49 protein-coding genes (1 of these 49 only partly in view) are annotated in these 56,895 nt (G+C 71.1%); 19 read left to right on the forward strand and 30 right to left on the reverse strand.

The window, feature by feature from the left end; all coding sequences use genetic code 11:
• Positions 1-376: 376 nt before the first annotated feature.
• Positions 377-1,384 (reverse strand): stage II sporulation protein M, encoded by a 1,008-nt coding sequence (locus tag AB0D53_RS22260; protein ID WP_362449206.1) that lies wholly within the window; start codon positions 1,382-1,384, stop codon positions 377-379.
• Positions 1,385-1,504: 120 nt separating this feature from the next.
• Between AB0D53_RS22260 and AB0D53_RS22265 the strand changes: the two genes are divergently transcribed.
• Positions 1,505-2,446 carry an RDD family protein gene (locus AB0D53_RS22265; protein ID WP_362449208.1) on the forward strand — a complete coding sequence of 314 codons (942 nt, stop codon included), beginning with the start codon at positions 1,505-1,507 and terminating at the stop codon, positions 2,444-2,446.
• On the opposite strand, the gene AB0D53_RS22270 is transcribed toward AB0D53_RS22265, so the two are convergent.
• From AB0D53_RS22270 to AB0D53_RS22305, 8 genes are all read right to left on the reverse strand, one after another.
• Positions 2,443-3,054 (reverse strand): hypothetical protein, encoded by a 612-nt coding sequence (locus AB0D53_RS22270; RefSeq protein WP_362449210.1) that lies wholly within the window; start codon positions 3,052-3,054, stop codon positions 2,443-2,445. The genes AB0D53_RS22265 and AB0D53_RS22270 overlap by 4 nt on opposite strands.
• A 163-nt stretch (positions 3,055-3,217) precedes the next feature.
• Positions 3,218-4,675 (reverse strand): adenosylhomocysteinase, encoded by a 1,458-nt coding sequence (gene ahcY / locus AB0D53_RS22275; RefSeq protein WP_362449212.1) that lies wholly within the window; start codon positions 4,673-4,675, stop codon positions 3,218-3,220.
• A gap of 308 nt (positions 4,676-4,983) precedes the next feature.
• Positions 4,984-5,991 carry a cation diffusion facilitator family transporter gene (locus tag AB0D53_RS22280; protein WP_362449214.1) on the reverse strand — a complete coding sequence of 336 codons (1,008 nt, stop codon included), beginning with the start codon at positions 5,989-5,991 and terminating at the stop codon, positions 4,984-4,986.
• Between the two features lie 87 nt (positions 5,992-6,078).
• Positions 6,079-7,260, reverse strand: a complete 1,182-nt coding sequence (gene manA, locus AB0D53_RS22285) for a mannose-6-phosphate isomerase, class I (protein WP_362449216.1) — start codon at positions 7,258-7,260, stop codon at positions 6,079-6,081.
• Positions 7,261-7,436: 176 nt separating this feature from the next.
• Complete coding sequence (locus AB0D53_RS22290) at positions 7,437-8,573, reverse strand: SIS domain-containing protein (RefSeq protein WP_362449218.1); 1,137 nt, start codon at positions 8,571-8,573, stop codon at positions 7,437-7,439.
• Between the two features lie 73 nt (positions 8,574-8,646).
• On the reverse strand, positions 8,647-8,829 hold the full coding sequence (locus tag AB0D53_RS22295) for a Trm112 family protein (RefSeq protein WP_072488362.1): 183 nt from the start codon (positions 8,827-8,829) through the stop codon (positions 8,647-8,649).
• 771 nt (positions 8,830-9,600) lie between these two features.
• Complete coding sequence (locus AB0D53_RS22300) at positions 9,601-11,001, reverse strand: phosphomannomutase/phosphoglucomutase (RefSeq protein WP_362449220.1); 1,401 nt, start codon at positions 10,999-11,001, stop codon at positions 9,601-9,603.
• Positions 11,002-11,064: 63 nt separating this feature from the next.
• Positions 11,065-11,442 carry a DUF3499 domain-containing protein gene (locus tag AB0D53_RS22305; RefSeq protein WP_362449222.1) on the reverse strand — a complete coding sequence of 126 codons (378 nt, stop codon included), beginning with the start codon at positions 11,440-11,442 and terminating at the stop codon, positions 11,065-11,067.
• 366 nt (positions 11,443-11,808) lie between these two features.
• Here AB0D53_RS22305 and AB0D53_RS22310 point away from each other — a divergent pair, with 366 nt between their 5' ends.
• Complete coding sequence (locus tag AB0D53_RS22310) at positions 11,809-12,237, forward strand: metallopeptidase family protein (RefSeq protein WP_329815301.1); 429 nt, start codon at positions 11,809-11,811, stop codon at positions 12,235-12,237.
• Positions 12,238-12,271: 34 nt separating this feature from the next.
• Here AB0D53_RS22310 and AB0D53_RS22315 read toward each other — a convergent pair whose 3' ends face one another.
• The 3 genes from AB0D53_RS22315 to AB0D53_RS22325 form a co-directional block, all read right to left on the reverse strand.
• Positions 12,272-13,813 carry a DUF5719 family protein gene (locus tag AB0D53_RS22315; protein WP_362449224.1) on the reverse strand — a complete coding sequence of 514 codons (1,542 nt, stop codon included), beginning with the start codon at positions 13,811-13,813 and terminating at the stop codon, positions 12,272-12,274.
• The gene (locus AB0D53_RS22320; protein WP_362449226.1) at positions 13,810-17,661 is read right to left on the reverse strand and encodes a glycosyltransferase; all 3,852 of its coding nucleotides are present in this window, start codon (positions 17,659-17,661) and stop codon (positions 13,810-13,812) included. Before AB0D53_RS22320 ends, AB0D53_RS22315 begins: the two co-directional genes overlap by 4 nt.
• A gap of 348 nt (positions 17,662-18,009) precedes the next feature.
• Positions 18,010-18,273 (reverse strand): WhiB family transcriptional regulator, encoded by a 264-nt coding sequence (locus tag AB0D53_RS22325; protein ID WP_030927001.1) that lies wholly within the window; start codon positions 18,271-18,273, stop codon positions 18,010-18,012.
• 716 nt (positions 18,274-18,989) lie between these two features.
• Between AB0D53_RS22325 and AB0D53_RS22330 the strand changes: the two genes are divergently transcribed.
• From AB0D53_RS22330 to AB0D53_RS22340, 3 genes are all read left to right on the forward strand, one after another.
• Positions 18,990-19,529 carry a cysteine dioxygenase family protein gene (locus AB0D53_RS22330; RefSeq protein WP_362449228.1) on the forward strand — a complete coding sequence of 180 codons (540 nt, stop codon included), beginning with the start codon at positions 18,990-18,992 and terminating at the stop codon, positions 19,527-19,529.
• A gap of 113 nt (positions 19,530-19,642) precedes the next feature.
• Positions 19,643-20,599, forward strand: a complete 957-nt coding sequence (cofD, locus tag AB0D53_RS22335) for a 2-phospho-L-lactate transferase (protein ID WP_362449230.1) — start codon at positions 19,643-19,645, stop codon at positions 20,597-20,599.
• A complete protein-coding gene (locus tag AB0D53_RS22340; RefSeq protein WP_362449232.1) occupies positions 20,596-21,918 on the forward strand; it encodes a coenzyme F420-0:L-glutamate ligase in 1,323 nt (440 codons plus the stop codon). Before cofD ends, AB0D53_RS22340 begins: the two co-directional genes overlap by 4 nt.
• 25 nt (positions 21,919-21,943) lie before the next feature.
• Here the strand turns inward: AB0D53_RS22340 and AB0D53_RS22345 are convergent, their stop codons facing one another.
• From AB0D53_RS22345 to AB0D53_RS22355, 3 genes are all read right to left on the reverse strand, one after another.
• On the reverse strand, positions 21,944-22,942 hold the full coding sequence (locus AB0D53_RS22345; protein ID WP_362449234.1) for a DNA-3-methyladenine glycosylase 2 family protein: 999 nt from the start codon (positions 22,940-22,942) through the stop codon (positions 21,944-21,946).
• 81 nt (positions 22,943-23,023) lie between these two features.
• Positions 23,024-24,115, reverse strand: coding sequence for an NDP-sugar synthase (locus AB0D53_RS22350; RefSeq protein ID WP_362449236.1), 1,092 nt, complete (start codon positions 24,113-24,115; stop codon positions 23,024-23,026).
• 119 nt (positions 24,116-24,234) lie between these two features.
• Complete coding sequence (locus tag AB0D53_RS22355; RefSeq protein ID WP_362449238.1) at positions 24,235-25,602, reverse strand: N-acetylmuramoyl-L-alanine amidase; 1,368 nt, start codon at positions 25,600-25,602, stop codon at positions 24,235-24,237.
• Between the two features lie 138 nt (positions 25,603-25,740).
• Between AB0D53_RS22355 and AB0D53_RS22360 the strand changes: the two genes are divergently transcribed.
• The 4 genes from AB0D53_RS22360 to AB0D53_RS22375 all read left to right on the forward strand — a co-directional run bounded on the left by AB0D53_RS22360 (position 25,741) and on the right by AB0D53_RS22375 (position 31,654).
• On the forward strand, positions 25,741-26,493 hold the full coding sequence (locus AB0D53_RS22360; RefSeq protein WP_362449240.1) for a TIGR03089 family protein: 753 nt from the start codon (positions 25,741-25,743) through the stop codon (positions 26,491-26,493).
• Positions 26,494-26,675: 182 nt separating this feature from the next.
• Positions 26,676-27,908 (forward strand): LCP family protein, encoded by a 1,233-nt coding sequence (locus tag AB0D53_RS22365; protein ID WP_362449242.1) that lies wholly within the window; start codon positions 26,676-26,678, stop codon positions 27,906-27,908.
• Positions 27,909-28,398: 490 nt separating this feature from the next.
• Complete coding sequence (locus AB0D53_RS22370; protein WP_362449244.1) at positions 28,399-29,931, forward strand: LCP family protein; 1,533 nt, start codon at positions 28,399-28,401, stop codon at positions 29,929-29,931.
• A 49-nt stretch (positions 29,932-29,980) separates the two neighbouring features.
• Positions 29,981-31,654 carry an LCP family protein gene (locus AB0D53_RS22375; RefSeq protein WP_362449246.1) on the forward strand — a complete coding sequence of 558 codons (1,674 nt, stop codon included), beginning with the start codon at positions 29,981-29,983 and terminating at the stop codon, positions 31,652-31,654.
• A gap of 71 nt (positions 31,655-31,725) precedes the next feature.
• On the opposite strand, the gene AB0D53_RS22380 is transcribed toward AB0D53_RS22375, so the two are convergent.
• Complete coding sequence (locus tag AB0D53_RS22380; RefSeq protein ID WP_362449248.1) at positions 31,726-32,739, reverse strand: glycosyltransferase family 2 protein; 1,014 nt, start codon at positions 32,737-32,739, stop codon at positions 31,726-31,728.
• A 280-nt stretch (positions 32,740-33,019) separates the two neighbouring features.
• Between AB0D53_RS22380 and AB0D53_RS22385 the strand changes: the two genes are divergently transcribed.
• On the forward strand, positions 33,020-34,402 hold the full coding sequence (locus AB0D53_RS22385; protein WP_362449250.1) for an LCP family protein: 1,383 nt from the start codon (positions 33,020-33,022) through the stop codon (positions 34,400-34,402).
• A 111-nt stretch (positions 34,403-34,513) separates the two neighbouring features.
• On the opposite strand, the gene AB0D53_RS22390 is transcribed toward AB0D53_RS22385, so the two are convergent.
• The gene (locus AB0D53_RS22390; protein ID WP_362449252.1) at positions 34,514-35,062 is read right to left on the reverse strand and encodes an acyl-CoA thioesterase; all 549 of its coding nucleotides are present in this window, start codon (positions 35,060-35,062) and stop codon (positions 34,514-34,516) included.
• A gap of 119 nt (positions 35,063-35,181) precedes the next feature.
• Here AB0D53_RS22390 and AB0D53_RS22395 point away from each other — a divergent pair, with 119 nt between their 5' ends.
• Positions 35,182-36,465 (forward strand): LCP family protein, encoded by a 1,284-nt coding sequence (locus AB0D53_RS22395; RefSeq protein WP_362449254.1) that lies wholly within the window; start codon positions 35,182-35,184, stop codon positions 36,463-36,465.
• A 59-nt stretch (positions 36,466-36,524) separates the two neighbouring features.
• Here the strand turns inward: AB0D53_RS22395 and AB0D53_RS22400 are convergent, their stop codons facing one another.
• A complete protein-coding gene (locus AB0D53_RS22400) occupies positions 36,525-36,728 on the reverse strand; it encodes a DUF5954 family protein (RefSeq protein WP_362449504.1) in 204 nt (67 codons plus the stop codon).
• Between the two features lie 51 nt (positions 36,729-36,779).
• On the opposite strand from AB0D53_RS22400, the gene AB0D53_RS22405 reads away from it, so the two are divergent.
• Complete coding sequence (locus tag AB0D53_RS22405; protein WP_362449256.1) at positions 36,780-37,520, forward strand: SMI1/KNR4 family protein; 741 nt, start codon at positions 36,780-36,782, stop codon at positions 37,518-37,520.
• 37 nt (positions 37,521-37,557) lie between these two features.
• Here AB0D53_RS22405 and AB0D53_RS22410 read toward each other — a convergent pair whose 3' ends face one another.
• Entirely contained in the window at positions 37,558-37,782 is a 225-nt protein-coding gene (locus AB0D53_RS22410) for a DUF397 domain-containing protein (RefSeq protein ID WP_362449258.1), read from the reverse strand.
• A 521-nt stretch (positions 37,783-38,303) separates the two neighbouring features.
• On the opposite strand from AB0D53_RS22410, the gene AB0D53_RS22415 reads away from it, so the two are divergent.
• The 3 genes from AB0D53_RS22415 (at position 38,304) to AB0D53_RS22425 (ending at position 40,950) form a co-directional block, all read left to right on the forward strand.
• Complete coding sequence (locus AB0D53_RS22415) at positions 38,304-39,287, forward strand: helix-turn-helix domain-containing protein (protein ID WP_362449260.1); 984 nt, start codon at positions 38,304-38,306, stop codon at positions 39,285-39,287.
• Between the two features lie 31 nt (positions 39,288-39,318).
• Positions 39,319-40,203 (forward strand): hypothetical protein, encoded by an 885-nt coding sequence (locus AB0D53_RS22420; RefSeq protein WP_362449262.1) that lies wholly within the window; start codon positions 39,319-39,321, stop codon positions 40,201-40,203.
• 120 nt (positions 40,204-40,323) lie between these two features.
• Positions 40,324-40,950 (forward strand): LysE family translocator, encoded by a 627-nt coding sequence (locus AB0D53_RS22425; protein WP_362449264.1) that lies wholly within the window; start codon positions 40,324-40,326, stop codon positions 40,948-40,950.
• A 239-nt stretch (positions 40,951-41,189) separates the two neighbouring features.
• On the opposite strand, the gene AB0D53_RS22430 is transcribed toward AB0D53_RS22425, so the two are convergent.
• Complete coding sequence (locus tag AB0D53_RS22430; RefSeq protein ID WP_329815317.1) at positions 41,190-42,347, reverse strand: acyl-CoA dehydrogenase; 1,158 nt, start codon at positions 42,345-42,347, stop codon at positions 41,190-41,192.
• A gap of 211 nt (positions 42,348-42,558) precedes the next feature.
• Here AB0D53_RS22430 and AB0D53_RS22435 point away from each other — a divergent pair, with 211 nt between their 5' ends.
• Positions 42,559-43,902 (forward strand): UDP-glucose/GDP-mannose dehydrogenase family protein, encoded by a 1,344-nt coding sequence (locus tag AB0D53_RS22435; protein WP_362449266.1) that lies wholly within the window; start codon positions 42,559-42,561, stop codon positions 43,900-43,902.
• A 41-nt stretch (positions 43,903-43,943) separates the two neighbouring features.
• On the opposite strand, the gene AB0D53_RS22440 is transcribed toward AB0D53_RS22435, so the two are convergent.
• Complete coding sequence (locus AB0D53_RS22440; protein WP_362449268.1) at positions 43,944-44,453, reverse strand: CGNR zinc finger domain-containing protein; 510 nt, start codon at positions 44,451-44,453, stop codon at positions 43,944-43,946.
• A gap of 172 nt (positions 44,454-44,625) precedes the next feature.
• Between AB0D53_RS22440 and AB0D53_RS22445 the strand changes: the two genes are divergently transcribed.
• The gene (locus AB0D53_RS22445) at positions 44,626-44,988 is read left to right on the forward strand and encodes a VOC family protein (RefSeq protein ID WP_362449270.1); all 363 of its coding nucleotides are present in this window, start codon (positions 44,626-44,628) and stop codon (positions 44,986-44,988) included.
• Between the two features lie 58 nt (positions 44,989-45,046).
• Here AB0D53_RS22445 and AB0D53_RS22450 read toward each other — a convergent pair whose 3' ends face one another.
• From AB0D53_RS22450 to AB0D53_RS22460, 3 genes are read right to left on the reverse strand one after another with little or no spacing between them, the layout of a single operon-like run.
• Entirely contained in the window at positions 45,047-46,240 is a 1,194-nt protein-coding gene (locus tag AB0D53_RS22450) for a dipeptidase (RefSeq protein ID WP_362449273.1), read from the reverse strand.
• Between the two features lie 6 nt (positions 46,241-46,246).
• Positions 46,247-46,786 (reverse strand): 5-(carboxyamino)imidazole ribonucleotide mutase, encoded by a 540-nt coding sequence (gene purE, locus AB0D53_RS22455; protein ID WP_362449275.1) that lies wholly within the window; start codon positions 46,784-46,786, stop codon positions 46,247-46,249.
• Positions 46,783-47,922, reverse strand: a complete 1,140-nt coding sequence (locus tag AB0D53_RS22460) for a 5-(carboxyamino)imidazole ribonucleotide synthase (RefSeq protein ID WP_362449277.1) — start codon at positions 47,920-47,922, stop codon at positions 46,783-46,785. Before AB0D53_RS22460 ends, purE begins: the two co-directional genes overlap by 4 nt.
• 172 nt (positions 47,923-48,094) lie before the next feature.
• On the opposite strand from AB0D53_RS22460, the gene AB0D53_RS22465 reads away from it, so the two are divergent.
• Positions 48,095-48,661 (forward strand): GtrA family protein, encoded by a 567-nt coding sequence (locus AB0D53_RS22465; RefSeq protein ID WP_362449279.1) that lies wholly within the window; start codon positions 48,095-48,097, stop codon positions 48,659-48,661.
• Between the two features lie 24 nt (positions 48,662-48,685).
• Here the strand turns inward: AB0D53_RS22465 and AB0D53_RS22470 are convergent, their stop codons facing one another.
• Together AB0D53_RS22470 and AB0D53_RS22475 are read right to left on the reverse strand one after the other, a co-directional pair.
• Entirely contained in the window at positions 48,686-49,951 is a 1,266-nt protein-coding gene (locus AB0D53_RS22470) for an ATP-binding protein (protein ID WP_329815269.1), read from the reverse strand.
• 103 nt (positions 49,952-50,054) lie between these two features.
• Complete coding sequence (locus AB0D53_RS22475) at positions 50,055-50,732, reverse strand: response regulator transcription factor (RefSeq protein WP_072488330.1); 678 nt, start codon at positions 50,730-50,732, stop codon at positions 50,055-50,057.
• Between the two features lie 492 nt (positions 50,733-51,224).
• On the opposite strand from AB0D53_RS22475, the gene AB0D53_RS22480 reads away from it, so the two are divergent.
• Entirely contained in the window at positions 51,225-52,715 is a 1,491-nt protein-coding gene (locus AB0D53_RS22480) for an oligopeptide:H+ symporter (protein ID WP_362449281.1), read from the forward strand.
• 246 nt (positions 52,716-52,961) lie between these two features.
• Here AB0D53_RS22480 and AB0D53_RS22485 read toward each other — a convergent pair whose 3' ends face one another.
• The 4 genes from AB0D53_RS22485 to AB0D53_RS22500 all read right to left on the reverse strand — a co-directional run.
• Positions 52,962-54,305, reverse strand: a complete 1,344-nt coding sequence (locus AB0D53_RS22485; RefSeq protein ID WP_362449506.1) for a hypothetical protein — start codon at positions 54,303-54,305, stop codon at positions 52,962-52,964.
• A gap of 38 nt (positions 54,306-54,343) precedes the next feature.
• Complete coding sequence (locus AB0D53_RS22490) at positions 54,344-55,405, reverse strand: hypothetical protein (RefSeq protein WP_362449508.1); 1,062 nt, start codon at positions 55,403-55,405, stop codon at positions 54,344-54,346.
• 80 nt (positions 55,406-55,485) lie between these two features.
• The gene (locus AB0D53_RS22495) at positions 55,486-56,451 is read right to left on the reverse strand and encodes a hypothetical protein (protein WP_362449283.1); all 966 of its coding nucleotides are present in this window, start codon (positions 56,449-56,451) and stop codon (positions 55,486-55,488) included.
• Positions 56,452-56,497: 46 nt separating this feature from the next.
• On the reverse strand, positions 56,498-56,895 hold the 3' portion of the coding sequence (locus AB0D53_RS22500) for a peptidase (RefSeq protein ID WP_362449510.1). 274 nt of this gene lie beyond the right edge of the window; only the last 398 of its 672 coding nucleotides appear in the window; the start codon falls outside the window, past its right edge; its stop codon occupies positions 56,498-56,500.

The following is a 56,895-nucleotide window of genomic DNA, read 5'->3' on the forward strand; positions in this document are numbered from 1 at the left end:
GGTCGAAGCGGGTTGCGCTTTCCAGTTCTTCGCTTTCGCGTTTCCCTTTCCGGCGGTTCCAACCTTACCAGACTCTTTTTCGTTCCGTTTCCGGTTCGAATTTCAGATTCCGGTGACCGTTGAAGTAGTCTTTGCCTTTCGACTGATTCGACTTTATCAGAAACATTCGGCCGGAAAATCGGCTTCGCGATTCGGAGTAAGGAATCAATGGCTCTGCGGAAATTCAATTTCCGGTGAGAGCGAGACAGATGCTAACTGCTGGGCCCGGACTTGTCCAGTCCGAGGCAACCGTTAAAATCTACCTCCCCACGTCGGCCATGTCAATGGCTTTTCGGGGCGAGGAGGAGACTAGCAGGTCAGCGGGGTCGTACGCACATCAGGCGGCGACCGGCAGCTCGGCGCTCCGTTCAGGTGCATCGATGTCGCCGCCCTCACGGGCTTTCGCCGCTCGGCCGCCCAGGATGTAGACGTAGGCGAGGAAGGCCAGCTCGGCTGCGATGCCGATGGTGATGCGCCCCCAGGTCGGGAGACCGGAGGGGGTGACAAAGCCTTCGATGACGCCGGACACGAACAGGACCAGCGCGAGGCCGATGGCCATGCCGATCGCGGCACGGCCCTGCTGCGCGAGGGCGGATCGCCGGCTCTGCGGACCCGGGTCGATGACCGTCCAGCCCAGGCGCAGGCCGGTACCCGCGGCGACGAAGACTGCGGTGAGTTCGAGCAGGCCGTGCGGGAGGATCAGCCCCAGGAAGGTGTCGAGGCGACCGGCCGAGGACATCAGGCCGATGCCGACCCCGAGGTTGAGCACGTTGATGAACAGGATCCAGATCACCGGGATGCCGAGGAACGCTCCCAGGACCAGGCACATGGCTGCGGCCTGGGCATTGTTCGTCCATACCTGTGCGGCGAACGAGGCAGCCGGGTGGCTGGAGTAGTACGTCTCGTACTCCCCGCCCGGGCTGGTCATGCGGCGGAGGTCGTCCGGAGCCGCGATGGCGGACTGGACTTCCGGATGCGTACCGATCCACCAGCCGATGACCGCCGCCAGCACGGTGGAGAGAACCGCCGTCGGTATCCACCAGTGCCTGGACCGGTAGACAGCGGCGGGGAAGCCCGCGGTGAGAAAGCGGGCGGCATCGCGCCAGGAAGCTCTGCGGGTGCCGGTGACCGTGGCCCGGGCGCGGGCCACGAGCTGGGTGAGGCGCGCCGTGAGCATCGGGTCCGGGGTGCTGGACTGGAGGAGCGAGAGATGGGTGGCCGTGCGCTGGTAGAGCTCGACGAGTTCGTCTGCTTCCGTGCCGGTGAGCCGGCGCCCGCGGTGCAGGAGATGGTCCAGGCGGTCCCACTGGGTGCGGTGGGCGGTCACGAAGACATCGAGATCCATGATCGGCTGCTGCTCCAGGCATGGGTGCGTACGGGTTCGTACTACGGCGGCGCGCTGCGGGTCAGCTTGGCAGACTGAGGCCCCGAGGGGCAGGGATGGTCGGCGAAGGGTGGGGCGGCGATGAGTGAATTGGTGACCGGGGACGCGGTCGTGCTGGGACTGCGGCCGGCGAAACTTCCGAGTCGGGCGCTGGCGCTGGCCATCGATCTGGCCGTGGTGGGAACTGTGTTCGTCCTGGTGTCGATCGGTCTGGCCATCGCGACGGCGACGCTGGACGACGCGGCACTCGCGGCGGTGTCCGTCGCGGCCTTCCTGCTGGTGCTGGTGGGCGGGCCGATCGCGGTGGAGACGCTGAGCCACGGGCGTTCGCTGGGGAAGCTGGCATGCGGGCTGCGGGTGGTCCGGGACGACGGGGGGCCGATCCGGTTCCGGCATGCGCTGGTACGGGGGGCCATGGGCGTCGTCGAGATTCTGATGACGTTCGGGGTCGTCGCGTGCATCGCCTCGCTGGTGTCGGAGCGGGGGCGGCGTCTCGGGGATGTGTTCGCGGGAACGCTCGTCGTTCGGGAGCGGGTGCCCGCGGGGCGGGCGGCTGCCGTGCCGCCTCCGCCGCCATGGCTGGTCGGGCGGTTCGCGGGGCTGGATCTGTCGGCGGTGCCGGACTCGCTGTGGCTCGCCGTACGGCAGTACCTGACCCGTATGCATCAGCTCGATGCTCGGGTGGGCTGGTCGATGGCGGAGCGGCTGGCCGGGGAGCTGGCGGCGCGGACCGGGGTGCCGGTGCCGGAGGGGGTGCCGGCCGGGGCGTATCTGGCGGCGGTGGTGAACGAGCGGCAGGCGCGGGATGCCCGGAAGGTGTTCGCCGCCGCCCGGGACGGGGCTGCTCGCGGTGGTTTCGAGGGGCAGACCGGGCGGCCGGTGAGTGGGGCGGCTGCCGGCTGGGCGCCGGTCGGGGCCGTGCCTTCCACGGGGACTGCCAAGGCGGATGCGCCGGTGCCGGAACCGGGGGCGGAGGACGGGCGGGTGCCGCCTGCCGCCACGGGGTTCGCGCCGCCTGCCTAGAGCGGTGAGGGCGGGGACTCCAGGTCTTCGAGCTCGATGCCCGGGGCCGCGAGGACCACGTCGCCGGCGATGTGAACGGTGTGCTGTTCGCCGGTGTCCAGGGCGCTGACCTGGTATTCGTCCACAGTCAGGGGTCCGTTGTCAGTGGCGTGCGCTTCACTCTTCACCAGGGCCCAGGACTGGTCGACGGTGCGGGGCGCGAGGACCGGGTCGGTGAAGGCGACCAGGCGGACGCGCGTCGCGGGGGAATCGGGGGTGAGACGCAGCAGTCGTGCGGTCGCGACGAGGAACGCGGGGGATGTGCCGGTGAAGGCGTGGGCGCGCACATTGCCTTCGGTGGCATGAGTGCCGGTCGGATCGGTGCGGACCCAGGTGACGCCTTCGAGGGCGGCGCCGCGGACCTGCCAGCTCGCGGCATGGAGTTCGAGGCGGATGGGACGGCCCAGTTCGTCGAGGGTGAGGTCGACGGAGCCGAGGTGGTCGCCGGAGGGGGTGGTGGTCCGGGAGAGGTAGCGCCAGCCGGAGGGTCCGGGTGCGCACTGGAAGTGTTCTTCGCCGAGGGGGGTGTGATCGTGGAGATCGTGGAGCGAATATCGGCCGCGGGGCATGGGGTCCTTCGGGGTTCCTCGGGCTGAGCCGACGCGGTACGGGGCAGGCCCCCGGCACGGGGGTGCGGGGGCCTGCGCTCGTACTGCTGCTGAGACTGTTCCGTCTGTCAGCGGCCGGTCGTCACTGACCGGTGGTGACGAGCGCGGTCAGTGACGGGCGGGATCAGTAGCGGTAGTGGTCGGGCTTGTACGGGCCGTCGACCTCGACACCGATGTACGCGGCCTGCTCCGGGCGGAGCGTCGTGAGCTTCACGCCGAGCGCGTCGAGGTGGAGACGGGCGACCTTCTCGTCCAGGTGCTTGGGCAGCACGTAGACATCGGTCGGGTACTCCTCGGGCTTGGTGAACAGCTCGATCTGGGCCAGGGTCTGGTCCGCGAACGAGTTGGACATGACGAACGAGGGGTGGCCGGTGGCGTTGCCCAGGTTCAGCAGGCGGCCCTCGGACAGCACGATGAGGACCTTGCCGTCGGGGAACGTCCAGGTGTGGACCTGCGGCTTGACCTCGTCCTTGACGATGCCGTCGATCTGCGCCAGGCCGGCCATGTCGATCTCGTTGTCGAAGTGGCCGATGTTCCCGACGATGGCCTGGTGCTTCATCTTGGCCATGTCGGCGGCCATGATGATGTCCTTGTTGCCCGTCGTGGTGACGAAGATGTCGGCCTGGCCCACGACGTCGTCGAGGGTGGCTACCTGGTAGCCGTCCATCGCCGCCTGCAGGGCGCAGATCGGGTCGATCTCCGTGACGATCACGCGGGCACCCTGGCCGCGCAGGGACTCCGCGCAGCCCTTGCCCACGTCGCCGTAACCGCAGACGACGGCGGTCTTGCCGCCGATCAGGACATCGGTGGCGCGGTTGATGCCGTCGATCAGCGAGTGGCGGCAGCCGTACTTGTTGTCGAACTTGGACTTGGTGACGGCGTCGTTGACGTTGATCGCCGGGAAGAGGAGGGTGCCGTCGCGGTGCATCTCGTACAGCCGGTGCACACCGGTCGTGGTCTCTTCGGTGACGCCGCGGATCTCGGACGCCAGCTGGGTCCACTTCTGCGGGGCCTCGCCGAGGGTGCGGTTCAGCAGGGTGAGGATGTGGGCGTACTCCTCGCTGTCCGCGGTCGACGGGTCCGGTGCGGCGCCGGCCTTCTCGAACTCGACGCCCTTGTGGACGAGGAGGGTGGCGTCACCACCGTCGTCGAGGATCATGTTCGGGCCGCCGGTGGGGGTGTTCGGCCAGGTCAGGGCCTGCTCCGTGCACCACCAGTACTCCTCGAGCGTCTCGCCCTTCCACGCGAAGACCGGGACGCCCGCCGGGGCCTCCGGGGTGCCGTTCGGGCCGACGGCGATGGCCGCGGCGGCGTGGTCCTGGGTGGAGAAGATGTTGCAGGAGGCCCAGCGGACCTCGGCGCCCAGGGCGACCAGGGTCTCGATCAGCACGGCCGTCTGCACGGTCATGTGCAGCGAGCCGGTGATGCGGGCGCCGGCCAGCGGCTGCGTTGCGGCGTACTCCTTGCGGATCGACATCAGGCCGGGCATCTCGTGCTCGGCGAGGGTGATCTCCTTGCGGCCGAACACCGCGAGGGAGAGGTCGGCGACCTTGAAGTCCTGTCGATTGGCGACCGTCGTCATAACGGGCTGCTCCTCGTAATGGGTCGAGGTGGGGCACGGATGGCTCTGCGGCGGCGGGCACACGAATGCCCGGGCGCTCGCAGCGCAGTCCGTCGGAGGCCCTCTCTCCCTCGGCCGGTCCGCGCGTACGGACCGATCGACCGCCATCAGCAGCGACGTCTGACACTGCCGTCGAATCTACACCGATCGGCCCAGCCTCTCCCAGCCCGCCTCGGGACGGGACGCGGCCGGGAGGCTGTCGAGCGGTGGTCGAGCGGCGGCCTGGACGACGTACGGGGAGCGGGAGGGAGGACGGATGGAGAGGAGTGTCAGTGGCCGGATTCCGTCGGGGTGTCCGGAGTATCCGGGCTGTCGGCGGGGGTTCCGTCAGGGGCCTTGCCGGGGTTGGTGCCGGCTGCGGCGGCGGCCTCGCTGAAGATGTCCGGTTCCAGGTAGATGACCCGGGCGATCGGGACCGCGGCGCGGATCCGGCTCTCGGCGGCGTTGATGGCGTTGGCGACCTCGGTGGCCGTGTCGTCGTGCTGCACGGCGATCTTGGCGGCGACGAGGAGTTCCTCCGGGCCGAGGTGGAGCGTACGCATGTGGATGATGCCGGTGACCGTGTCGCCGTCGACGACCGCGGCCTTGATCTTCTCGACCTGGTCGGCGCCGGCCGCCTCGCCGAGCAGGAGGGACTTCGTCTCGGCGGCGAGCACCATCGCGATGACGATCAGCAGGACACCGATGCAGAGGGTGCCGATGCCGTCCCAGACGCCGTTGCCGGTCGCGAGGGCCAGGCCGACGCCCCCGAGGGCGAGCACCAGACCGATCAGCGCGCCGAAGTCCTCCAGGAGGACGACGGGGAGTTCGGGTGCCTTCGCGCGGCGGATGAACTCCTTCCAGGAGAGCGAACCGCGGGTCTCGTTGGACTCCTTGATGGCGGTACGGAAGGAGAAGCCCTCGGCGATGATCGCGAAGACCAGCACCCCGACCGGCCAGTACCAGGCCTCGATCTCGTGCGGGTGCTTGATCTTCTCGTAGCCCTCGTACACGGCGAACATGCCACCGACCGAGAAGAGCACGATGGAGACGAGGAAGGCGTAGATGTAGCGCTCACGGCCGTAGCCGAAGGGGTGCTGGGGGGTGGCCTCGCGCTGGGCCTTCTTGCCGCCGAGCAGCAGCAGGCCCTGGTTGCCCGAGTCGGCGACCGAGTGGACGCTCTCCGCGAGCATCGACGACGAGCCACTGAACAGGAACGCCACGAATTTGGCCACTGCGATCGCGAGGTTGGCGCCGAGTGCCGCCACGATCGCCTTGGTTCCGCCTGACGCACTCATGGGTGCCTGGTGTCCCTTCTTCGATGCCGCGGCCCTGGCGCCGCGGTACGGCCGGACATTGTTGCAGTCGCTGAGGCGGACGGTACGTCAGGCCACCACTGTGGCGCGGAACAGGGTTCCCGTACCGGACACTTCGACCTTTTCGCCGGAGGGTACGAACACGGAGATTCCGGGTGCGAGATCGATTTCGCCCGCCCTCGGGGCTCCCCCGGTGCAGAGCAGGATCTGCGGGGTGTCCCTGGTCAGGTCGACGGGGGCGGCTCCGGGCGAGAGGTCGAAGCGCGAGAGCCGGAATTCGTCCACGGGCGTCTCGTACAACTCCTCCCCGGACGGCGAGGCCTCGGGGCGCAGGATGCCGGGCTCGGTCGCCTCGAAGCGGACGATGCGCAGCAGATCTGGGACGTCGATGTGCTTGGGCGTGAGTCCGCAGCGCAGCACGTTGTCCGAGTTGGCCATGATCTCGACGCCGAGGCCGTCGAGGTACGCGTGCGGGACGCCCGCTCCGAGGAACAGTGCCTCGCCGGGCTGGAGTTCCACGTAGTTCAGCAGCATCGCCGCGATGACACCGGGGTCGCCGGGGAAGTGGTGGGCGATCCGGGCGTACGGGGCGTGGGCTCCGCCGAGGCGTTCGGCGGCGGCCGCGGCCAGGTGCACCGTTTCGGCCATCTCCGCGGGGTCGGCGCCGAGGATCGCGGTGAGGACCTCGCGCAGGGCGGCCTCTTCGGGGTGGGCGCCGAGCAGGTCGACGTACGGCTTGAGGGGGTCGACGCCGAGTGCCGCCATCGCCTCGGCCGCCTCGGTGGGCGGGCGGAAACCGCACAGTCCGGCGAAGGGGGTGAGCGCGCAGATCAGCTCGGGCTTGTGATTGGCGTCCTTGTACGTGCGGTGGGGTGCGTCGATGGGGACGGACCGGCGCTCCTCGTCCTCGTACCCCCTCTTGGCCTGGGCGAGGTCGGGGTGGACCTGAAGGGAGAGCGGGGCGCCCGCGGCGAGCAGTTTGAGGAGGAAGGGGAGGCGGGGGCCGAACTTCTCGACGGTGGCCCGGCCGAGTTCGCGCTCGGGATCGGCGGCGATGACCTCGGTGAGGGGCTGTTCGGGGCCGGCCTCTCCGGCGGCGGTTGTGCGGGTGAGGAGCGAGGGGGCGCCGGGGTGGGCGCCCATCCACATCTCGGCCTGGGGCTCGCCGGTGGGGGCGACGCCGAGCAGTTCGGGTATGGCGGTGGTGGAGCCCCAGGCGTAAGGGCGCACGGTGTTGGAGAGCCGGTCCATGGTGTTCGTCCTTGTGAGATGCGTGGATCGGGGGTGCTGTGCTCTGTGCTCTGTGCTTGGGAAGTAGGGGGGTTCTGTGCTCTGTGCTCGGGAAGTGGGGGCGCTCTTGGTTGGGTTTGCACCGGGTGGGAGCGCTTGTTGGGGTGCGATGGGTGCGGTCGGCCGGGGCTTGGGGGTCAGGCGCCGGATGCGGAGGCGAGGGCCAGGTAGACGGCGGCGAAGTCGGTGACCGCGAGCAGTTCGGCGAGGGCTTCGAGCTCGGTGCCCTCGCCGGGTTCGAGCTCGCTGATCGCGGTGTCATGGCCGAGGGCCAGTTCGCGGGCGGCTGGGGCCGCGCTCAGGCCTCCGGTGGGGCGGTCGCGGAGCAGTACGACGCGGGCGTGCAGCGGCTCCGGCTCGTCGACGCGGTCGCGGAAGAAGTCGTCGGGGTCGGCCCCGGCGGCGAAGGTGCCCGCCAGCAGCGTGCCGTGGGCGGGAAGTGCCTCGGGCAGTTCGGCGGCGAGGGCCGGGCGGCCGGACAGTTCGGCCAGGACGGCGGCGAACCTGCGGCCGACCGGGGCGGCCGAGTCGCCCTCGGTCCAGATGAGGGGCAGGCTCTCGGCGAGTTCGGCCGCCAGGGTCTTGGCGGGGTTGCTGTACGTGGCGATGGCCGGGCCGCAGCGTTCCGCGGTGCGGTCCAGGCGGTCGGCGACACTCTGCAGCGCCTCGGCGGACGCGGTGAGCAGGCCGACCCGGTCCAGCAGTGCGAGCAGCGGGGTGAACAGGGCCCAGAGCGTGCCGGGGCCCGCGGCCGAGGTCTCGGCGTCGTACTCGCCGTGCGGGGCGGAGGCCATCGGTACGACGAGGCCGTGCGCCCCGTCGATCGCCTCGCGCAGCGGTGACTGGCGTGGGGCGACGGCGACGACGCTGCAGCCTCGGCGGTACGCCTGTTCGGCGAGGAGGGAGAGACCCGGCTCGGAGCCGTCGGCCGTGACGATCAGCAGCAGGTCCACGGAGCCGGCCCAGCCGGGCAGCGTCCAGCGCATCGCGCCCGGGGCGGGGGCGACGCCGGTGGGGTGGATGCGGGTGACGGGCGCGGAGGCGCCTGCCAGGGCGGTGATCAGGTCGGCGACACCGGACGCGGCGGTACCGGAGCCGGCGACCAGTACGGCACGGGGGCGGCCCTCCGGGTTCAGCTCGTCGATCCCCGCCTCGGCGGCGTGCCGGGCGGCGGTGCGGACCCGGGCCCCGGCCTCGGCGGCACCGCGGAGCAGGCCGCGGCGGTCGGCCCGGGCCAGGGCCTCCGGGGCGTCGAGCAGCGACTCGTCGAGCATGGGGACGGTCCTCCGATCACATGCTGGTCACCGTGCGGGGTGCGGGGCGGGGCCCTCGCGGGACCCGGCGCCGTTACGCGGGGCGGCGGGCCTCGTCGACGAGGAGGACGGGGATGCCGTCCCGTACCGGGTAGGCCAGGCCGCAGTCCTGGCCGGTGCAGATCAGCTCGGGGCTGTCGGCCGCCGACCGGTCGTCGAGCGGGGAGTGGCAGGCCGGGCAGGCGAGGATCTCCAGGAGGCCGGCTTCGAGCGGCATGGGGTGGGTCCCTTCGGGCAGCGGATCAGGCGACGTCAGCCTACCGCTGGGTGCGGAGGGGTGCGGGGCGGGCCGGGGGCGACGGGTGGGGACGGTACGGGACGGTGCGGGGCCCGACAGGTGGGGACGGGTGGGGACCGGTACGGGACAGCGCGGGGCCCGACAGGTGGGGACGGCACGGGACCGGCCGCAGGCCCGACGGGTGGGGACCGGTACGGGGCCGTGCGTGGGCCCGGTGGGTGGGGACGGTGCCGGACGGTGCGGGGGCCAGCAAGTCGGGGCGGCGCGGGGCCGTGCGGGCCCGACGGGTGGGGACGGCACGGGGCAGGCAGTGCGGGGCGGTGGGGGTGGGGGTGCGGGCAGTGTGGTGCGGGACGGTACGGGGCCCGGCAGGTGGGAACGGCGCGGGACGGGCCGGGGGCCCGACAGGTGGGGACCGGTACGGGGCCGTGCGTGGGCCCGGTGGGTGAGGACGGCACGGGGCAGGCAGTGCGGTGCGGGGCCGTGGGGGTCCGGGCAGTGTGGTGCGGGACGGTACGGGGCCCGGCGGGTGGGGACGGCGCGGGACGGTACGGGGCCGCGCGGCGGCCCGGCGGGTGGGGGCGGCGCCGGGCGCGTACAGGGCAGGTAGTGCGGGGCGGCGGGAGGGCTGTGCGGGACGGTGGGTGGTGCGCTGCGGTGGGCTTGTCCCCTGCCCGCCCCTTCCCGTAACCGGAGGCACCGCCCCCGGACCCCCGCTCCCCAAGCGCCGGAGGGGCCGGAAGGCCCGGATCAGTCGCCAGAAGGGCCGGGGGCGCCCGGGGAATCCTGGGTTCGGACCAGGGCCAGGACCTCGTCCCGTACCGCCCTCATCGTCCGTTCGTCGCGGGCCTCCACGTTCAGGCGCAGCAGGGGCTCCGTGTTGGAGGCGCGGAGGTTGAACCACCAGTCCGGGGACGTGACCGTCAGGCCGTCCAGGTCGTCGGTCGTGACGCCGTCGCGGGGTGCGAAGGCGGCGCGTACCGCTGCCGTGCGGCCCGGCTGGTCGGCGACCGTGGAGTTGATCTCGCCGGAGCCGGCGTAGCGGTCGTAGCGGGCGACCAGTTCGGACAGGGGGCCCGGCTGGCCGCCCAGCGCGGCGAGGACATGGAGCGCGGCGAGCATGCCCGTGTCGGCGTTCCAGAAGTCGCGGAAGTAGTAGTGCGCGGAGTGTTCGCCGCCGAAGATCGCGCCGTGCTCGGCCATCTCGGCCTTGATGAAGGAGTGGCCCACGCGGGTACGGACCGGGGTGCCGCCGTTCTCGCGGACGACCTCGGGGACCGAGAGCGAGGTGATCAGGTTGTGGATGACGATGCCCTTGCCGCCGTTGCGGGCGAGCTCCCGGGCCGCGACCAGGGCGGTGATCGCCGACGGCGAGATGCCCTCGCCCCGCTCGTCGACGACGAAGCAGCGGTCCGCGTCGCCGTCGAAGGCGAGGCCGAGGTCGGCGCCCTCGGCCAGGACCCGGGCCTGGAGGTCGACGAGGTTCTTCGGGTCGAGGGGGTTGGCCTCGTGGTTGGGGAAGGTGCCATCGAGTTCGAAGTACATCGGTACGAGGTCGACGGGCAGGTCCGCGAAGACGGTGGGGACGGTGTGGCCGCCCATGCCGTTGCCCGCGTCGACGACGACCTTCAGCGGCCGGACGGACGTCAGGTCGACCAGGGACAGCAGGTGGGCCGCGTAGTCGGCGAGCGTGTCGCGCTCGGTGACGGTGCCGGGGGCGGCGACCGGCTGCGGGGCACCCGCCTCGGACCACTTCTCGACCAGGGCGCGGATCTCCAGCAGCCCGGTGTCCTGGCCCACGGGTGCGGCGCCCGCCCGGCAGAGCTTGATGCCGTTGTACTGCGCCGGGTTGTGCGAGGCGGTGAACATCGCGCCGGGGAGGCCCAGGCTGCCCGAGGCGAAGTACAGCTGGTCGGTCGAGCAGAGGCCGATGAGGGTGACGTCCGCCCCGCGCCCCGCGGCTCCCCGTGCGAAGGCTCCCGAGAGGCCGGGCGACGAGGGCCGCATGTCGTGGCCGATCACGATCGCGTCCGCGCCCGTCACCTCGACGAACGCCGCCCCGAACTGCTCGGCCAGGGCCTCGTCCCACTGATCGGGCACCACTCCGCGCACGTCGTACGCCTTCACGATCTGCGACAGATCAGCAGCCACGGGCCGGTCCTCCTGAGAATTCTGCGGACCGCCCAAACTACCCGGAGGGTTCGCGGGCCCGGCTCAGGAGTCCGGGGAGCGCAGCACTCGCAGATGGCCGCGGCGCGCGACCTCCATCGGATCGGCGGCGTGCGGGCCGCCGCCCCTCCCGTCGCCGCCACGGTCCTGCGGCCGCGCCGCTTCCCGTACGGCATTGGCGAGCGCTTCGAGGTCGTCGCCACTGGGGCGGGTGGGCACGGAGGGATCGGAGAGCCGGACGACTTCCCAGCCGCGTGGTGCCGTCAGCCGCTCACTGTGCTCGGCGCAGAGGTCGTAGCAGTGGGGCTCGGCGTAGGTGGCGAGCGGGCCGAGGACCGCAGTCGAGTCGGCATAGACGTACGTCAGTGTCGCGACGGCAGGGCGGCCGCACGCGGTGCGCGAACAGCGACGTACAGGGCTCACGATGTTGGACGGTACCGCACTCTTGAGCGGGCTGCGACGACTCTCCCTCAGGTCACCCCACCGTGTCGCCCTGTGAACTCCCGCACAAGCGCCTTCCGGACAGTCGTTCTGACCTGCGCGGGAACGGAGAAGTACCGGCACAGCCGACAATGATTCCGGTCACCGATCGGCACAAAATCTGTCATACGACAAGGGATCGGCGGTCAGGGGCAGGCCTGAAACGGGCCCCCGATTGGCCGGATTGTTCGGGATTGGACAGGCGGAGTGCTCTGTCCCTGGTATGCCGGTGCGCTGCCGCCGAAACGGCGATGACCTGTCAGGGAGCGGCGTTCCCCTTGTGCCTCGGAGAGTTACGCTGCGTCAGTGATGGACAGTCCCGTACCGCCGCAGCCGTCCGAGCCGCGCCCGCGCCGTCGTGACCGCCACGGCCGCGGCATGCGCGGGCCCGTCGCCCCGCCCCAGGTGCCGCTCTCGGTCAGCAGGGCGGAGAACTTCCGCGATCTCGTGCAGGACTCGGTGGAACGGCTGGAGCGGCGCTGGCCGCAGCTGACCGATGTCGACTTCATGGTGCTCGACGTGCCGGGCACGCAGGAGGAGACCGTGCCGCTGGGGCGTGCGGTCTCCGCGGAGAAGGGCCGGCCCGCGCAGATCGTGATCTACCGGCGGCCCGTCGAGATCCGTACCAAGAACCGCGACGAGCGCGCGCTGCTGGTGCACGAGGTCGTGGTGGAGCAGGTCGCGGAGCTGCTCGGGCTCGCGCCGGAGTCGGTGGATCCGCGGTACGGGCAGGAGTAGCGGGCCTCCCGCGGTCCCGCCCGTACCGGCTTCCTCAGTCGTCGAGGACCGACAGGTCCTGCTCGGCGGTGGGCACCTCGACCGTGCCGCGGTCGTCGGGCAGGGTCTGCACGGTGAACATCTGGATGCCGTTCTGCGTGAGGGTGAGCGTGCGCGCGGCGTGGACCGGGCCGCCCGACTCCGTCTCGACCGTCAGGGCGTAGCCGCCCTTGAGGCCGGACGGTACGGGCGGGGTGACCGCCAGCGTCGTACCGCCCTTGACCGTGTACTTCTTGACGGTCTGTTCGCCGCCCCCGCTGCCCGCCGACGCGGTGACCTTCACGGTGGCGGTGGCGCCCGGTGCGGTGAGCGAGAGGACCGAGCCCTTGTCCCGGTTGTCGGCCACGGTCGCCCGCGCGCCCACCGGGCCGGTCGCCGGGATGTAGCCGACCTCCCGCTTGTCGCCGGTGCCGCGGACCACGCGCAGTGCGGCGACCACCGGGGTGTTCTTCTTCCCCCCGGCCGGGGTCAGCAGCAGGGAGCCGGCCTCGCCCTTGGTGATGTCCTTCAGGTCGACGCCCGCGGTCATCCGGGACTTGACGTGGAGACTCTCGTTGCCGACCGGGGAGATGGCGCCGGTCTTGCCGATCAGTTTCACCGTCAGATCGGCGTCGCCGTCGCCCGTCGCGAAGGCCACGAGACGGACCGAGGTGGCGTCCGCGGGGATGCCGGGGAGCACCAGGGTGTCCGTCGGGCCGGTGGAGGCGGCCAGCCAGTCGCTGCCGGTCTCGTCGTCCGCGGTCCTGACGACCGCGCCGACGCGTCCGGTACGGGTGGTGACGTGGACGGTCACGTCCTCGGCGACCTCGCTCGTCAGCGTGGAGATCAGCACCGGCACGCTGGAGTGGGCGGGCACCGTGATGCCCTCGCCGACATCGGACTTGAGGGAGCCGTCCGGACCGTACAGCTCGATGTCGGCGACGGCCGCGGTGTCGTCCGGGTTGGTCAGGTGGACGTAGTCCTCGCGGGTCTTCGCGGTGCTCGCGGCCGGGAACCAGAAGTCCGTGTCGGGCCCGGTGCAGCTGAGGCCGAGCATGCCGCGGCCGCCGCCCGCCTCGACCGTGGTGGTCTGCTGGGCGGTCCAGCCGGAGGCCAGGCGGCCGGTGGCGGTGCCGACCAGCGCGGGGGCGTCGGCGCCCGATGCCTCGGCGGTGGCCGGTCTGCCGGGTTCCTTGAGTGCGACGACCGGCTTCCCGGGGCCTGCCTTCTTCTTGTCCTTCTCGTCCTTCTCGTCCTTCTCGTCCTTCTTCTCGTCCTTCTTGGTGCCGTCGGACGTGGTGGCGGTGGACATCAGCAGTTCGGCCGTGCCGGCCTCGCCGCCGCTGCCGCCCGCCGGGGTGAAGGAGGTGTACGTCGTCTCGGCCAGGTCCGAGAGACCGGGGGCCGGGCAGAGCAGGCTGGACCGTTCCACCGGCAGCCGCGCGGCGGTCTTCGCCGGTGCGGTGCCCCCGTCTCCGGGCGCGGTGAGCGCGGCGAATCCGGTGACGGCGGCGAGGGCGACGGTGCCCGCGATGAGGGACAGGCTGGTGGACTTCACTCGGACTCGCCTCGCGATGCGTTACCGGTCGGCCACGGGTTCTGGCCCGGGGCGGGGTTCTCGTCGGGGTTCTGCGGGTCGTACTGGCCCTGCGGGTCGTACTGGCCCTGCGGTGCGACCTGCCCGCCGTAGGGCGCCTGGGGGTCGTACGGGGCCTGGGCCTGCGGGTCGTACTGCTGCTGGGCGGCGTAGCCGTACGGGTCGTAGGTGTTCTGCTGGTACGGGTCGGCGGCCAGGTGGTTCTGCTGGGTGCCGTACTGGCCGTCCTGCTGCGGGGCGTACTGGCCGTCCCCGTACTGCTCGCCCTGGTACTGCTGGTAGCCGGCGTCCTGGTACTGCTGCGCGTCCCATTCGCCGTACTGCTGCTGGGGCACCGCCGCGTACTGGCCGGTGTCGGCCTGCTGGGCGAAGGCGTCCTCGTCGCCGGTCCGCTGGGCGAAGGCGTCCTCGTCGTCGCTTCCGTGCGGGTGCGGCCCGGCGGTCTGTTCGGCGGGGGTGTACTCCCCCGTCTGCTGGGCCGGGATGTACTGCCCCGTCTCCCCGGCCGGTTCGGCCTCCGCCTCCGCCTCCGCCTCCGCTTCCGCCTGGGCGGCGGCGCGCAGCCTGCGGGCCCGGCGTCCCTCGCCGGCGACCGGCTCCGCGGGGACCGTCCCGGCCTCCTCGGGCAGGTCGTCGTCGATCTCCCGGCGGCGGCCGGGCAGGGCGAGGACCAGCAGGACGACGGCCAGCGCGGACTGGGCCCAGATCCAGGCGGTGTGGGTGAACGGGGTGTCGTACGTGAGGTCCAGCGTGCCGCCCTCGGCGGGGAGCTCGAAGCCCTGGGCCCAGCCGTCGACGGTCTTCGGGGTCAGCGCGCGGCCGTCGAGCGTGGCCTGCCAGCCGGGGTCGGCGGCGTCCGCGATCCGCAGCACGCGGCCGGGGCCGCCCGCCGGGACCTTGGTGTGCGCCTCGACGGGCCGCGAGCCGACGGGCAGCGGTTCCCCGTCGGCGCCGGACGGAATGATCATGACCCGGGCGACCTGGCGGTCGACCCGCCACAGCGCGCTGCCGTCCAGCTGGCTCAGCCGGCTGAGCCCCGGGGTCGCGTCCAGGACCCGGCTCATCGCCTTCGGAGCGCCGTCGCGGACCAGTACGTAACGGATCGCGAAGCCGCTGAGCTGTCGGCCCTGGTCGGCTCCGGAGCCCGCGACCAGGTTGGCCACGACCTTGTCCAGGTGGCTGTTGCTGCCGCCCGCCTCGGCCAGTTCGGCGTCACCGAGCCGCGCGCCGGAGCCGCGTACCAGGGTGTACGAGACGGTGGCGGGCGAGGTGCCGCCGAGGACGAGGGTGCGCGGCTGGTCGCGGGTGGTGCTCTCCTCGGCGACGAACGCGGGCACCTGCACCGGGTCGCGCCGCTCCAGCGGACCCGCCGCGCCACCGATCATCCAGCCCACGGCGGCCAGCGCCGGGGCGAGCCCCGCGGCGAGGGCGATGAGTGCGGCGACGGGCTGCCGCCAGCCGAAGCTGAGCTCGGCGACGCGGATCCGGGCGCCGTCCGCGCCGACCAGCGCGGCGGCGATCAGCGCGATGCCGTAGACGAGAGTGGCCGGACCGGCCCAGCCCGAGCCGTTGGCCAGTGCGGCGAAGACCAGCGCCACGAGCGCGACCGCCCACGCGGTGCGCACCGCGAACTGCCGTTCCCCGCGCAGCAGCGCGGCCAGCGCGGCGAGCACGATGCCGAGCAGCAGCACGCTGCCCGCGGCCTTCGGGCCGCCGGGGCTGATGCCGAGCAGGTCGAGCGCGGAGGCCGTGCCCGTACCGATGTCGAGGCCCGCCTCCTTCAGGAAGGCGGACGGACCGGTGAGGAGCGAGAGCGACCAGGGCGCGAGCACGAGCAGCGGCGTGCCGATCGCGGCGAGGAAGCGGAGCCCGTACGCGGTGATGTCGTCGCGGCGCAGTACGAGCACGCCGATGCCGAGGGCCACCGCGAGCGGCCAGACGATCGGCGTGAACGCCATCACGAAGGTGAGGAGCAGGGCGTACGCCCAGGTGGCGGGCCAGCTGCCGCGGGCGTCACCGCCGGCCCGCATGCCGTGCGCGGAGACGGCCGCGCGGGCGATCAGCGGGAGCAGGACGGCCAGTACGGCGGTGCCGAGACGGCCGGTCGCCAGGGCGCCGGTCGCGGCGGGCAGGAAGGCGTACGCGACGCTCGCCCAGGCCCGCAGCAGCCTCGATTCGAGCAGCGGCCGGGAGGCGAAGTACGCGGTGAGTCCGGCGAGCGGCACGGAGCAGACCAGCAGCAGGGTGAGCGCGAAGCCGGTCGAGCCGAGGAACAGCGCCGACAGGGCGGAGAGCACGGCGAGGTAGGGCGGCGCGGTCTGCGTGCCGCCGGTGCCGACCGTGTGCCAGCCGTCCGCGTACTGGTCCCACAGGGCGGAGACGTCGCCGGGGGCGGGCAGCAGTGCGCCGCCGGTCAGCGCACCGCCGCCGAGGAGGCCGCGGCAGGCGACGAGCGAGACGAGGAGCAGGACGGCGAAGAGCACCGGGCCCGGCTTGCGCCCGATCCGCTTGAGCCGAGCGAACTGCTCGATCTCCAGGAAGTCGGCGTCGTCGCCGCCGGGGCCGGACTCCACGGCGCCGTGCCGGGAGCCGCCCGAGTCGGCGTCGGAGCCGCCGCCGAAGTTTCCGGCGACCTGGTCCACGGTGGCGCGGACGGTGGCACCGGGCGGCGGGAAGAGGCCGCGCAACTCGGTCTGGTCGACGGCGCCCTTGCCGCGGCTGCGCCGGGCCGCGAGGATCCGTCCGGGGCGCAGCAGGGTGCCGAAGAGCCCGGCGACCTCGTCGACAGCCTGGCCGGGCACCTTGCCGACGAGATAGGCGAGGGTACGCAGCAGGGTGCCGACGACGAGCCTGAGCAGCACCCAGGGCAGCACCTTGGCGCGGGCGTTGACCAGCATCGTGTAGACGGCGCCGGCCTTGTCGACGCGGTGCGGGGAGGCGACCGAGCGGCCCGCGCAGTCGATCGGGCGGCGCTCGCGGGCCGAGGCCTCGGCGTGCCTGAGGACGGCGTCGGGGGCGACGAGCACCCGGTGTCCCGCGACGTGCGCGCGCCAGCACAGGTCGACGTCGTCACGCATCAGGGGCAGCCTGCGGTCGAACCCGCCGAGCTCCTCCCAGACATCACGGCGGATCAGCATGCCCGCGGTGGAGACGGAGAGCACGGTACGGACCTGGTCGTGCTGGCCCTGGTCCTGCTCGCGGCGGTCGAGTCCGGTCCAGCGGCGTCCGCTGTTGGCGATGGAGACACCGACCTCCAGCAGCTGCTTGCGGTCGTACCAGCCACGGAGCTTGGGGCCGACGATCACGGCGTGCGGGTCGGTGTCGACGACGCGCAGCAGCTCGGCGAGCGCGTCGGGCTCGGGGGCGCAGTCGTCGTGGAGCAGCCAGAGCCACTGCACCGGTTCGCCGTGCGGCAGTTCGGGCAGGTCGTAGGCGTCGTCGCGCCAGGTCCTGCTGGCGGGGTCCCAGCTGCTGGGGCGCTTCAGGTACGGCAGGTCCTCGGGGGTGAGGACGCCGGCCGTGCGGGTCGCCTCGTCGACGGCGGTGCCGAAGCTCGTACGGCGCGCGAGGTGCAGGACCCGTTCGGCGCCGAGCGCCTCGGTGACCAGCTGCGCGGAGTCGTCGGCGCTGCCGGTGTCGGCGGCGACGACGTTCTGTACGGGGCGTTCCTGCCCGAGCAGTCCGGCGAGCGCGTCGGGCAGCCAGCGTGCGCCGTCGTGGGAGACGAGCACGGCGGTGACGACATGCCGGGGGAACTCGGGGGCGGTGGCGGCCGCGTACGGCGCCGCCGATTGGCTGTGCACGGACATCGAGGTACGGGCCCTCCGGCCGGGTCCGGGGGGCGTCACCCCGGGGGCTGCATCGGTGTACGCGCGCGCCCCGTCGGGGCGTTGGCGCGTCTCGGACGGGGCCCCACACTAACGGTACGGACAACCGCGACGGCGCCGAGCGCTCGAACGGGGCCGCGGCCGGGCGGTGGTGGAGTCGCGGCGGGTACGGCGATGGCCCGTCGTCTGCGGGCGGGGCGCAGGCGGCGGGCCATGGTCGGTCGCGGTCCGGGTCTTCGGCGGTGGCAATGCTCGGCGGCCGGGGTGTCCGGCGGTGAGGTGTTCTCGTCGCCGCGGTGTTCCGCGGGCGGTTGTCGCGGTGCTCCGCGGTCAGACGGCGGCCTTCTTCAAGCGGCGCCGTTCACGTTCCGACAGACCGCCCCAGATTCCGAAGCGTTCGTCATTGGAAAGGGCATATTCCAGGCACTCGGAACGGACTTCACAGGCGAGACAGACCTTCTTGGCCTCGCGGGTGGATCCGCCCTTCTCGGGAAAGAAGGACTCGGGATCGGTCTGGGCGCACAGTGCGCGCTCCTGCCAGCCGAGTTCCTCGTCCGCGTCCTCGACCAGCAGTTGCTGGAACAGCTCGGTCATGTGCGCCCCTCGTCTGTCTCTTGCGTCCCGTCATGCGGTCGTTACTGATCGCGACCGAACGACACGAGTGAAATTACAAGTGTGTAGCTCCGGGCCAGTCAAGCGAAGATCTGCTATTGGCCCAGGTATTCACTCTGCGGAACCAAGCCTATGCGGAAAGTGTGCAAATCACCAAAAACCTGACATATGCCATGCGTCTCGTCGCGCCCCGGCTTCTCACCGAGTGAGACGAGCGGAGCCACCCCGATGTTTCGATTCGGTCACCGAAGCGATCAAGATCACAGTCGGGTCACGGGGCGTCAATGACGTTTGGGGGGCCGGTCGATGCGCCACATCTCCGTCGCGATGGCCACGCAAACCCTTCCCCGGATCCGGTAACCGGATGAGGTGAAACATTACCCCCAAATCGGGCACCAGGTTGACAGCGGCGGATCGAGCCGGTCTCCTTTAATGCATGCCAGCGACTGCCGCGATGTACGCCACCCACGTCCGTGGGTTCCGCACCGCTGTCCAGGCCCGCTGTTGCTGTTCCAGCTGTCACAGCTGTTGATGCCCTCAGGGCACCGGCTCTGATCCAGCTCCTCTCGCAGAGGCCCTCCGCAGTACTTCCGCATCCGCGGGACGTCTTCCTTCTCCGGCGTTCCCTGTGACCGAGGTCCTCCGGTCTCCGCGACACCCCGCACACGCACCCCCCATGCCGAGGAATCACCTCACCCATGAACAGCGACAGCGACCTCCAGATCGCCGGCGACATCCTTGAGGTCCAGCACCTCCTCCAGCCGGCCCGCGAGCACCCCTCCACCGTCTCCGAGTTCGTCGGACTCGCCCGCTCCATCGCCGCCGACCGCGCGCAGTGGGCACCGCTCGTCCGCTACGACACCACCACCCGCTGGTACCACCGGCTGCGCTCCGTTCCGGGACCTCTCGGCTCCGCAGGGGCAGGGCAGGCCCCACTCGGCTACGAGGTCTGGCTGCTCAGCTGGGTGCCCGGCCAGGGCAGCGGACTCCACGGCCACGGCCTGTCCTCCGGCGTGCTGACCGTCCTGGACGGCCGGCTGACCGAGCGCACCGAGCGCGCCACCCGCGCGCTGGACTCAGGTGCGCAGCGGGTCTTCGCTCCCGGCTATGCGCACGAAGTGGTCAACGACTCCCTCGAACCGGCCGTCAGTCTGCACATCTACTACCCGGGTCTGACCGAGATGCCGATGCACGCGGCCCAATGCGCCCCGGCCGCCGCGGACGTCGTACCCGCCTGACAGCCCACCCGTCACCCACCACCACCCCGCAAGGACCAGCCTTCGCCCGACAGCCCACCCGTCGCCCACCACCACCCCGGCAAGGATCAGCCTTCGCCTGACAGACTGTCTGCATGCGCATTGTGGTTCTGGCCGGCGGTATCGGTGGTGCTCGTTTCCTGCGTGGCCTCAAGCAGGCCGCGCCCGACGCGGACATCACGGTGATCGGCAACACCGGTGACGACATCCATCTGTTCGGGCTGAAGGTCTGCCCCGACCTCGACACCGTGATGTACACCCTCGGCGGTGGCATCAACGAGGAGCAGGGCTGGGGACGTACGGACGAGAGCTTCCACGTCAAGGAGGAGCTCGCGGCGTACGGCGTGGGGCCGGAGTGGTTCGGGCTCGGCGACCGTGACTTCGCGACACACATCGTCCGCACGCAGATGCTGGGCGCCGGCTATCCGCTGAGCGCCGTCACCGAGGCGCTCTGCGCGCGCTGGAAGCCCGGGGTGCGGCTGCTGCCGATGTCCGACGACCGGGTCGAGACCCACGTAGCGGTCGACATGGACGGTGAGCGCAGAGCGATCCACTTCCAGGAGTACTGGGTGAAGCTGCGCGCCTCGGTCGAGGCGCAGGCGATCGTGCCGGTCGGCGCCGAGCAGGCGAAGCCGGCCCCCGGAGTGCTGGAGGCCATCGCCGGGGCGGACGTGATCCTCTTCCCGCCGTCCAACCCCGTCGTGTCGGTGGGGACGATCCTCGCCGTGCCCGGCATCAGGGAGGCCATCGCCGAGGCCGGGGTGCCGGTCGTCGGCCTCTCCCCCATCGTCGGGGACGCGCCGGTGCGCGGCATGGCGGACAAGGTGCTCGCCGCGGTGGGAGTCGAGTCGACGGCGTCGGCCGTGGCCAGGCACTACGGCTCCGGGCTGCTCGACGGCTGGCTCGTCGACACGGTGGACGCCGGGGCGGTCGGCGAGGTGGAGGCCGCGGGCATCCGCTGCCGTTCCGTGCCGCTGATGATGACCGATGTCGGCACGACGGCGGAGATGGCCCGGCAGGCGCTGGCGCTCGCCGAGGACGTACGGGCATGAGCGCCGGCACGGCCTCCGGTGCGGCGCCCTCGTACCGGGTCTGGGCACTGTCCGGGATGCCCGAGGTGCAGGCCGGGGACGACCTGGCGAAGCTGATCGCCGCGACCGGGCCGGGTCTCGTCGACGGCGACGTCCTGCTGGTCACCTCGAAGATCGTCTCCAAGGCGGAGGGCCGGATCGTCGAGGCCACCGACCGCGAGGCTGCGATCGACGCCGAGACCGTACGGGTGGTGGCGCGGCGCGGCACACTGCGGATCGTGGAGAACCGGCAGGGGCTGGTCATGGCCGCGGCCGGGGTCGACGCCTCGAACACCCCCGCCGGGACGGTGCTGTTGCTGCCCGAGGACCCGGACGCCTCGGCGCGGACGATCCGCGACGGGCTGCGGGACACCCTCGGCGTGGAGGTCGGGGTCGTCGTCACGGACACCTTCGGGCGCCCGTGGCGCAACGGGCTGACCGATGTGGCGATCGGGGCGGCCGGGGTCAGGGTGCTGGACGATCTGCGCGGCGGCACGGACGCGTACGGCAATCCGCTGAGCGCCACCGTGGTCGCCACCGCCGACGAACTGGCCTCGGCCGGTGACCTGGTCAAGGGCAAGGCGGACGGACTGCCCGTCGCGGTCGTGCGGGGGCTCGGTCATGTGGTGGACCCGGCCGGTGCCGGTGGTGCCCGTGCGATGGTGCGGGTCGCGGCCGACGACATGTTCCGGCTCGGCACGTCGGAGGCGGTACGGGAGGCGGTGACCCTGCGGCGTACGGTGCGCGAGTTCACCGACGACCCGGTGGACCCGGGTGCGGTGCGGCGGGCCGTGGCCGCCGCGGTGACGGCGCCCGCGCCGCATCACACGACGCCGTGGCGGTTCGTCCTGCTGGAGTCCGAGGAGTCGCGGACCCGGCTGCTCGACGCGATGCGGGACGCGTGGATCGCGGATCTGCGGCGCGACGGCAGGAGCGAGGAGTCGGTCGCCAGGCGGGTGCGGCGGGGCGATGTGCTGCGCCGGGCGCCGTATCTGGTGGTGCCGTGTCTGGTGATGGACGGCTCCCACACGTACGGGGACGAGCGCCGGGACACGGCGGAGCGCGAGATGTTCGTGGTCGCCGCAGGGGCCGGCATCCAGAATTTCCTGGTGTCGCTGGCCGGTGAGCGGCTGGGCTCGGCGTGGGTGTCGTCGACGATGTTCTGCCGCTCCGTGGTGCGCGAGGTGCTGGAACTGCCGGAGAGCTGGGATCCGCTGGGGGCGGTGGCGGTGGGGCACGCGGCGGCCGGGCCCGCGGCGCGGCCGGGGCGGGACGCGGAGGCGTTCATCGAGGTGCGCTGAGACCGGGCGCGGGTTCCGGCTGGTCCTACAGGCGGGCGATGTCGCCGCGGGTCATGCGCGGTGCGCGGCGGGCCGGGGTCCGGCCCGAGAGCAGGATGAGGCGGGTCGCCCGGTGGCGCTGGCCCTCGTACGGGGCCAGGAGGGCCAGCATCTCCTCGTCGTCGGCGTCCCGGTTGCCCGCCAGGGCGTGGCCGACGATGCCGGGGAGATGGAGGTCGCCGACGGTGACCGCGTCCGGGGCGCCGTTCGAGCGCTGGAGCGTCTCGGCCGAGGTCCAGGGGCCGATGCCCGGGACCAGTTGCAGCCGGGCCATGGCCTCCGGGAGCTCCATGGCCGCCGCCTCCTCCATGCGGCGGGCCACGCGTACCGCGCGCAGGATCGTGCCCGAGCGTTTGGCGTCGACGCCCGCGCGGTGCCATTCCCAGGACGGGACCAGGGACCAGGTGCGGGCGTCCGGCATGACGTGCAGGCCCAGCGCGTCGAACGCGGCGTGGCCGGTGGGGCCGGGCGCCGGGGTGCCGTGCCCCCGGACCAGGAGACGCCAGGCGCGGTAGGCCTCGTCGGTGGTGACCTTCTGTTCCAGGATCGAGGGGATCAGCGACTCCATGACCAGGCCGGTGCGCAGCAGCCGCAGGCCGGGGCGGCGGTGCCGGGTCAGGGCGAGCAGGCGGTGGCGCGGGCGGAAGGCGTCCGGGTCGTCCGTCGCGCCGAGCAGCGTCGGGAGCCGGTCCAGCAGCCACGGTGCCCCGGGGCCCCAGGCCGCCGCCTCGATCCGGCCGCCCCGGGGGGTGAGGCGGACGGTGCCGGGGCCCGCGGGTGTGCGGCTGGCCCGCCAGGCCGTGCCGTCCGCGGTCATCCGGTACGTGGGGTCGGCGGGGCCCCGGCGCAGTGGGCCGACGACCAGGCGCAGGTCGAAGGGGCCGGGCGGGGTCCACTCACGGGTCAGCGCGTCCGCCGCGGGGGCCGCCGCCTGGTGCGGGACGGCCGCGCGGGGAGCGCTGCGGGGGGTGAATCGTCCTGCCACGGTGAGGTCCTCGGTCGTCGGGGTGCCTGTCGAGGGTAAGCGCTGCGGCCGGTGCCCGGCCGTTCGCCGTACCCTGCCCGGCTACTCGTCGGAGGAGAACCGCACCGCCGCGTCCGGGAGGACCGCCCCGCACCAGACGCGGATGCCGTCGCGCAGTTCATTGTCGGCGCCGACCCGGGCCCCGTCCCCGACGACCGCACCGGTGAGCACCGTACGGCTGCCGATCCGGGCGCCGGCTCCGACCAGCGAGTCCTTGATCACGGCGCCTGGTCCGACGACCGCGCCGGCCAGTATCGCGGAGCCGTCGATCCGGGCCCCCTCACCGACCAGGGCACCCTCTCCGACCACCGTACCGCCGCTGATCTTGGCGTCGGGGGCGACGGAGGCCGTCGGCAGTACGAGTGCCTCGCCGCACCGGCCGGGCACGGCCGGGGACGGGGCGTGGCCCAGGACCAGGTCGGCGGAGCCGCGTACGAAGGCCTGCGGGGTGCCGAGGTCCAGCCAGTAGGTGGAGTCGACCATGCCCTGGAGGTGCGCTCCGGAGGCGAGCAGTCCGGGGAAGGTCTCGCGCTCGACGGAGACGGGGCGGCCGGCCGGGATGGTGTCGATGACCGAGCGGCGGAAGATGTACGCCCCCGCGTTGATCTGGTCGGTGACGATCTCCTCGGGCGTCTCGGGCTTCTCCAGGAACGCGGTGACCCTGCCGGTGCCGTCCGTCGGTACCAGGCCGAAGGCGCGCGGGTCCTCGACCCGGGTGAGGTGGAGGGAGACGTCCGCTCCGGAGCTCGTGTGCGAGGCGGCCAGCGCCCGGATGTCCAGGCCGGTGAGGATGTCGCCGTTGAAGATGAGCACCGGGTCGTCCGGGCCCGAGGCCAGCCGGGACGCGACGTTGCGTATCGCGCCGCCGGTGCCGAGCGGTTCGCGTTCGGTGACGTACTCGATGTGGAGGCCGAGCGAGGAGCCGTCACCGAAATACGGTTCGAAGACCTCCGCCAGGTACGACGTCGCGAGCACGATGTGCTCGACCCCGGCGGCCCGGGCGCGCGCCAGTTGGTGCGTAAGAAACGGAACGCCCGCTGCCGGAACCATGGGCTTGGGCGTGTGTACCGTGAGCGGGCGCAGCCGGGTTCCCTTTCCGCCGACCAGGAGGATCGCTTCTTTTGCCTCTGTCACAGCACTGACTCTGCTTCCTGCTGGGGCCTGGCCTGGTTTCGGCTGGCCAGTGTATGCAGACCGGTTCGGTCGTCCCCGGTCAGCGGCCCGCAGCGGTCCGCGTCGGTCTCCCGTTCCGTTTAGCGGCCCTGGAGCTTGGCGGAGCTGGAGCGGGCCGAGCCGAGCTTCTTGTAGAGACGCGCTCCGGGGCATTCGGTTGCGAAGCCGTCCCGGTGTCCGGAGATGACGTTGAGTTTGACCTTCTTGCCCTTCTTGTACTTGTTGCCGCCGCCGGAGACGAGCGTGGCCTTGCCGCGCGGGTCGGCGCCGAACAGTCCGAGCTTCCAGGCGGTGAGCTTCGCGACGGCGTTCACCGCGGCGGCGGGCGGGTTCGAACTGGTGAAGGTGCCGAGCACCGCGATGCCCATGCTGTTGGTGTTGAAGCCGAGCGTGTGCGCTCCCAGGACGGCCTTCGTCACGCCTCCGGCCCGTCCCTCGTAGATGTTTCCGCATTTGTCGACGGCGAAGTTGTAGCCGATGTCGCGCCAGCCGCTGCTCTTGACGTGGTAGCGGTAGATGCCGCGCAGGACCGAGGCCGCCTGGGAGCACGTGTAGTTGTTGCCGGTGGCGCTGTGGTGGATGAAGGCGGCCTTGACCGTGCCGGTGTAGACGAACTTGCGCTCCCTGAGCTTCTCGTCGGCGCCCCAGCCCTTGCGGGTGACGATGCGCGGACGGGGGCCGATGTACGGCCGGGCGCCGGGTACGAGGCCGGCCTCGGCCTCGTACCGCACCTCGGACTCCGCCTTGCCCAGGGCGGGGAGCACGCTCGGGGTGAGGGACGCGGTGCGCCCGTCCGCGGCGGTCCGGGCGCCTGCCGCGTCCTGGACACCCTCCTCGGCCCCGGCCTCCGTCCCGGGGACCTGCTGCGGGTCCTTGCCGGGGTCGACGAGTTCGAGGCGCAGCCCGCCGGGCAGCGGTACGGCGCGGGCGGTCCGGTCCTGCGGGTCCGGGGCCTCGGGGCGTACGCGGACCGCGACGCCGTCCGAGTCACCGACCCAGAGCGGGGCGGTGGAGCCCCGGACGGCGCCGGATTCGCGCTCGGCGGTGCCGGGGTCGGCGCCGTGCTCGGCGTTGTGGGTCTCCAGGTCCTGCCACTGCGACCACTCCCCCGTGCCGGTGGCGCGGGTGCGGACCTGGACGGTGCCGCGGAGTTCGGTGTCGGCGTCGTCCCAGACGACGCCGACCAGGGAGAAGGGACGGACCTCGCGTTCGGGCAGCCCCTGGTCGGGGGCGGCCGCGGCCCGGGCGGTTTCGCCGGTGGCCCGGTCGGAGGGCGTCGGCAGGGTCCGCATCGGCAGGGACTGTGTCGAGCCCGGCACATCGACGGGCTCGGCCGACTCGGCGGGGACGGTGCGGGTGTCGGTGGCGGCGCCCGCGGGCACGGCCGACGGCAGTACGAGAACGGCCGCACAAGTGACACCGATCGAGGATGCAAGGAAGGCACGCATACGAATAATCCTGGGCATACACCGGCAAGTCCGGCCACCGGGGTGTCCCGGCGCACTTGACGGCCCGTCTGCCGAACCGGTGCACCCGGCAGCCTTCTCCTCCCGCCCGACCGGGCACCGCCGCGTACTCTTGCGCGGATGAACGCCACCGACCGCACCCCTGCCGACCTGCTGCGTTCCGCGCTCGCCGCGGACCCGGCCCGCCCCTTGGTCACTTTCTACGACGACGCCACCGGAGAACGCGTCGAACTGTCGGTGGCCACCTTCGCCAATTGGGTGGCCAAGACCGCCAATCTCCTGCAGGGCGACCTCGCCGCCGAGCCGGGCGACCGGCTCGCGCTCCTGCTGCCCGCGCACTGGCAGTCCGCGGTCTGGCTGCTCGCCTGTTCCTCGGTCGGCGTGGTCGCCGAGGTGCAGGGCGACCCGGCCGCGGCCGACCTCGTCGTCAGCGGCCCGGACAGCCTGGACGCCGCGCGCGCCTGCCGGGGCGAGCGGGTCGCCCTGGCGCTGCGCCCGCTGGGCGGCAGGTTCCCGCAGGCGCCCGAGGGCTTCGGGGACTACGCGGTCGAGGTGCCGGGCCAGGGCGACCGGTTCGCCCCCTTCGCACCGGTGGACCCGGAGGCCCCCGCGCTGACGGTGGACGGCGTCGAGCTGACCTCGGCGCAGCTGGTGGCCCGGGCCCGCGAGGATGCCGCCGCGCTCGGTCTGACCGCCGGATCACGGCTGCTCACGGGACGTTCGTACGACAGCTGGGAGGGACTGAGCGCGGGTCTGTTCGCGCCGCTGGCCGCCGGCGGGTCCGTGGTCCTCTGCCGTCATCTGGGGCAGCTGGGCGAGGAGGGGCTGGCGAAGCGCGTGGAGAGCGAGCGGGTCACCAACAGCGCGGTATGACAAGCACGCTGAGGACCACTCTTCCGGCCCACACCGCGTCGAGTCCTCGGGGGCTGCGCCTCAACTCCGGTACATGATCGGCGTTACGGACCACCGAGGACACAACCAAGCGTGAGGTTCAGCCGTCTACTCCTGCGACCGGCGGCCCGACGCGCCGCCGAACGTGAAGGATGGACGCAGACGTGAGCGAAAGCGCCGGCCCGCCGGACGACCCGGCGGCGGGCGGGGACAAGCCCGGGCCCGGGGGCGAATCCGGTGCCACCCCGCTGACCGGAGTCAGGCACCGGCGCCACTGGCTGCGCTGGACCGCGCTCGGCGCCTCGTTCGTCGTGCTGGTCGCGGCGGGCGTCGGCGCGTGGCTGTACCGGAAGCTCGACGGCAACATCAGGACCGACACGTCCGCCGCCGCCGAACTCAAGGCGTACGAGCGGGAGCGGCCCGCCTCCGTGGTGCACGACGCGGAGAACATCCTGCTCATCGGCTCGGACAGCCGGGCCGGGGACAACCGCAAGTACGGCCGTGACGACGGCGGCAGCCAGCGCTCGGACACCACGATCCTGCTCCACCTCGCCGCGGACCGGAAGAGCGCCACGGCGATGTCCCTGCCGCGCGACCTGATGGTGGACATCCCGGTCTGCCACCGGGCGGACGGCACGGCGACGAAGAAACAATTCGCCCAGTTCAACTGGGCCTTCGAGTTCGGCGGCACGGCCTGCACGATCCGTACGGTCGAGAAGATGACCGGCGTCCGGATCGACCACTACATGGTCGTCGACTTCAACGGCTTCAAGGACATGGTCGACGCCGTGGACGGGGTCGAGGTCTGCCTGAAGAAGCCGGTCGACGACGCCGACGCCCATCTGAAGCTCCCCGCCGGCCGCCAGAAGCTCGACGGCGAGCAGGCGCTGGGGTACGTACGGGCCCGCAAGTCGATCGGCAACGGCAGCGACACCGAACGCATGGACCGCCAGCAGCAGTTCCTGGGCGCGCTGGTGAACAAGGTCCAGAGCAACGGCGTACTGCTCAATCCGACCCGTCTCTACCCGGTGCTGGACGCGGCCACCAAGGCGCTGACCACCGACCCGGGGCTGGACAGCCTCAAGGACCTGTACGAGCTGGTGCGCGGCATGCGCAACGTACCGACCGACAAGGTGCAGTTCCTGACCGTGCCCCGGCAGCCCTACATCGCCAACGCGAACCGGGACGAACTCGTACAGCCTGATGCGAACCGGCTCTTCAAGCGGCTGCGCGAGGACGATCCGGTCGCCGTGGTCCCGGCGGACGAGCTCGAACGTGACAACGGGAAGAACAACGGGAAAAACAATGCCGCGACCGATACCCCGGGTGGATCGGGCCCCAGCCCCACGCCTACCTATTCGGGCAACAACGCGGCGGCGGACCTGTGCAAGCAGTAAAGCAATTCCCAAACAGAAGCCGGTGATCGGCGCGTAATGAGCAGTATGACCAGTTGTAAGGAGCGTGGAATTTGTCACGCACGTCGCTCTATGCCGAACTGGGCCGATAGTGTGACGCGATCCGGTGCTGCCGGCCGCCAGGCCGCGCACTTCTGGAGCGAAAGATCGAGCGCCTGATCGGGGGAGGCGCCTCGCGTGGCACCGACGGAGGACTCAAGCAACCGTGGATGCGCAAAGCCGTGGGCGGGCGGATGGAATCGACCCCGCAGACCAGTGGGTCCTCAACCCGCACACCGGTGATTACGAACTGCGACTGAATCATTCCGGAGGGGATTCGGACGCCCCTTCCCGTACTTCCGGCGCGCGTGTTCCCAATAGCAGGGAGCCGGTCCGCGACAATGCCGGCGGGCGCAGAGGCACGTCCCGCGACGGCAGGGGCGATCGCCGGAATACGGCCCGCGAGGACCAGGAGTCCGGTCCGGGCCGCGAGGTGCCCGGTCAGCGCAGCCGCCGTTCGGCCAACGGCAGCCGCGGGCAGGAGAGTTCCGGCCCGGCCGGCCGCCGCAGCCGCAAGGCCCCCAAGGCCCGCCGCAAGAAGGCGCTGATGTGGACGGGCGGTGTGACGGCCTTCGTCCTGGTCGGCCTGTCGGTGGGCGGCTACGCGCTGTACCAGCACTTCAACGGCAACCTGAACACGGTCGACGTGGGCGGCTCCGGCAACAAGAACGTCTTCGACAACGACGCCCCGATCAACATCCTGATCATCGGTACCGACAAGCGCACCGGCAAGGGCAACGAGGGCTACGGCGACAAGGGGAGCGTCGGCCACGCCGACACCAACATCCTCTTCCACGTCTCCGAGGACCGCACCAACGCGACGGCGCTGAGCATCCCCCGCGACCTGATCACCGACATCCCGGACTGCAAGGTCAAGCAGCCGGACGACTCGGAGAAGGTCGTCCCGGGCACGCAGAACGTCCGCTTCAACCAGAGCCTCGGCCAGGAGGGCCGTAACGCCGGCTGCACCATGGAGACGGTCAAGGAGATCACCGGTCTGAAGGTCGACCACTTCATGATGGTCGACTTCAACGCGGTGAAGGAGCTGTCCACGGCGGTCGGCGGGGTCGAGATCTGCCTGGCCAAGCCGGTCAACGACCCGGACTCGCACCTGGACCTGCCGGCGGGCGAGCACCGGATCCAGGGCGAGGAGGCCCTGGCGTTCGTACGGACGCGGCACAGCTTCGGCAACCATGGCGACCTGGACCGGATCAAGGTCCAGCAGCAGTTCATCGCCTCGATGATCCGGCAGATGCAGTCCGACTCCACCCTGACCAGCCCGACCAAGCTCTACAAGCTGGCGGACGCGGCGACCAAGGCGCTCACCGTCGACACCGGCATCGGCACGGGGACGAAGCTGGCCTCGCTGGCCCAGGAGCTCAGCAAGGTCAACACCAAGAACATCACCTTCACCACGGTGCCGGTGCTCGACAACCCGGCCGAGAAGACACCGGTCACCGTCGTACTGAACCCGGCCAAGTCCGACCAGCTGTTCGCCATGATGCGCGACGACACCTCGCTGACCGAGGTGAAGTCGAAGAAGAAGGCCGCGAAGAGCAAGCAGGACGCGCTCCTCAAGGGCTCCAAGGCGGCCGCGGGCGACGTACGCGTCGATGTGTACAACGGCGGCAAGGTGCCCGGCGCCGCACAGGCGACCGTCACCTGGCTCCAGAACGAGCAGGGTGTGCTCAAGTCCACCAACAAGGCCAACGCCCCGGCGAAGGCCGAGAAGACCACGCTGGAGTACGCGCCGAACCAGGCGGACCAGGCCCGCGCGCTGGCCGCCATGATGGGCCTGCCCGGCTCGGCCATGAAGCAGGGCACCACGGACGCCGAAGGGCTCCAGGCGATGGTCCTGACCCTGGGGGACGACTTCAAGGGCGCGGGCACTCCCATCACCGGGCCGGCGAAGGTGCCGGCCGACATTCAGCAAGCAAACGCCGACAAGGCAGAGTGCGCCAAGTGACACCGGGTCACTGCGCGGAACAACGAGTCTGAGCAGCAGGGGGGACCTGGTGGCACGGAGCAGTACGCCTGGGGAGGGGACGCGACCACGCGTCCGGCACGCCGGCCAACTCGGCTGGGACGACGGGCTCTACGAGGAGGAGCCGGAGGAGAACGAGGGCTCCGGCTCCGGGGAGCGGCAGGCCGCTTCCGGGGAGAGCGGTCACCGGCGCGGTGGCGGCAAGCGGCGCGGCAAGAAGGGCAAACGCCGGGTGCTGCGCTGGGTCGCGTCGGTGACCGCGCTGCTCATAGTCGGCGGCGCCGGCGCCGGATACCTCTACTACGAGCACCTCAACGCCAACATCAAGAAGGCCGATCTGACCCTCGGCGACAAGAAGATGGCCGACCACAAGGCCAACGCCGCCGGTCAGACGCCGTTGAACATCCTGCTCCTCGGTTCGGACGCACGGGACAACGCGGAGAACCAGAAGCTCGGCGGGGCCAAGGACACCTTCGGGGCGCCGCCCCTGGCCGACGTGCAGATGCTGCTCCACGTCTCCGCCGACCGCAGCAACATGTCGGTGATCAGCATGCCGCGCGACACCATGCTGAAGATCCCGAAGTGCACCGACCCGAAGACAAAGCACGTCTACCCCGCGAGCACCAGTCTGACAATGACCAACGAGACGCTCGGCCGCGGCGGTCCCGGATGTTCCGTGGCCACCTGGTACGAGCTCACCGGCATCACCATCGACCACTTCATGATGATCGACTTCTCCGGTGTGGTCTCGATGGCGGACGCGATCGGCGGCGTCCCGGTCTGCGTCAAAGGCAATGTCTACTCCCACAACAGCGAGGGCCACGGCTCCGGTCTGAGGCTGGAGAAGGGCACCACGAAGATCAAGGGCAAGCAGGCCCTCCAGTGGCTGCGCACCCGCTACGGCTTCGAGGACGGCACCGACCTCGGCCGTACCCACGCCCAGCACATGTACATGAACTCGATGGTCCGTGAGCTGCGCAAGGGCACCAAGCTCACCGACCCGGGCAAGCTGATGGGTCTCGCCGAGGCGGCGACGGACGCGCTGACGGTCGACAAGGGCATCGACACGGTCAAGGATCTCTACGACCTCGCGGAGGACCTCAAGAGGGTCCCCACCAAGCGCATCACCATGACGACGATGCCGAACGTCTACGGGACGGGCACGCTCAAGGAGCGGGTGCTCCCCAAGCCCGGCGACGCCGACCAGCTCTTCCAGATGGTGCGCGACGACATCCCGCTCGACGGCAAGGCGTCCAAGCGCAAGAAGCCGGCCGCCGCCAAGAAGCCCACCGCCTCCCCGGCCGAGACCCCGGTGACCGTCCGCAACGGAACGCGTACCGAGACCGAGTACCCGGCCAAGGGCCGCGCCTCGGCGGTCAAGGACCTGTTGGCCGGGAAGGGCTTCACCCGGGCCACGATCGACACGCAGAACACCGAGGCGGCGAAGCGGACCGAGATCCTCTTCCCCACCGTGGACATGGAGGGCAACGCCCAGGCGGTCGCCAAGGCGCTCGGCATCCCGCTGTCGGCGGTGAAGAAGTCGACCGACGTCTCGGGCATCACACTGGCCGTGGGTGCCGACTGGCGAGAGGACGGCGACTACCACGCGCCCTCCGCCGAGGAGAAGACCCCGGACAGCGCACGGGCGCTCAACGGCGACGACGAGACCGCCTGCATGGACATCCAGCCGGGCTTCGGCTTCTAGGTACCGGGACACGACGCACCGCGGGGGCCCTCCGGCACATCGGAGGGCCCCCGCGGTGTCTGCGGTGATGCTCAGACGGTCATGGCCGGGCGGCGGCTGGCGATGACCTTCCTCGCGAGCGAGCGCGGGCTGGTCAGGAAGCCGTACCCCCACGACATGTGCATGGTCGCGAGGGCCACCGGGATCTGCGCCCGCGCCTTCAGCGACAGGCCCTTGCCCGCCGGTACGGAACCGGCGACGATCGCCGCCGCGTACCCGGCCGGGACGACGAAGGCCCACGGGGTGACGGCCGCGCCGACGACGATGCCGGCCGCTATCGCGCAGACGGCGGCGGGCGGGGCCAGGTAGCGCAGGTTGATCGAGCCGGAGTGGTAGCGGGCGACGACGTGCCGCCAGCGGCCGTAGTCCTTGTACTGCTTGGCCAGTGCCCGCACGGAGGGGCGCGGCCGGTACTGCACCTTCAGCTCGGGCGAGAACCAGATCAGGCCGCCGGCCTCGCGGATGCGGTAGTTCAGCTCCCAGTCCTGGGCCCGGATGAACTCCACGTTGTAGCCGTCGGCCTTCTCCAGCGCCTCGCGGCGGAAGACGCCGAGATAGACGGTCTCCGCCGGGCCCGCCTGGCCGCCGGTGTGGAAGGCCGCGTTGCCGACGCCGATCTTCGACGTCATGGCGGCGGCGACGGCGTCCTCCCAGGCGTTCTCGCCTTCGGCGTGCATGATGCCGCCCACGTTCTGCGCGCCGGTCTCCTCCAGGAGGCGGACGGCGGTCGCGATGTAGTTCGGCGAGAGCATGCCGTGGCCGTCGACCCGCACGACTATCGGGTGGCGGGAGGCCTTGATCGCGGCGTTGAGGGCGGCCGGGGTGCGGCCGGTCGGGTTCGGGACGGTGTGGACCCGGGGATCCTCGCGCACCAGCTCCGCGGCGATCTCGTCCGTACGGTCCGTGGAGGGCCCCAGTGCGATGACCACCTCCATCTCACCTGCGTACTCCTGCTCCAGGATGTGCCGGACGGAGTTCCTGAGGTGACGTTCCTCGTCGAGCACCGGCATGATCACGGAGACGGCGGGGTGCTGCACGGCAGACATGGTGGTCCTCGGGTGGTCCTCGGGAGCGCCGGGGGTTTCGCACCCCACCAGGCGGCATGATTCGGCCGCCACGTTACCGCGAATGGGGGACACCGGCGCGCCCCGCCGGGTTGCACACCGGGCCGTTGATCATATGGACCTACTGTGCGAACGGTTTCCCCCTCGCACCGCGGAGGTCCCCCAAGTGTCCACACCGCACCCTTCCCCCCGTCCGCCGCAGTCCCGCGCGGTTCCGCCGCAGCGCAGGTCCAGAAAGCAGGACGAACGACCACGCTGGGGCATGCGGATGGTGACCGGTCTCTCCGTGCTGGTGCTGGGAGCCGGCGGGATCGGCCACGCGGTGGTGACCAATCTGGCGACCGGGATCGACCGGATCGATCCGTTCAAGGACATGAAGAACCGGCCACGCGCGGGCACCGGCATGAATCTGCTGCTCGTGGGCACCGACGGCCGCGACCGGATCACCCCGCAGGAGAAGCAGAAGTACCGGCTGGGCGGGGCGCCCTGCCACTGCACCGACACGGTCATGCTGGTGCATCTGTCGGCGGACAAGGACCGCGCGAGCATCGTCTCGCTCCCCCGCGACAGCTATGCCGAGGCCCCCGAGCACACCGACCGGAACACCGGTGAGCAGCGTGCCACGCACCCGCTGAAGCTGAACGCGGCCTACGCCGAGGGCGGGCCGAATCTGACCGTGCGGACCGTCGAACACATGACGGGCATCAAGATCGACCACTATCTGGAGGTCGACTTCACCAGCTTCATGAAGACGGTGGACGCCCTGGGCGGGGTGAAGATCTGCACGGCCCGGCCGATGAAGGACTCGTACACCGGTCTCGACCTCGCCGCGGGCACCCATGACCTGGACGGCGGCCAGGCCCTTCAGTACGTACGTTCCCGGCACATCGACGGGGCCGCCGACCTGGGCCGGATGCAGCGCCAGCAGAAGTTCCTCGCCTCGCTGATCAAGCAGGCGACCAGCAGCGGTGTGCTGCTCAACCCGGTGAAGTTCCGCGATGTCGCCTCGACGATGCTGAGCTCGGTCCGGGCGGACAAGGGGTTCGGTACGGAGCAGATGCTGGAGCTCGGCCAGGCGATGCGCGGCTTCTCCCCCGCCTCGTCCGAGTTCACCACCGTACCCGTGGGGAACGCCTCCTACCCGGTCAAGGGCATCGGCTCGACGGTCAAGTGGGACGAGGCGAAGTCGAAGAAGCTCTTCCAGGCACTGCGCGAGGACAAGTCGCTGGCCCCCGCGCGTCCCAAGCGGCCGGAGGCGGTCGAGGTCGACGTCGACCCCCGGCAGATCCGGGTCCAGGTCTACAACGGGACGCCCAAGGACGGGCTGGGCAGGACGGTCGACGACGCGCTCCACGCCACCGGCTTCGACACCACGCGCGCCCCGCTCAACGCGGAGATGCGGGTGGACGGCGAGCCGCACGGTATCGAGCGCACCCTGATCACCTACGACCCGCGCTGGGACCGGTCCGCGAAGGCGCTGGCGGCCGCGTTGCCCGGGGCCGAGCTGCGGGCGGTGCGGGGGCAGGGCGCCACGATGCGGGTGACGGCGGGCAAGGACTTCGAGAAGGTGCAGCAGGTCCGGGCCGAGGAGACGGACAGCGGCGGCTTCGGCGCGGTCACGGGCGACCAGGTGGCCTGCCCGTGATCGCGGGGCCTGTGGCCGGGCGCGCTCAGTCCTCTATGCCTTCCGCGACACCCGGCACGTACACGCGCTCGGTCCTCCATGCCTTTTGCGACACCCGGCACGTACACGCGCTCAGTCCTCTATGCCTTCCGCCGCGCGCCTCTCGCGCAGCTCCCTGATCGCGCGGCGGCGGGCGAGGCGGTGGGTGCGCCGGATCTGCGCCTCCTGGTAGCGCCGCTTGTCGCGCTCGGTCTCCGGCACCACCGGCGGTACGGGGCGCGGCTTGCCGTCCGCGTCGACCGCGGCGAACACCAGGTAGGCGCTGCCGACCTGCTGGGCGGGGGTGGACTCGTTCCAGCGCTCGGCCATGACCCGGACGCCGACCTCCATCGAGGAGCGCCCCGTCCAGTTCACCTGGGCGCGGACGTGCACGAGGTCACCGACGCGGACCGGCTCCAGGAAGACCATCTCGTCCATCGAGGCCGTCACGGCGGGGCCGCCGGAGTGCCGGCCGGCCACGGCGCCCGCCGCGTCGTCGACCAGTTTCATGATCACGCCACCGTGCACCGTACCCAGCAGATTGGTGTCGCTGCCGGTCATGATGTGGCTGAGGGTGGTCCGGGAAGCGGCGGTCGGCTTGCCCGGAATGTCGCCCTCCGGGCGCGGGGCCTGATCTGTCATACCGTCCACCTTATGCGGGGCCTTACACGCGGCCGCAATGCATCAGCTTCGCAACAGCCCTGATGCGATTTCCCGCACCCCCTGTAATACCGGCGCACCTGGCCTGCACACTGGACCGCATGAACGATTGGCCCGAGGGATGGTCCGACGACAACCGCGGCGGCAACCGCTACGGGCAGGGCGGCGCCGGTGAGCCGCCCGAGGGCGCCCGCGTCATGCGGCACGTCCAGCGCCCTCCCGTCCCGCCCCAGCACCGCCCGGCCGCGCCCCGGCAGCGTCAGGGCGGGTCGCAGCAGTACGCCGACGGCCGTGACGGCGCCGGAGCGTACGACAACGGTTACAACACGGGCCAGGTCTACGGCGGCGGCCGGGGCGGCGGCCAAGGCGGCGGCCAAGGCGGCGGCTACGCCCAGGGGCGCTCGGCGCCCGACTGGCGCCGCCGGATCAAGATAGGCGCGCTGACCCTGGTGGTCGTGGTCCTCGGGGTCTCCATAGGCACGTACTTCTGGGCCGACTCCAAGCTCAAGCGCGAGGTGGACCTCTCCAAGGTCATCGAGCGGCCCAAGAGCGGTGACGGCACCAACTACCTGATCGTCGGTTCCGACAGCCGCGAAGGCATGACGGCCGAGGACAAGAAGAAGCTCCACACGGGTTCCGCGGAGGGCAAGCGGACCGACTCGATGATGATCCTGCACGACGGATCCAACGGGCCGACGCTGGTCTCCCTGCCGCGCGACTCGAACGTCGAGATCCCCTCGTTCAAGGGCTCCGACTCCGGCAAGCTCTACCCGGGCCGCGGCCGCTTCACCAAGCTGAACGCCGCCTACGCCATGGACGGGCCCGAACTCCTGGTCCGTACGGTCGAGTTCAACACCGGACTGCACATCGACCACTACGTCGAGATCGGCTTCGGCGGCTTCGCCAAGATCGTGGACGCGATCGGCGGGGTGGAGCTGGACATCCCCAAGGGCTTCAAGGACAAGAAGTCCGGCGCCGACTTCAAGGCGGGCAAGCAGACGCTGAACGGCGAGCAGTCGCTGGCCTTCGTCCGCACCCGATACGCCTTCGCCCAGGCGGACCTGGCCCGCACGAAGAACCAGCAGAAGTTCCTCGCGGCGCTGGCGAGCCAGACGGCGACGCCCGCCACGATCCTCAACCCGTTCAAGCTGTACCCGACGATGGGCGCCGGCCTGGACACCCTGATCGTGGACAAGGACATGTCGCTCTGGTCCCTGGGCCAGATGTTCTTCGCCATGAAGGACGTCACCGGCGGCGACGGCAAGTCGATGAACATGCCGATCTCGGGTTTCTCGGGCGGGAATGTGGTCTGGGACAAGGCCAAGGTCAAGCAGTTGGTGGAGCAGCTCAACAACGACGAGAAGGTCACCGTCACCGAGAACTGACGACGACAACTGGCGGCAGGGCCCGGACGGTTCGCCGTCCGGGCCCTGCCGCTGTCCGCTCATGCGCGACAGTCGATGCCACCCCACCCGTCCATCGATGGATGGGTCTTCGCGGGCTCCTGGTCGTCGACGTCCGGGCGCCGCGACCCCTCCGGTCCTGCGGGACCGGTGCGCACCATCCGTTCGATCCGGGCGGTCTCGAAGCAACGCCCGCGTGACCCGGTGGGCCGAGACCGTGACCGTGGCCGGAAGGCACCGGGGATGCGGGAAGGAGCGCCGGGACCTTGTCAGTGGCGGCGCCTACAGTCGCACGCATGAACCAGGAGCCGCAGCCCCCGAACCTCATGCTCGACCTCGACGCGCTCACGGCAGCCACCGGCGAGCAGCCCGACAGGCAGGCGGCATGGCGTTTCATCCGCGCCTTCGCCCGCGACTGGAGCCGGCACCCCCTGGCCGGGGCCGACGGCCACACCCCCGCCGACCTCGACGCGGCGCAGGCCCGGCTCGGCCTTCCCATGCCCGCGGCCCTGCGCGAGGCCTACCAACTGCTCGGGCGCCGCAGGGACCTGACCGACAATCAGGACTCCCTGCTCGCCCCGCAGGACCTCTACGTGGACGAGGACCGCGGCGTACTGGTCTTCCGCGTCGAGAACCAGTCCTGCGCCTACTGGGGCATACGCGTCACGGACCTCGACCAGGAGGACCCGCCGGTGGTGGCCCGCGCCGACCTCGTCCGGCCCACCGCCGACGACTGGGAGGCGTGGCTGGGCCGGGTCAGCATCGCGTTCGTCGAGATCGTCCTGTCCGAGGCCCTGTGCGCCGACGAGGACCTGATGGGGTGGGTGACCCCCGGCGACGAAACCGGCCTGCCCGAGGACATCACCGCCGCCTTCCGGCGCCTGCCGTTCCCGGAGTACCCGACAAGTCAGCAGCGCGGCTCACGCTGGTACGCGCACGACGAGATCATCCTCCGCGACGGTCACCGGACCGCGATGTTCCGCGCCCGTACGGAGGAGGCCTTCGACCGCTTCGACGGAGAGGACGAGGAGGGCTGACGGGAGTCGCCCCGCCGGGGCCGGCGGCCGAGCAGGATCAGCGCTCGGTCGCGTAGGAGACAAAGCCCGCCCAGGCGTTGGGACCGAAGACGAGGCGTGGGCCTTGGGCGTTCTTGGAATCGCGGACGTGAACCGTGCCTAGGGCGAGAGCCATCTCCACGCAGTCGGCCTCACTGCCGTCGCTGCTGTAGCTGCTCGTGCGCCACTCCAGCTCCTCCGCCCCGGCGTCACCGTGTTCCGTACCGGTCCAATCCACGCTCATTCGTGCCTCACTTCCGACGCGTTTGCCGTTCTTGGCCCAACCCCTGGTGTTCCCGACACGTCACCCCGGACAGCCGGGACAGCACTGGACGAGCACGGGACAATCGCCGTACGCAAAGGGGGCTTCGAGATTCACGGTACGCATGCGTGGCCGCGCCGAATGAGAAAGCCCAGCACATCACCCGAACCGAACATTCCGCTCCCGCTCGGCCGGGCTTTCCAACTCTGCGCCGCGCCAGAGCCGTTCCACCGGGTCGCGGAAACCCGCGACGCGGTGAGCCGCGTCCCCGCGTTCCGCGAGGCATAGAGCTTTTGAGGACCTGGGGAAATTACCCTCCCCACCCAAACCCGACTCCGCCCCGCTCTCGTCACTCACTCGGGTGACATGGGGCAACTGGGCTGGATTTCAGGCGGGTTGGCTGGCATATGCTCGCCGCGACAACTCCAGACATGCGTCGGCCCCCGACCGAGATTCGCCGTCTCAACCGGGGGCCTGACCACCGAGGAAGTAGGAGCTTCCCGATGGATACCCCGCAGACTACCGCGCCCCCGCGCGCCCCGTCCCCCGTACCCGGAGACACCACACCGACGTCCGGTGTCATCCACATCAACTTCCGCCATGCCGCTGGCTTCACCGTCATCGGCAACCACCTCGCCCAGCACCGCGGACTCTCCCTCGCGGCGATCGGGCTCGCCGCCCACATCCAGTCGCTCCCCGCCGGAGCCAGGATCGGCATCAAGCGCCTCGCCGAACGCTTCCCCGAGGGCGAGACCCGCATCGCCGCCGCCCTGCGCGAACTCGAAGCCCACGGCTACCTCCACCGCAGCCGCGTACGCCTCACCGACGGCCGCATCATCACCCGCACCGTCTCGTACAACCAGCCCGGCGCCACCGCCCACCCCGTCACAACTCCCCGGCCCCGGACGGACCCCAGCCGGCCGACCTCGTTACCCACGCCGCCGCCACCGCCGCGCGCGCCCGCTCCCGAACCGCGCCCCGCTCCATCCCCTGCACCCCAGCCGCAGCCCGCCCCCGTCCCCGTACCGGCCCCCACCACGCGCACGGCACCGCCACCCCCGCTCCCCCAACCGCAGGAGCTCACACCGGAACTCCAGCGCGTGGCCACCACCCTCCTCACCGACCTGCGCCGCCATGCGCCCCAACTCGTCCTCTCCGAGAACGACATCCGCGCCCTCACTCCCGGCGTCGCCACCTGGCTCGAACGCGACGCCCACCCCGACACCATCCGCCACGCCCTCACCACCGACCTCCCGAACCCCCTGAAACACCCCGCCAAGCTCCTGCGCCACCGGATCACCACACTCCTGCCACCACCGCTACCAGGAGCCCAGGACGTCGCCGCACTCGCACGCCCCGAGGTCATCGTCATCCCGCTCCAGAACTGCGACCGCTGCGACCGCTGCGACCGTGCCTTCCGCTCCCGCCACTCCGGCCAGTGCCGCGACTGCCGCGACTGCCGGACCGACCTCCACACAGCCGCCTGACCGAAACGTCACTCGACCCGAACGGACCTCAATGGTCAGCTCGCCCCACGAAGCAATGCACCGCATCTTCCAGGAGTACCCCGGCCTCTTCTCCCGCGTCTCCGAAGTGCTCGGGGTCGACATCCCACCACCCACGTCGGCCACCGCCCTGCCCACCGACCTCACCGAGGCCCGTCCCGTCGAACGTCGGGTGGACACCCTCCTGCGCATCGAAACGGAGCACGACGGGCCCTTCGTCCTCGCCATCGAGGCCCAGGGCAAGAAGGACCCGCGCGAGACCGCCAGCTGGCCGTACTACGTCAGCTATCTCCACAACAGGTACGGGCTGCCCGTCCTGTTACTGGTCGTCTGCCAGGACCGCGCCACCGCCGAATGGGCCGCACGCCCCATCGCCATCGGCGTCCGTCAATGGCAGACCCTCGCCCTGAACCCCCTCGTCGCCGGCCCGCACAACATGCCGGTCATCACCGATGTGGCCGAAGCCCGCAAGGACCTCGCCCTCGCCACCCTGGCCGCCATCACACACGCCGACAATCCGGACGTCGGTGCCATACTGAAAACCCTGTCCGCCGCACTGCGGGACACACCGGAAGCAATCGCCGACCCCATCGTCGAACTCACCGCACAGGGCCTGGGCAACCGCCCGGCCGCACAGCACTGGAGGAACCTGGTGGCCGTGGACCTCTCCTTCTACAAGTCCTTCATGTCGGAAGAAATCCGGGACGAAGGCCGGGCGCAAGGCCGGGCGCAAGGCCGCGCCGAGGACATCCTGCTCGTACTGGGAGAGCGCGGCATCACCGTTCCCGACAGGATTCACAGGCAGATCACCGATTGCGGCGACCCCGAGACTCTGCGCCGGTGGCTCATGCGTGCCGTCACCGCCACCTCCGCCGAGGAGATCTTCACCGAGGAGTAGCGTCGGCCTCATCCCGGTGCGTGCCCTGCCTGTGGGACATGGTTGATCCCGATTCGGTCTGCTCCGAGCAGGTCGTGGGAATCGGTGGCTTGGCGCACGCTCGTTGCATAGGCTCGTTGCGTGCAGTGGCATCAGGTACTCGGCTTCGTGGTCGCAGTCACACCCCTCACATTGATTCCCGGCACGAGCTTCACGCTGGTCACGCAGCAGGTGATCGCGGGGTCGCGGTTCGACGGTGTTCGCGCCGCGTTCGGCTCGGCGTGCGGGCTCTTGGTGCACGCAACCTTTGCCGCGATTGGCTTGTCGGCCCTCGTCATGTCGTCGGCTCAGGCGTTGACGGTGGTGAAGCTCCTGGGCGGCATCTATCTCATTTGGCTGGGCGTGACCACGTGGCGTGCGACGCGTCGAGGTGCTGAACCAACGGCACGGAGGCGATGGCGCTTGCCATGGGCTCAGCTCGGGGGCTTTGGCCAGGGGATGTGTTCCAACGTGCTCAACCCGAAGGCCGCGTCGGTCTATCTCACTCTGGTCCCGCAGTTCCTCACGTCGAGCCGCCCCATCGCGCCACAGATCGCGACGCTTGCGATGGTCCATGTGGCCATGGTGCTGGTGTGGCTGCTGTTCTGGACATCTGTGGTCGCCGCTGCGCGCGCGGCGATCGACACACCTCGATTCCGGCGTGGGATGAATCGTCTGGCGGGAGCCGTGCTGGTCGCCCTGGGGGTTCGAACGGTAACGGCGAGCTGAGCCCACACCCCCTGGCTATCCCGTAGCTGCCGGCTACGGCGAAATGATCCTTGGAAGAGTTCCGGGGCCTCCGCCCCTGAGCAGGCAAGGGAATGCCCCCACCGGGTGGTGGGGGCATTCCCTTGGTGTGATTCGAGTGGTCGGAGCAGAGCGCGGAGCGGATTGCCGGAGGCCGATCGCGACTCGCGAGGTGCGAGGTTCGAGTCGCTGGAAACGGCCTCTGACCTGCGAAGCTCCTGCTACGGCAGGTTCCTCGACATCACGATGCGCTGGACCTGGTTCGTGCCCTCGTAGATCTGGGTGATCTTCGCGTCGCGCATCATCCGCTCCACCGGGTAGTCCCGCGTGTAGCCGTAGCCGCCGAGCAGCTGGACCGCGTCCGTGGTGATCTCCATCGCGACGTCGGAGGCGAAGCACTTGGCCGCGGCGCCGAAGAAGGTGAGGTCACCGTCGAGGCGCTCGGACTTGGCGGCGGCCGAGTAGGTGAGCTGGCGGGCCGCCTCCAGCTTCATGGCCATGTCGGCGAGCATGAACTGGATGCCCTGGAAGTCGGCGATCGGCTTGCCGAACTGCTTGCGCTCCTGGACGTAGCCCTTGGCGTAGTCGAGGGCGCCCTGGGCGATGCCGAGGGCCTGGGCCGCGATGGTGATGCGGGTGTGGTCCAGGGTCTTCATCGCGGTGGCGAAGCCGGTGCCCTCCTCGCCGATCATGCGGTCGGCGGGGATGCGGACGTTGTCGAAGTAGACCTCGCGGGTCGGGGAGCCCTTGATGCCGAGCTTCTTCTCCGGGGCGCCGAAGGAGACGCCCTCGTCCGACTTCTCGACGACGAAGGCGGAGATGCCCTTGGAGCGCTTGGTCGGGTCGGTGACGGCCATGACCGTGTAGTACTCGGAGACGCCCGCGTTGGTGATCCAGCGCTTCACGCCGTTGAGCACCCAGAAGTCGCCGTCGCGCACGGCCCGGGTCTTCATGCCGGCCGCGTCGGAACCCGCGTCGGGCTCGGAGAGGCAGTACGAGAACATGCCGTCGCCCTTGGCGAGGGGGCCCAGGTACTTCTTCTTCAGGTCCTCGGAGCCGGAGAGGATCACCGGGAGGGAGCCGAGCTTGTTCACGGCGGGGATGAGGGAGGAGGAGGCGCAGACACGGGCCACCTCCTCGATCACGATGACCGTGGCGAGGGCGTCGGCACCCGCGCCGCCGTACGCCTCGGGTACGTGCACCGCGTGCAGGTCCGCAGCGGTCAGGGCGTCCAGCGCCTCCTGCGGGAAGCGCGCCTCCTCGTCGACCGCCGCCGCGTGCGGGGCGATCTTCGCCTCGGCGAGCGCACGCACCGTCTCCCGGAGCATCTCGTGCTCCTCGGCCGGACGGTACAGGTCGAAATCGGTCGAACCCGCCAAGACGCTCACTCCCCAAAGACGCTAACTACCGTTAAGTAACCCAATTTTAGAGCGCGGCTCCCGGGATGGCCTATGCAATGCCCGCGTGAGCTTCACGACAGGGGTGGGAGAAGGGTGGAGAAAGGGGTGCGGGCAGGCGGAAAACCCGGGCTTCGGGAGCACGACTATGCTCGTTCACCGCACGTCTGTCCGCATCTCACAGGAGCACTTCATGGCCCTCAGGATCACTGTGATCGGCACCGGCTACCTCGGCGCCACCCACGCCGCGGCCATGGCCGAGCTGGGCTTCGAGGTGCTCGGCCTCGATGTCGTGCCCGAGAAGGTCGAGATGCTGAGCACCGGCCGGGTCCCGATGTACGAACCGGGCCTGGAGGAGCTGCTGCGCAAGCACGTCGAGGGCATCGAGGGGTCCACCGGACGGCTGCGGTTCACCACCTCCCCGGAGGAGGTGGCGGCCTTCGGCGATGTGCACTTCGTCTGTGTGAACACTCCGCAGAAGCACGGCGAGTACGCCTGCGACATGAGCTTCGTGGACGCCGCGTTCGAGTCGCTGGCGCCGCATCTGACCCGGCCCGCCCTGGTCGTCGGGAAGTCGACCGTCCCGGTGGGCTCGGCGGCACGGCTCGCGGCGCGGCTGGCGGAGCTGGCACCGGTGGGCGCCGATGCGGAGCTGGCCTGGAACCCGGAGTTCCTGCGCGAGGGCTTCGCCGTGAACGACACCCTGCACCCGGACCGGATCGTCGTCGGGGTGGCGAGCGAGCGGGCCGAGAAGCTGCTGCGCGAGGTGTACGCGGTACCGGTCGCCGAGGGATCGCCGTTCGTGGTGACGGACTTCCCGACCGCCGAGCTGGTGAAGACCGCGGCCAATTCCTTCCTGGCCACGAAGATCTCGTTCATCAACGCGATGGCGGAGGTCTGCGAGGCCGCCGACGGCGATGTGAAGAAGCTGGCCGAGGCGATCGGGCACGACGAGCGGATCGGCTCGAAGTTCCTGCGGGCCGGCATCGGCTTCGGCGGCGGCTGTCTGCCGAAGGACATCCGGGCCTTCATGGCGCGCGCCGGTGAGCTGGGCGCGGACCAGGCGCTGACCTTCCTCCGCGAGGTCGACTCGATCAACATGCGGCGCCGCGGCCACATGGTGGAGCTGGCCCGGGAGGCCGTGGGCGGCGATTCCTTCCTCGGCAAGCGGGTGGCGGTGCTGGGTGCGACGTTCAAGCCGGACTCGGACGACGTACGGGACTCGCCGGCGCTGAACGTGGCCGGGCAGATCCACCTCCAAGGCGGCCAGGTCACGGTCTTCGACCCGAAGGGCATGGAGAACGCCCGGCGGCTCTTCCCGACCCTCGGTTACGCGGACACGGCGCTGGACGCGGTGCGCGGCGCCGATGTGGTGCTGCATCTGACGGAGTGGCGGGAGTTCCGCGAGCTTGACCCGGCGGCGCTCGGCGAGGTCGCGTCCCGCCGGATCATCCTGGACGGCCGCAACGCGCTCGACAGCGAGCTGTGGCGCGCGGCCGGCTGGACGTACCGGGCGATGGGCCGCCCGACGGCCTGAGCCGGACGAAAGACCCTGAGGGCTGTCCCGCGGGACAGCCCTCAGCCGCGCTTAGCGCGGTAGGTGCGCATTTTGGCGCGGGCGCCGCACACCGACATGGAGCACCAGCGGCGACGTCCCGCCGGGCTGCGGTCGTAGTAGGCCCAGCGGCAGTCCTCCGCCTCGCAGGCCTTGAGCCGGGACCAGGTGCCCTCGGCCGCCGCGGTGGCGATGGCCGACGCGACGCGTGCGGTCAGCCCGGCCGGTTCGGCGACGGGGCGCAGTGCGGCGGCGCCCGCCGCGTCCACGGTGACGCGCAGGGGCGCCCCGGCGAGGAGCCGGTCGAGCGTGGCCGCGGCGTCGTCCGGCGAGCGGTGGCCGGCGTGGGCGAGGCAGGCGGTACGGAGCGCCTCGCGCAGTTCGCGCGCATCCGGGACCTCGGGCTCGGTGAGGCCGAGGGCGGCCCGCCCGTCCGCCGTGTCGAGGGTGTCCGCGCCCGTCTCGACGTCGAGCGTGTTGACCAGTGCCTCGATCAGGGCGAGTGCGCCGGGCGCGGGTTCCTTCTCACTCATGACTGCGACCTCATGACTGCGACCTCATGACTGCGACCTCATGACTGCGACCTCACGATTGCGACCTCATGGTTGCGACGTTACTTCCTTTGCGGCAGCATGCAGTAACGGTTACCTGTTGAAGGGGTTTAGCGGTAACCGACTGCATCCATCTGCCCGAGGAGGAATTGTCATGGCTGTCGCCACGCTGGGATCGGTCGTTCTGGACTGCCCCGACCCGGCCGCGCTCGCCGCTTTCTACGCGGGGCTGCTCGGCGGAGAGATCGTGCCCGGCGGGGAGGACTGGGTGGAGCTGACCGGCACCGGGGGCACGCTCCTCGCGTTCCAGGCCGCGCCCGGTCACGTACCGCCGCGGTGGCCGAGCCCGGACGCACCGCAGCAGGTCCACCTGGATCTGACCGTGGCCGATCTGGACGCGGCGGAGAAGGAGGCGCTCGCGCTGGGCGCCACCGTGCTGGAGGCGGACGACCGGGAGCGGAGCTTCCGGGTGTACGCGGACCCGGCGGGGCACCCGTTCTGCCTCTGCGCGGGGTAGTGGACGACGTGTGGGGGCGCCCCGGAGAGCGCCCCCACACATGACGTGCCGGGACCGGTCAGCCGGTCCGGCCGTCCAGCTGCTCGATCGTGGCGTGCGACGGGCCGCGGCGGGTGCGCAGCTCGCGCGCCACGTCCTCGGCGTCGCGCAGCACCCGTACGGCGTTCTGCCAGGTGAGCTTGGCGAGATCGGCGGCGGACCAGCCGCGGCCGAGCAGCTCCGCGATCAGGTTCGGGTAGCCGGCGACGTCCTGGAGGCCCTGGGGGAGGAAGGCCGTCCCGTCGTAGTCGCCGCCGATGCCGATGTGGTCGACGCCGGCGACCTCGCGCATGTGGTCGAGGTGGTCGGCGATGGTCGCCACGGTGGCCATCGGGCGCGGGCTGGCCGCTTCGAAGTCGGCGTGGATCCTCATGGCCCGCGCGGTGGTGTCGAGGTGGTGCAGACCGTGCGCACGCAGGTTCTCGTCCGCGGCCCGGGTCCAGGCGACCGCCTCCGGCAGGACGAACTTCGGTACGAAGGTCGCCATGGCGATGCCGCCGTTGGCGGGGAGCCGGCCGAGGACGTCGTCGGGGATGTTGCGCGGGTGGTCGCAGATCGCCCGTGACGAGGAGTGCGAGAAGACCACCGGCGCCGTGGAGGTGTCGAGCGCGTCGCGCATCGTGGTGGCGGCCACGTGGGAGAGGTCGACCAGCATGCCGGTGCGGTTCATCTCCCGTACGACCTCGTGGCCGAACGGCGAGAGGCCGCCGACACCGGGCTCGTCGGTCGCCGAGTCCGCCCAGGCGATGTTGTCGTTGTGCGTGAGCGTCATGTAGCGGACGCCCAGGGTGTGCAGGGCGCGCAGGGTGCCCAGCGAGTTGTTGATGGAGTGGCCGCCCTCGGCACCCATCAGGGAGGCGATTCGGCCCTCGGCGCGGGCCGCCTCCATGTCGTCGGCGGTCAGCGCGCGGCGCAGGTCGGCGGGGTAGCGGCCGATCAGCTCGGCGACCACGTCGATCTGCTCCAGGGTGGCGCTGACGGCCTCGTCGCCCGCCATGTCGGTCCGTACGTAGACGGACCAGAACTGGGCGCCGACGCCGCCCGCGCGCAGCCGGGGGATGTCGGTGTGCAGATGGCCGGACTGGTCGGTGGCGATGTCGCGGGCGTCGAGGTCGTAGCCGACCTGTTCGCGCAGCGCCCACGGCAGGTCGTTGTGCCCGTCGGCGACGGGGTACTCGGCGAGGAGTTCCCTCGCCCGCTCCAGCTGCGCCACCGTCTCCTACTTCCCGAAGCCGAAGGAGTCGGCGCCCTGGACCTTGCTGCGGAGCCGCTTGCCCTTCTCCGTCGCCTGGTCGTTCAGCTCCTGCTGGAACTCCCGCATCCGGGCCAGCAGCTCGCCGTCATGGGCGGCGAGGATGCGGGCGGCGAGCAGGCCCGCGTTGCGCGCGCCGCCGACCGAGACGGTCGCGACCGGCACGCCGGCGGGCATCTGCACGATGGAGAGCAGGCTGTCCATGCCGTCGAGGTACTTCAGCGGGACCGGCACACCGATGACGGGCAGCGGGGTGACGGAGGCGAGCATGCCGGGCAGGTGGGCGGCGCCGCCCGCGCCCGCGATGATCGCCTTGAGGCCGCGGTCCGCCGCGTGCTCGCCGTACGCGATCATCTCGCGCGGCATGCGGTGGGCGGAGACGACATCGATCTCGTACGGGATCTCGAACTCGCCGAGGGCCTTGGCCGCCGCTTCCATGACGGGCCAGTCGGAGTCCGAGCCCATGACGATGCCGACGAGCGGCGCGGCGGTGCCGGGGGAAGTCATTCGGTGATCGTTCCTCGCAGGTAGTCGGCCGCGTGCCGGGCGCGCTCCCGCACGTCCGCCAGGTCGTCGCCGTAGGTGTTGACGTGTCCGACCTTGCGGCCGGGCTTCACGTCCTTGCCGTACATGTGGATCTTGAGCTGCGGGTCGCGGGCCATGCAGTGCAGGTACCCCTGGTACATGTCCGGGTAGTCGCCGCCGAGGACGTTGGACATGACCGTCCAGGTGGCGCGCGGGCGCGGGTCGCCGAGCGGCAGGTCGAGCACGGCGCGGACGTGGTTGGCGAACTGCGAGGTGATCGCGCCGTCCTGCGTCCAGTGGCCGGAGTTGTGCGGGCGCATGGCCAGCTCGTTGACGAGGATGCGTCCGTCGCGGGTCTCGAAGAGCTCGACCGCGAGGTGGCCGACGACACCGAGCTCGGAGGCGATGCGCAGGGCCAGCTGCTGTGCCTCGCCGGCGAGCCGCTCGTCCAGCTCGGGGGCCGGGGCGATCACGGTGTCGCAGACCCCGTCGACCTGGATCGACTCGACGACCGGGTAGGCGACGGCCTGGCCGTGCGGCGAGCGGACGATGTTGGCCGCCAGCTCCCGTACGAAGTCGACCTTCTCCTCGGCCAGGACCGCGACGCCGGCCCGGAAGGGCTCCGCCGCGTCCGCCTCGGAGCGGACCACCCAGACACCCTTGCCGTCGTACCCGCCGCGGACCGTCTTCAGGACGACGGGGAAGCCCCCGGTCTCCTCCGCGAAGGCGGCGACATCGGCCGGGTCCTTCACTATGCGGTGGCGGGGGCAGGGCGCGCCGATCTCGGTGAGCTTCGCGCGCATCACCCCCTTGTCCTGGGCGTGCACCAGCGCATCGGGGCCCGGGCGCACGGGGATGCCGTCCGCCTCCAGGGCCCGCAGGTGCTCGGTCGGTACGTGCTCGTGATCGAAGGTGATCACGTCACAGCCGCGCGCGAAGGCACGCAGCGTGTCCAGGTCGCGATAGTCGCCGACGACGACTTCGCTCACCACCTGGGCCGCCGAGTCCTGGGGGGTGTCGCTGAGGAGCTTGAACTTGATGCCGAGGGGGATGCCCGCCTCGTGGGTCATACGGGCGAGCTGACCGCCGCCGACCATGCCGACTACCGGGAACGTCACTCCTCCAGGGTATCCGCCGCCCCGGGGAGCTCCCGACGACGCCCTCCGGCCGCCCCTGCGGCGGCCGTGTCACAGCATCGCCACACCACTCACCCCATCCACGGGCGGCGCGAGGACGGGCTGGTTAGCATGACCGGGTTGACGTAACCGACAGACGGGCTGAGCGATCACCATGAGCGAACGGGGCGCACTGCGGGCGCGGCTGGAGCTGCTGGCCCGGGAAGTCGCCAAGTTCGGCGTGGTCGGCGCGGTCGGCCTGGTGGTCAACATCGTGGTGTCCAACCTGCTCTGGCGCTACACGGACATCCCGACGGTGCGGGCCGGCCTGCTGGCCACCCTCGTCGCCATCCTCGGCAACTACATCGGCTTCCGCTACTGGACCTACCGGGACCGCGACAAGAGCGGCCGGACCCGCGAGCTGACGCTGTTCCTGCTGTTCAGCGCGGTGGGCGCGGTCATCGAGACCGGTGTGCTGTACACGGCGACGTACGGCTTCGGCTGGAACACCCCGGTCCAGAGCAATGTCTTCAAGATCCTCGGGATCGGCATCGCGACGCTCTTCCGCTTCTGGTCCTACCGGACGTGGGTGTTCAAGGCGCTGCCCGTCGAGAAGCCGGAGAAGCCCGTGCCGGCCGCCGGACCCCCAGTGACCGGTGGGACCGGTGGGGCTGAGGGGTTTCTGAAGCAGGGGCGCACGGAGCCGGTGCCGCGGGTCGGGGCGGATTCCGTACGGCGATAGCGGGCGTCTTCCGCCGCTCGCCGTTCACCGCACCGGGCGTTCCGGTTCCTGCCTCTTCAGGGCCACCCGGCTGAGGAACAGGGCGAAGACCGCGGGCTGCTGCTGGAGCAGTTCGAGGCGGCCGCCGTCCGCCTCCGCGAGGTCCCTGGCCACCGCGAGGCCGATGCCGGTGGAATTGCGGCCGCTGATCGTCCGCTCGAAGATCCGGGCGCCCAGATCGGGCGGAACCCCGGGGCCCTCGTCCGTGACCTCGATGACCGCCTGGTTGCCGGTGACCCGGGTGCGCAGCGCGACCGTACCGCCGCCGTGCATCAGTGAGTTCTCGATCAGCGCGGCCAGCACCTGGGCCACCGCGCCCGGCGTGCCGACGGCCCGCAGCCCCTGCTTGCCGGAGCGGACGATGGCGCGGCCCGCGCTCCGGTAGGCGGGGCGCCACTCCTCGATCTGCTGCTTGACCACCTCGTCGAGGTCGAAGACGACGGCGGAGCCGGTACGCGGATCACGGGCGTTGGTCAGCAGCCGTTCCACCACGTCGGTGAGCCGCTCGACCTGGGTGAGGGCGATGTTCGCCTCCTCCTTCACCGTGTCCGGGTCGTCGGTGACCGAGATCTCCTCGATGCGCATGGAGAGCGCGGTGAGCGGCGTACGGAGCTGGTGGGAGGCGTCGGCGGCCAGCCTGCGTTCCGCGGTCAGCATCCGGGCGATCCGTTCGGCGGAGGCGTCCAGGACGTCGGCGACCCGGTCCAGCTCCGGCACCCCGTACCGCTTGTGGCGCGGGCGCGGGTCGCCGGAGCCCAGGCGCTCGGCGGTCTCGGCCAGGTCGGTCAGCGGCGAGGTCAGCTTGTTGGCCTGGCGCACGGCCAGCAGCACGGCGGAGACGATGGCCAGCAGCGCCACCGCGCCGATGATCATCAGGGTGCGTCCGACCTCGCGGGTGACCGCGGAGCTGGATTCCTCGACGGTGACCTGCTCGCCGCGCTCCCCCTCGGCGGTGCTTCTGATCACACTGCCGGAGGGGCGCTTGCCGACTTCGAGCGGAGGCCGGCCGGGGATCTTGATCAGGGCGTAGCGCTTGCTGGTGATCTGCTGGGAGAGCAGCGCGGAGGTGATCCGCTCGTCCTCCAGCAGCCGGCTCTCGACGACGCTGATCAGCCGCAGCGCCTCGGAGTCGACGCTCTCCTGGGCGCTGTTGCTGATGGTGCGGGTCTCGACGATGACCAGGGAGACACCGAAGACGGCGATCACCACGAGCACCACGGCGAGCGTGGAGTTGATCAGTCTGCGGCGCATGGATGCCCGTTCTCAGCTCTTCTCGGAACGTCGGTTCCTCTGGAACGTCGGTCCTTCTCGGAACGTCGGCTCTTCTGGAACGTCGGCCCCCTCGGAACGAGCGTCAGCTCTTCTCGAAGCGGAAGCCGACGCCCCGTACGGTCGCGATGTAGCGGGGGTTGGCGGCGTCGTCACCGAGCTTCTTGCGGAGCCAGGAGATGTGCATGTCGAGGGTCTTCGTCGACGACCACCAGGTGGTGTCCCAGACCTCGCGCATCAGCTGGTCGCGGGTGACGACCCGGCCGGCGTCGCGGACCAGGACCCGCAGCAGGTCGAACTCCTTGGCGGTGAGCTGGAGTTCCTCCTCGCCCATCCAGGCGCGGTGCGACTCGACGTCGATCCGGACGCCGTGCGTCGCGGGCTGCGGCGCGGGCTCGGTGGCGCCGCGGCGCAGCAGGGCGCGGACCCGGGCGAGCAGTTCGGCGAGGCGGAAGGGCTTGGTGACGTAGTCGTCGGCACCCGCGTCGAGGCCGACGACGGTGTCCACCTCGTCGGCACGGGCGGTCAGCACCAGGATCGGCACGGTGTGACCCTCGGCACGGAGCCTGCGGGCAACTTCGAGGCCGTCCATCCCGGGCAGACCCAGGTCGAGTACGACCAGGTCGATCCCGCCCTGGAGGCCGGCGTCGAGTGCGGTCGGACCGTCTTCGCGGACCTCGACCTCGTAACCCTCCCGACGCAGGGCACGGGCCAGCGGCTCCGAGATGGATGCATCGTCCTCGGCGAGCAGTACACGGGTCATGGAGTGATGGTAGTCCGCGCGGAGCGGATGCCGTGAGGTGATCCAAAAGCCCTGCGGGTCTGCGAAATAAACGGGTGACCGCCTTTGAATATGGGGATTCGGTTCCATTAAAACCTGTGATCCATCTCTCAAGTCCATTCATATCGGGCTCTGTCGTGGCGTATGGTGGCTCGACGCCTGTTGCACTACTCAAGGACCCTTGGGCAGCTTTTAGCGCCAAGGGTCTCTTTTGTTGGCCGACTGGTACCCGCCAGTCGCAAATTCAGTGAATGACCTGTGGCCGGGCCCGGAGCGCGAGGATGCGCACCGGGCGTGGATCCCGACACGGTCCGTCCCCGTCCCCCACGGCCGGCTCCTCGGTGAGTCCGGCGAGCGGGGCGAATCCCCTCTCGGGCGTGAGGGGTGGGGCGTCCCCCGTGCCGGTGCCGGCCTCCCCCCACCGGGCGCATCACGCTCACAAGGCGTCGCGTCCCGAGCACACAAGGATCGACCATGGCGTCCAGCCTGACGAAGGACCCGGCCAGTACTTCTGGATCCGCGAAGACCTTCTTCGGCCACCCCCGCGGCCTGGCCACTCTCTTCATGACCGAGATGTGGGAGCGCTTCAGCTTCTACGGGATGCGGGCCCTGCTTCCGCTGTACCTGGTCTCCAATTCCGGCCTGCACATGAACGCGGCCACGGCCACCGCGATCTACTCGATCTACATGGCGATGGTGTACCTGCTCGCCATGCCCGGCGGCTGGTTCGGCGACCGGGTCTGGGGGCCGCGCAAGACGGTCACCATCTCGGCCGCGATCATCATGCTGGGCCACCTGACGCTCGCGCTGCCCGGCTCCGGCACCTTCTTCGCCGGCCTGGCACTGGTCGCGCTCGGCTCCGGGCTGCTGAAGGCCAACATCTCCACGATGGTCGGCCACCTCTACAACGGCCCGGACGACCCGCGTCGCGACGGTGGCTTCACCGTCTTCTACATGGGCATCAACCTCGGTGCCTTCGCCGCGCCGCTGATCATCGGCACGATCGGCGAGAAGGTGAACTGGCACCTCGGCTTCGCCATCGCCGCGGTCGGCATGGCGCTCGGTCTGGCCCAGTTCCTCATCGGTACGCGCCACCTCAGCGCGCGCAGCAGCGTCGTCCCGAAGCCGCTGTCGGCCGAGGAGCGCCGTACGACCCTGCGCAAGGGTCTGCTGTGGCTGATAGTGGCCGTCGTCTTCTACGGCGTCCTCGTCGCCACCGACGTCTACACGCTGAACTGGGCGCTCGTCCCGATCACCGTCGCCGGTCTGCTCATCCCGGTCGCGGTGCTGGTGCGGATCAAGCGGGACCGGGACCTCTCGAAGACCGAGCAGTCGAAGATGTCCGGCTACATCTGGTTCTTCGTCGCCGCGGCCGTGTTCTGGATGATCTACGACCAGGGCGGCTCGACGCTGTCGCTCTTCGGTGAGTCCTCCACCACCAACAGTCTGTTCGGTCTGAACTTCCCGACCTCCTGGTACCAGTCGGTCAACCCGGTCTTCATCATGGCGCTGGCTCCGGTCGTCGCCTGGATATGGCTGGCGCTGAACCGGCGCGGCAAGGAGCCGAGCACGGTCGTCAAGTTCGGCTCGGGGCTCTTCCTGGTCGGTGTCTCCTTCCTCGTCTTCATGCTGCCGCTGACCATGACGACGGACGGCGAGAAGGTCAGCCCGATGTGGCTGGTGTCGATCTACTTCCTGCAGACCGTCGGTGAGCTCTGCCTCTCCCCGGTCGGCCTGTCGGTCACCACGAAGATGGCGCCCGCGAAGTACGGCAGCCAGATGATGGGTGTCTGGTTCCTCGCGGTCACCGCGGGCGACTGCACCACCAGCCTGCTGTCGCTTGCGGGTGTCGACCTGAACAAGACCGGGATGGTGGGCCTGGAGGCGGCGCTCGCGATCGTGGCGGCGTTCTCGATCTGGATGTACCGCAAGAAGGTCAGCCTGCTCATGGGCGATGTGCGCTGACGCGCCGATGTGCTGACGCACTGATGTGCTGCTGACGCACTGATCGCGCTCTGCTCCGTCGTACACAGGGGCCGCCGCACCGTCGACCGGTGCGGCGGCCCCTGTGCCGTTGTCGCTGCTGTCACGGGCCTGTGCCGTTGCTACGGCTGTCGCGGCCCTCGTGGCCCCGGCTGCGACTGTCGCGGCCCTTGTGGTCCCGTTGCCACGGCTGTGGCGGCCCCTTGTGCCGTGGTCACGGGAGCCGGCTCACCTGGTGCCGCGCAGCCTGCGCCACGGGGTGAAGGTGAACACCGCGCCGCCGAGCAGGATCGCCGTGCCCGCGACCAGGCCGAGGGCGCGCAGGGTGCCGGTGTCCTCGGCCCCGGTGGCGGCCAGTCCGCCGCCGGAGGCCGTGCCGCCGGCCGCGGAGCCCGCGCCCGTGGAACCCGTGGTGGCGGAGCCGGAGGCGCCGCCCTGCTGGGCGGTGGTGTCGAGCTCCAGCGACGGGGTCACCGAGCCCTTGACCTTGCACGGGATGTTGATCTTCGAGGCGCCCAGGGTGACGTCGATCGTCAGGGTGCCGGGGCTGAGCGTGGACTTGCCGGAGGCGCCCGGCTTGTAGGTGCCGGTCATGTCGGACAGGTCGACCGGCTTGCCCTGCTCCAGCGGTTCGGCGTTGGCCGGGCCGGTGACCTTCACCGAGCCCTTGTCGGCGCCGCCCAGGGTGATGTCCATGGACGGCTTCAGCGCGCCGGCCGGCAGCGCGGCCGGGCTGTCCATCACGCCCTTGGCCGTCTTGACCGTGAGGGCGTAGCTGCCGCCGCTCTTCTTGGCGTTGATCGTCACCTTGGAGGAGATGTCGGCCGGTCCCGGGGACGTACAGGCGAAGTGGACCGCGACCTCCTTGCCGGGGAAGTCGGTCTGTCCGCTGCCGCCGCCGGAGCCCGAGGTCGAGGAGCCGGAGTCGCCGCCGCCCGTCGTCGTACCGCCCGCGGTGGTGGAGCCGGAGGTCGTGCCGCCGGCGGTGGTGGAGCCCGAGGTCGAGCCGGAGGTCGTACCGCCCGCGGTCGTCGAACCGCTCGTCGTACCGCCCGTGGTGGATCCGCCGCCGTCCGTGACCTTGATGGTCGCGCCCGGCTGCACGGCCGCCTTCGGGGTGCACTTGGTGTCCGTGGAGATCGGCTTGGAGACGTTGATGCTGTACGCGTCCGGCGTCAGCGTGATCTCACCGGCCTTCTCCAGCTTCAGCGTGCCCTTCATGTCGGGCAGCACCATGGCGCTGTTCTTGGGGATCGGCGGGTTCTGCCGCGGCCCTTCCATCTGCACGGTGCCCGTGGCGGCGCCGCCCACCTTGAGGGTGCCGGTCGGCTTGACCGTGTCCTTGTCCAGGTCGAGCACATCGGGGTTCTTGGAAGCGGCCTGGACCGTCTTCCACACCACCTCGACGGTGTCCCCGACCTTCGCCTCGGCGGGCGCGGTCAGCTGCACCACGGTGGTGCCCTGCACGGCCGGCAGCCCCGAGATGGGCGGCGGAATGCACTCCGTCGCGTACGAGACGTCGGCGGCCTGGGCCGGACTCGCGGCCAGCAGCAAGCCCGCGCCGCCGAGCATCATCGCGACTCCCGCCGCGACCGTCCTGCGTTGCGTACTCACGAATGTCCCTTCGTCGTCGGTCTGTTCTCTGACGGTGCGGAATCGGGTGTGAACCACGGCAGCACGGCCGTGGTGCCGGCCGGGCCGTCGGTGGACGCGGCCGTGGGGTCCCCGGCGGGCCCCGGTGCACGGCGCGGCTTCGGGGTCCTCGCGGGCCCACCGGCCCCGCGCCGGGGGCGGCGGCGTCCGGCGCGGCCCGGGGCGCGCGAGGCGCGGGGCCGTACCTTGTCGACGACCGCCATGCCGATCCGGAACACGGCGGCCGGTACGACGAGGCACAGCAGGATCCAGAAGAGCGTGACGCCCCAGGGGCGGCCGACCCCCCACGGCTGTTCGGCCAGCACCTTGCCGCCGTACTTGAGCGAGACCTGGTAGTCGCCGTGGGCCCCCGCCGTCAGTTCGACCGGGAGCTCGATCTGCGCCTTGCGGCCGGAGGCGATGGTGCCGCGCCACTGCCGCTCCTCCCACTGCGGGGCGAAGACGCCGTGCGCGGTGCCGATCTCGAAGACCGGGTCCTTGACGGGGTCGGAGCCGAGGTTGCCCACGGTGAAGACCAGTTGCCGGGCGGGCGGGGCACCGAACCAGGTGAGGATCCCGCTGTCGCCCTCCAGCCGGGTGGTGGCGAGCACCGCGAGCCTGCCGCCCCCGGTCTCCTTCGGCAGCGCGGCAATCGGGTGGCCCGCGACGACGAACACGGCGTCGGCGGTGGCCTGTTCGCCGGTGACGGTGGCGACATGCACCACGCAGGGGCAGGGTACGGGCGGTTCGGCGACCGGCATCTTCTTGCGGAAGGCGCCCTTGGCATCGGTCGTGACCGCCCGGCCCTCGGCGTTGGCGCAGGAGTTCGTGCCGCCGATCACACCGCGGTCGGTCGTGGCGCGCCCGCAGATCAGCATCATCAGCAGTGCCTTCGGGCGCCAGCCGCTGCCCTTCACGGTGATCTCGCCGCCCTTGCCCGCCTGCTGCTTGGAGAGGGTGACCCCGGGCTTCGCGTCCGCGGCCCGCGCGACCGCCGCTTCGGCCCGGGTCGCGGTGAGCGCCGGCGGGGCGGACAGCAGCGCTGCGAGCAGCGCGACGAACAGCGCGGCGGCCCACCGGTGGTGGGCGCTGCGGGGTGCTGCCGGTCCGGCCTGTCCAGTCACGATTCCGCTCCCGCCTTCGCCAAGTGCCTGCTCCCGGAATGCTGTCGTTCGCCCGGTGACCGTCCGGGCCGTTCCTCGTCGTCCGGCCGCCGGTGGTGCGCCCGCCTGCGCCGGAGGGCGTACGCGCCCGCGCCGGCGGCGACCGTGACGAGAAGCGCGCCGGCGGTCAGCGGTGCCCACGGGACGAAGACCGCGCGGGCCGTCGCCTCGCCGTACGCGCCGCCCGCCGCCGTGACACGCAGCCGTACGGTCGCCGAGTCGAGCGCGGGGACGTCCCGCCACGGCTCGGTGAGCCTGATCCGCTGTCCGGGCCGCACCCGTACCGGCAGGGTGCGGGCCTCGCGTCGCAGCAGCGTCCCGAACACCCCGTCGGCCCGGACGGCGATCCGCGGCGCGAGAACCGCGTTGCCCCGGTTGACCAGCGTGTAGTGGATGGTCCGCCCGGACACGGTGACGTCCTCGACGGTGAGCGCGGCCAGCGTCGGCCCGCCGACCCGGAGCCGGACCTGTACGTCCACCGAGCGGCCGCCGCCGCGCACGACGATCGCGCCGGAGTGGTCGCCGGGCGTCGCACCGGCCGGCACCGTGACGGTGAACGGCACGTCGGCCCGGGTGCGGGCCGGGACGGTCACCTCGGTGGCGGCGGTCCGCAGCCAGCGCCCGGTCCCGGTCGCGCCCTTGCCCCCGGTGCCGTCGGCGCCGCTCAGCCGCACGGTGACCGGGGACCGGCCCGGGTTGGTGACGGAGAGCCGGTCCTGCAGAACCGTGCCGGGCGGGCCCTCCAGATAGAAGTACGGTCTGCCGCCCGTGCCGGAACCGCTCACCGCGGGCCGCGCCGTCCACGCGACGGCGCCCGGGTGCGGGGCGGGCCCTGTCGCGGCGGCGGCCACCGGTGTCATGGCGAGGGCGCACAGCAGTACGGCAAGGGCGAGTCGGGCGGCGTGACCGGTGGGCGACGGCATGGGCGGCTCCCTGGTGCGTGACGGCGGCGGCTGGGTCCGGCAACGCCTATCGGCCCACGGCCCCCTGCCCGCGCCTGGTCAGCCAGAGCACCCCGGCCGCACCGGTCAGCAGCACCGTGCCGCCCAGCGTGCCGAGCGCGACGGCCGAGTCGAGCGGGCCGGTCTTCGGCAGCTGCCCGCCACTGTCGTCCGGGGTGGTCTGCGGGTTGCCCGCGGCCGTCACGTCGAGCTGGAGCGACGGGCCCGGGTTGTTGGAGGGAGTGCACGTCGTGGTCGTACCGAGCGCCTTGATGGTGAGCACCCCGGCGGTGAAGTCGACCTTGCCGCTCTTCTTCGGGGTGTACGTACCCGACAGGTCACTGATCTTGATGGGGGTGTTGGCGGGTATCGCGGCGGAGTTCGGCGGGCCGGAGACCTGGAGCTGGCCCGGGTCGGCGCCGCCCA

This window comes from Streptomyces sp. NPDC048295 (genome assembly GCF_040652135.1).
Taxonomy (GTDB): Bacteria; Actinomycetota; Actinomycetes; order Streptomycetales; family Streptomycetaceae; genus Streptomyces.

Bases quoted from the DNA above. Each gene is read 5' to 3' on its own strand.
- AB0D53_RS22405 (WP_362449256.1), top strand. From the start codon at position 36,780: ATGAACCAGGAGCCGCAGCCCCCGAACCTCATGCTCGACCTCGACGCG.
- AB0D53_RS22290 (WP_362449218.1), bottom strand. From the start codon at position 8,573: ATGCTCGACGAGTCGCTGCTCGACGCCCCGGAGGCCCTGGCCCGGGCC.
- AB0D53_RS22485 (WP_362449506.1), bottom strand. From the start codon at position 54,305: ATGCTCGGCGGCGCGGGCTTGCTGCTGGCCGCGAGTCCGGCCCAGGCC.
- AB0D53_RS22330 (WP_362449228.1), top strand. From the start codon at position 18,990: ATGAACAGCGACAGCGACCTCCAGATCGCCGGCGACATCCTTGAGGTC.
- AB0D53_RS22380 (WP_362449248.1), bottom strand. From the start codon at position 32,739: ATGTCTGCCGTGCAGCACCCCGCCGTCTCCGTGATCATGCCGGTGCTC.
- AB0D53_RS22480 (WP_362449281.1), top strand. From the start codon at position 51,225: ATGGCGTCCAGCCTGACGAAGGACCCGGCCAGTACTTCTGGATCCGCG.
- AB0D53_RS22270 (WP_362449210.1), bottom strand. From the start codon at position 3,054: ATGCCCCGCGGCCGATATTCGCTCCACGATCTCCACGATCACACCCCC.
- cofD (WP_362449230.1), top strand. From the start codon at position 19,643: ATGCGCATTGTGGTTCTGGCCGGCGGTATCGGTGGTGCTCGTTTCCTG.
- manA (WP_362449216.1), bottom strand. From the start codon at position 7,260: ATGGACCGGCTCTCCAACACCGTGCGCCCTTACGCCTGGGGCTCCACC.
- AB0D53_RS22390 (WP_362449252.1), bottom strand. From the start codon at position 35,062: ATGACAGATCAGGCCCCGCGCCCGGAGGGCGACATTCCGGGCAAGCCG.
- AB0D53_RS22440 (WP_362449268.1), bottom strand. From the start codon at position 44,453: ATGAGTGAGAAGGAACCCGCGCCCGGCGCACTCGCCCTGATCGAGGCA.
- AB0D53_RS22325 (WP_030927001.1), bottom strand. From the start codon at position 18,273: ATGACCGAGCTGTTCCAGCAACTGCTGGTCGAGGACGCGGACGAGGAA.
- AB0D53_RS22295 (WP_072488362.1), bottom strand. From the start codon at position 8,829: ATGCCGCTCGAAGCCGGCCTCCTGGAGATCCTCGCCTGCCCGGCCTGC.
- AB0D53_RS22465 (WP_362449279.1), top strand. From the start codon at position 48,095: ATGAGCGAACGGGGCGCACTGCGGGCGCGGCTGGAGCTGCTGGCCCGG.
- AB0D53_RS22395 (WP_362449254.1), top strand. From the start codon at position 35,182: ATGAACGATTGGCCCGAGGGATGGTCCGACGACAACCGCGGCGGCAAC.
- AB0D53_RS22360 (WP_362449240.1), top strand. From the start codon at position 25,741: ATGAACGCCACCGACCGCACCCCTGCCGACCTGCTGCGTTCCGCGCTC.
- AB0D53_RS22420 (WP_362449262.1), top strand. From the start codon at position 39,319: ATGGTCAGCTCGCCCCACGAAGCAATGCACCGCATCTTCCAGGAGTAC.
- AB0D53_RS22445 (WP_362449270.1), top strand. From the start codon at position 44,626: ATGGCTGTCGCCACGCTGGGATCGGTCGTTCTGGACTGCCCCGACCCG.
- AB0D53_RS22470 (WP_329815269.1), bottom strand. From the start codon at position 49,951: ATGCGCCGCAGACTGATCAACTCCACGCTCGCCGTGGTGCTCGTGGTG.
- AB0D53_RS22415 (WP_362449260.1), top strand. From the start codon at position 38,304: ATGGATACCCCGCAGACTACCGCGCCCCCGCGCGCCCCGTCCCCCGTA.
- AB0D53_RS22310 (WP_329815301.1), top strand. From the start codon at position 11,809: ATGGACAGTCCCGTACCGCCGCAGCCGTCCGAGCCGCGCCCGCGCCGT.
- AB0D53_RS22280 (WP_362449214.1), bottom strand. From the start codon at position 5,991: ATGAGTGCGTCAGGCGGAACCAAGGCGATCGTGGCGGCACTCGGCGCC.
- AB0D53_RS22410 (WP_362449258.1), bottom strand. From the start codon at position 37,782: ATGAGCGTGGATTGGACCGGTACGGAACACGGTGACGCCGGGGCGGAG.
- AB0D53_RS22260 (WP_362449206.1), bottom strand. From the start codon at position 1,384: ATGGATCTCGATGTCTTCGTGACCGCCCACCGCACCCAGTGGGACCGC.
- AB0D53_RS22355 (WP_362449238.1), bottom strand. From the start codon at position 25,602: ATGCGTGCCTTCCTTGCATCCTCGATCGGTGTCACTTGTGCGGCCGTT.
- AB0D53_RS22435 (WP_362449266.1), top strand. From the start codon at position 42,559: ATGGCCCTCAGGATCACTGTGATCGGCACCGGCTACCTCGGCGCCACC.
- ahcY (WP_362449212.1), bottom strand. From the start codon at position 4,675: ATGACGACGGTCGCCAATCGACAGGACTTCAAGGTCGCCGACCTCTCC.
- AB0D53_RS22385 (WP_362449250.1), top strand. From the start codon at position 33,020: ATGCGGATGGTGACCGGTCTCTCCGTGCTGGTGCTGGGAGCCGGCGGG.
- AB0D53_RS22475 (WP_072488330.1), bottom strand. From the start codon at position 50,732: ATGACCCGTGTACTGCTCGCCGAGGACGATGCATCCATCTCGGAGCCG.
- AB0D53_RS22320 (WP_362449226.1), bottom strand. From the start codon at position 17,661: ATGTCCGTGCACAGCCAATCGGCGGCGCCGTACGCGGCCGCCACCGCC.
- purE (WP_362449275.1), bottom strand. From the start codon at position 46,786: ATGACTTCCCCCGGCACCGCCGCGCCGCTCGTCGGCATCGTCATGGGC.
- AB0D53_RS22265 (WP_362449208.1), top strand. From the start codon at position 1,505: ATGAGTGAATTGGTGACCGGGGACGCGGTCGTGCTGGGACTGCGGCCG.
- AB0D53_RS22495 (WP_362449283.1), bottom strand. From the start codon at position 56,451: ATGCCGTCGCCCACCGGTCACGCCGCCCGACTCGCCCTTGCCGTACTG.
- AB0D53_RS22340 (WP_362449232.1), top strand. From the start codon at position 20,596: ATGAGCGCCGGCACGGCCTCCGGTGCGGCGCCCTCGTACCGGGTCTGG.